The sequence below is a fragment of the Streptomyces anthophorae genome, from assembly GCF_049310305.1.
Taxonomy (GTDB): Bacteria; Actinomycetota; Actinomycetes; order Streptomycetales; family Streptomycetaceae; genus Streptomyces.
In genome coordinates this window covers 8,225,440-8,281,829 of the sequence record NZ_JBLWQQ010000001.1, presented here as the reverse complement: position 1 = coordinate 8,281,829, position 56,390 = coordinate 8,225,440, and the positions used below count along the sequence as shown (strand labels likewise).

Genomic DNA, 56,390 nt, shown 5'->3' with positions numbered 1-56,390 from the left:
CGGCGTCGGCGTCGTAGGTCTTGGTGATGTGGGCGAAGAAGGCGATCCTGCCGGCGTCGTCGAGCGCGTCGTACGCGGCGAGGGCGCGGGCCGCGACGGCGCGCATGGAGGCCTCGCCGACGTCGCTCATCAGGACTTCGCAGGCCGCGAGCAGCTGGTCGAGCGGGGCGTCGGGCTCCGGGCGGCCGGTGCGGCGCTCCCCGAGGGCCCGGTACAGGTCGGACAGCAGCCAGCCGTCGTGCCGCTCCATCTCCGCTCCTCTCTCCACGCTTCTCCATGTGCCATCCGGCCACGCGACCATCCGCGAGAGCCGAATATGCATCGTGGGCCGTGATGTATATAACAAGCGCACGGTAGAGGACGGGAAGCACCCGCGCCACCCCCTGGAGCGGGCCGATAATCTGGGCAGTCGGAGGTGGAGATGGCTCGAGTCCCTGAGGCCAGGCGCGTGCGTGATGCCCTGGAGAACGCGGTCGTGGACGGCCGGTACCGGCCGGGCGAGCGCCTGGACCCGGCGGAGCTGGAGCGCGAATTCGGCTGCTCGCGCACGCCGGTGCGCGAGGCGTTGCAGGCTCTTGAGCGGTCCGGTCTCGTGCAGATCCGCCCCAAGCAGGGCACGTACGTCACCGAGCTGAGCGTGTCCGAACTCGCCGAGCGCTTCGAGGTCATGGCGGAGCTGGAGGGGATGGCGGCGCGGCTCTCGGCGCGGCGCATCGAGCGGGAGGCGCTCGCCGAGCTGGAGGACGCGCTCAAGGAGTGCGAGGAACATGCGCGCGCGGGCGACGCCGACCCCTACTACTACGCCAACGCCCGCTTCCACGCCATCGTCTACGACTCGTGCGGCAACGAGTACCTGCGCCAGCAGGCCCACGCCCTCAAGCGGGCCCTCCAGCCGTACCGGCGGCTTCAGTTGCGGGTGCCGGACCGGATGCGGCGCTCGCTCGCGGAGCATCGGGCGATCGCCGACGCGATTGCCTCCGGCGCAGCTGAGCGGGCGGAGGAGGCGGCGCGTGAGCATGTGCTGGTGCAGGTGAAGGAGTTCAGTCAACTGGTGCGTACGTGGCGGCATTTGACGGAGCCGGCGGCGGGATGAATCCGGCGGCCCGGTCCCTGGCAGACCGAGCCGCCGGAGCGGTTTGACTCAGCGGATCGTGATCAGTGGGCGTTGCCGTTGTTGAAGTGGTACTCGCCGTTGCCGCCCTGGTTGCCGTTCGCGCCGGGGCCGCGGTCGCCGGTGCCGGGCTCGGCGTGGTTGGTCTTGGTGTGCACGATGTCGTAGTACACGTTCGGCTCGTCGGCGTTCGGGACGACGCGGTAGGTGAACGTGTTCTTGTCGAGCTGGGTGATCGGAACGGTGCGCTCGAAGAGCACGTCGCCGTTCGCGTCCTTCGAGTTGATCCAGCGCTCGGAGCCGTCGGGGGCGACGGTCCAGTCACCGTTCATCTTCGGGCTGTCGTCGAGGTTGTACATGGTGTAGGTGCCGTCGGCGTCGAAGTACGCCCAGCCCACGAAGTTCGACACGGCCGGGTCGTCGAGGGCGACGCGGTTGCCGTCCTGGTCGACGGCGCTGGTGGTCTTCCACGGGGTCGAGGCGAGCAGGTCGGACGGAGTCGCGTCCTTCACCGCCGCGGACGCGGACGCCGGTGCGGCAGGCGCCTCGGCGGCCATCGCCGAGACGGGCACCAGGGCGGACACGGCGATCGCGATCGCGGATGCGGTGAGAACGGGACGACGGGTGAGGCGAGTGATGTTCATGTCCTCGACGCTATGGGCGGCACCGGGGCGGGCATGTCATCCGATCGGCTACCGATGGATGCCCTGGATTGCCGATTCGTGGCGCGCTGCCGGCACGCGGAGCACCGTGGAGGCGGGCATGCCGTTCAGTTCATGTGCGTGTCGAACCAGTCGAGCAGCTGCTCGGGGTGTTCGGGGAAGTAGGTGTAGCCGGACCAGCGTGCGGTGCTGCCCTCGATCCAGAACAGCTTCTTGTCGGTGACGGGGATCGCGTCGAAGATCGCCTGTACGTCCTCGGGCCGGGTCAGTACGTCATCGCGGACCTGGGTGATGAAGGTGGGCACCTGGCAGCTCTTCGCGTACTCGATGGGCGACACCTGGTCGATGGTGAAGCTGGTGACCAGCTGAAACGCCCGGTCGAAGTCGTCGATCCGGTCCGCGATGCCCATCGCGCCGAGGGCCTGCCCGGCCATCACGCGCAGGGAGACCGGCTGCGGGTTGACCAGGCAGCGGACGTCCTCGAAGAGTTCGGGGTGGCGGGCCATCGCCACATAGGTGGAGTTGCCTCCCATGCAGCGGCTGAGCAGACCGAGCGTCATACCGGCGGTGTCGGGCCGGGACCTGACGTACGTGAGCGAGCCGGCGACGTCACGGGACTCGAACAGGCCCCAGGTGAAGAGCTCGCCGTTGGCGGCACCGCTGTGGCCGTGGTTGCGGGCGTCGTAGGTCAGGATGTTGTAGCCCGCGTCGTGCAGGGCCTTGTACTCCGGCAGGAAGTTGACCTCGAAGTCGTTGCCGCCGGGGACCATCGACTTCCACGGCTCCAGGTGCGAGGGGAAGCCGTAGCGGCACATGGGCAACGGATGGTTGGCGACGATCAGCTTGTCCGAGCCGGGGGCGGGGATCCACCACGCCTCCAGCGGGGTGCCGTCCAGGGACGGGAAGGTGACGTCCTCGTAAGCCATCCCGTACTCGTCCGGAGTGTGCAGGATCGGGGTCCGGACCGGGTGGGTGAACATCCCGCCGACCAGGCCATTGATCATTTCCGAGGTGTCGGCCATGACAGTTCCACCTTCACTTTCCGCCTCATGGCGAAATCGCCCGATATCCCCCCTTCCTGTAAGGAACCTAGCTTCCGGATTCGGGAGAAGCCACTGGTCAAGGGTGTACTGGCATTGCACCCCTCCGCGCCCCTTCCGCACCCTCTCCACCGGTCGAATCCCCCTAATCTGGCTCCCGTGGACCATGCAGCCGAGACCCGGGCGTTTCTGACCTCCCGCCGCGCCGGAATCAGCCCCCAGGAGGCGGGGCTGCCCGCCCACGGCACACGCCGGGTACCGGGGCTACGGCGCGCCGAGGTCGCCCGGCTCGCCGGGATCAGCGTCGCGTACTACGCCCGCCTTGAGCGCGGCGACCTGTCCGGGGTGTCGGACCAGGTCCTGGACGCCCTTGCGCGGGCGCTGCGGCTGAGCGAGCACGACCACGCCCATCTGGAGGGTCTCGCCCGCGCCGCCAGCACGGGGGCCCGGCGTCGGCGCCGTCCGGCTCCCGCTGCCACGGTGCGCCCGAATGTTCAGCACCTTCTGGACTCCATGACCGGCCCGGCCTTCGTCGTGAACGCCTGTGGTGATGTGCTGGCCGCCAACGCCGTGGGCCGCATCCTCTACGCCCCCATGATCGAGTCTGCCGGGGGCGCCACCCCCAACCACGCCCGGTTCACCTTTCTCGACCCCGACTCCCGCAAGTTCTGGGGCGATTGGGAGAGCGCGGCGGACAACCTCGTCGCCCTCCTGCACGCCCAGGCCGGACGCGATCCGTACGACAAGGCCCTTACGGATCTCATCGCGGACCTGACCACCCACAGCCAGGCGTTCCGCACACGCTGGGCCGGCCATGGCATCCTCCAGTTCCACCAAGGCGCCAAGGCGATCCATCACCCTGATGCCGGCCTCCTCCACCTCTCCTACGAGACACTCGACCTCCCCGGCGACGGCCTGATCCTCTTCACCTACGGCGCCGAGCCCGGCAGCGACTCCGAAGACGCCCTGCGCATCCTGGCGGGCCGCACCGCCGAACCCGACCGCACCCCCGGGCGGGCCGAGCCCTCCCCCGACTAAGGACGAGCAGCGGTCGGCGGCCAGGCGTTCGGCGAGACATTGCCGCGGGGGAACGACGCCTTCAAGAGCGGCGACGCTCGTGGTCATTGCACCTAGACCGTCCCCAGCAGCATCCGCGCCCGTTCCGCCAAGCCGTCGGCCCCGCAGGTTTCCGCGAGGGTGAGGGCGCGGCGGGCCTGGTGGGGGTCGGTCGTGGTCTCGGCCAGGTCGAGGCGGGCGGCGGCCTCCTCGTACGCCGCCGGGGACGCGGCGAGTTCCCGGACCGCCTCCGTGAGCAGGGCGCGTGCCTGTTCCGGTGGTGCCGCGGCGGCCGCGCGGCGCAGGGACTCGCCGACGGCGCTGTGGGTGCCGAGCACGCGCGCGCAGTGCCGCGCGTCGGCGAGCAGGCCGGCGGCGCGGTCGGGTTCGTCGACGGCGACCAGGTCCGCGAGGTCGTAGGGCCAGGGCGCCCATTGCACGTTGCGGCGGCCGCGTTTCGTCGTCGAGGCGGCCGTGCCCTCGAGTTCGGCTTTGGCCTCCTTGGTGCGGCCGAGCGCGAGCAGCAGGCGAGCGCGGACCGAGCGGGCGTCGGGGAGGATCAGGGCGTCCGGGTAGGGCGGGCAGAACCCGTGGTCGTCGGCGAGCTGGTGGGCCTTGTCGACGTGACCGCGGGCGAGCAGGGTGTCGATCAGCAGGCAGAGCGCGTCCCACTGGACGGTGGCCCGGTCGCCGATCCGCCCCGCGAGCCGCAGCCCTTCGCGCAGGTACGCCTCGGCCTCCACGAGACGGCCGCGCCTGCGCTCGACGGCTCCGCACAGGATGTGCGCGAACGCCAGGTGGGCGCCGCTCCAGCCGCCGAGCTCGAAGGTGCGCAACGCCTCGCCGAACAGACCCTCCGCGTCGTGCAGCCGATCGATGTAGGCGAGCGTGATGCCGAGCAGGGCGGGGATCTCGAAGCCCCACTCTGTGTCGGTCCAGCCGAGGCCGGGCGGGAGCCGGCCGTCGACGAGGACTCGGTCGCACAGGTCCGAGATGTGGTCGGCGGGCTCGCCGCGCAGCATCGCGTCGAAAGCGCGCAGGGTCAGCAGGGCGCGCTCGGCGTTGTCGGCGCCGGGCAACGCGTCGGCGAGCAGGACGAGTTGCTCGGAGCGTGCGGGACCTTCGTCCTCCTCGGCGAGGAACGCCTCGTACATGAACCGGGCGGCCAGCAGCCGCAGTTGCTGGGTGCCTGCCGGGGTGACGGCGGCCGCGTCGGCGACGCAGCGCGCCGCGTCCCGCATGGCGTTGCCGTGCGCGAGGGCCTGGGCGAGGCGCAAGGTGGCGTCGATGCGCAACTGCTGTGTCAGGCCGGGCAGTTGGAGGGCGGCGCGCAGGTGCTTGAACGGTGGTGGCGGGCGAGGAGAGCAGGCAGGCGCAGCCGAGTTCGTAGAGCACCTGGGCGCGGTCGACGACGGACGGCGGTTCGCGCAGGGCGCGCTCCAGGCAGCGGCGGGCCGCTTCGGGCGCGCCGACGGCGAGGTGTTCGACGGCGGCCGCGCGCAGCAGGCGGACCGCCTCGTGGTCGTCGTCGGGGTGCACCTCCAGGAGGTGCCGGGAGATCGCCGCGGGTCCGTGACCGCGGCGGGTCAGCGACCAGGCGGCCTGGCCGTGCAGGGCGGTGCGGGTGGCGGGCGGCACGCTGCGGTAGACGGCGGTGCCGACGAGCGGGTGCTGGAAGTCGAGCGGCTCGGAGGGGTCGAGGACCTCGCCGAAGGCGGGCGGGCGCGGGCCGCCCGGCGCCCCGTCGGGCGCCAGGATGCGGGCCTCGCGCAGCAGTTGTACGCACCGGGTGGCCCGCTCCGACGGCAGGCCCGCGAGGCCGGCCGCGGAGGCGAACGTGATGTCGGTGCCGAGGACCGCCGCGGCCCACGCCAACCGGTTGCAGTCCGGGTCGAGTTCGCCGAGCCGGGCCACGATGCCGCCGCCGCGTGCGGTGGTGCCGAAGGCGCGCAGCACCGGGGCGGCGTCCTGCGTCGGGGCGAGCCCGCGGGCGCTGCACTTGGCGAGCAACTCCACGGCCTCGTACGGGTTTCCGGTGGTCACCGCCCACACCTCGCGGCAGAACACGTCGTCGGCCGTTTCACCGAGCACGCCCCGGACCAGGTCGCCGGTGGCCTCCTGGGTGAGGGACTGGAGGGTGACGTGCAGGCGGGCGGCGCCGGCGAGCGCGGCGAGGTTCCCCGCGGCCTCGCGCGAGGTGTCCGCGAGTTCCTCGGGGCGGTGTGCGACGACGAGCAGGACCGGCAGTCCGGCGAGGCGCGGCGCCAGTGAGGCGAGCCAGGTGAGGCTCTCGCCGTCGGCCCAGTGGGCGTCGTCGGCGAGCAGCACGAGGGGCCTCGGTCCGTCCGGGGCGGCGATCCGCTCGCGGGCCAGTTCGGCGAGGAGGGTGTCGAGCGCGTCGCGAACGCCTTGCGGGTCGGCGGGGCGGGAGCCGGGCGCGGCGAGGCCGAGGGCGGGCCCCGCGACGTCGAGGGCGGGACCGTACGCGGCCCGTGGCGCGGCCGGGCCGAGCGCGGGGCCGAGCAGGTGTCGCACGAGGTGGAAGGGCTGATGCGTGGTGGACTCGCCGGACCGGGCCGCGTACACGGTGCAGCGGGTGCGGGCGGCGTCCGCGATCCGGGTGAGCAGGGCGGTCTTCCCGACGCCCGCCTCACCCCGGTAGACGACGACACCGCCGGTGCGCCGCGCACCGCACAGGGCGTCCAACGCCCGTGTCGCGGCGGCCATTTCGAGGTCGCGCTCGAAGAGACGGGGTCCTGGTGGTGAGGCGTCCATGCGGGTCCCTGGGGGTCGCCCTATATGGGCCTGTCCGGGCTTGCGTGGGCTTGTACGGGCTTGCGTGGGCTTGTACGGGCCGCGGTACGTGCCCGGAGAAACGACCCGCGGTATGCGCCCATGGCACCCATGGGCGTTTTGAACGGACTTCGAGGCTAGTACCGGCGCGGTGCGGCGCGGGAGCGGTTCGACCGAGTTTCCTCCTCGCCGTGATACTCGGTTGGACTCCCGGCCCTTCCAGCAGAGGATTGAGCGCGTGACGGAGACGACGGACACAGCGGGCATGAAGGCGTTCCACGAGGCGGTCACCGAATGGGCCGCGGGTGGCCCCGGCGAGCAGGCGCGCGCGTTGTCCGGGAGCCTGCGGGTGCGCCGCGCGGTACTCCTCGAAGGGCTGAGCGATGCCGCCGCGGTCGACGCGCTCGCCGAGCGGCGCGGGCGCGACCTCGCCGCCGAGGGCGTGTGCGTCGTGTCCATGGGCGGCGCGATGAACGTCGGCCGGTACGCCCGGCTGCTCGGACCGACCGGGCTGGGGCTGCGACTGACCGGGCTGTGCGACGAGCGCGAGCGGCGGTACTACGACCGGGCGCTGGGGACGGACACGAACACAGGCACAGGCACGGACACAGGCACGGACACGGACACGGACGCCGTCTTCGTGTGCGTCGCGGATCTGGAGGACGAGTTCATCCGCGCGCTCGGCGTCGTCCGCGTCGAGGAGCTGATCCGGGAGGCCGGCGAGTGGCACCCCTGGCAGACCTTCGCCCGCCAGCCCGCCCAGCAGGACAGGACCACGCACCGCCGCCTGCGCCGCTTTCTCGGCACCAAGGCGGGCCGCAAGATCCGCTACGGGCGGCTGCTGACGGAGGCGGCCTGTGACGCCGGGCGCGTGCCCGCGCCCTTGGAGGAGCTGTTCGCGCAGTTGTAGGAGTCGCACGGCGCCGCCCACGGCAGGTGCGCCGGGAGATCCCCGCGCGGCGGCCGAAGTTAATCTTTGCCGCATGCAGTCCTACACAATCGGCCAGGCCGCACGGCTGCTCGGCGTCAGCCCCGACACCGCGCGGCGGTGGGCGGACGCCGGGCGGATCACCACGGAGCGCGACGCGAGCGGGCGCCGGGTCGTCCAGGGCAAGGATCTCGCGGCGTTCTCCGTGGAACTGGCCGCGGGCGACGACGCCGACGACCACCCCTCGTACACCTCGGTTCGCAACGCGTTCCCCGGCATCGTCACCGCCGTGAAGCTCGGCGACGTCGCCGCCCAGGTGGAGATCCAGGCGGGGCCGCACCGGCTGGTCTCGCTGCTCACGCGGGAGGCGGTGGAGGAGCTCGGCCTGGAGGTCGGCATGGAGGCCACGGCCCGCGTGAAGTCGACGAATGTCCATGTCGACCGCACCTGACCTCTCCCCTGCCGCGCCCGTACGAACGCACATGCACCCCCATACCGCCCCCCTGCCGGGATCATGCGAACCCACAGGGGACTTCCGCCTGGCAGGTGCGGCAGTATGGTCGCCGTAAGCGTTCCAGGACACAGCAGGGGAGCTGAACCGTGACAACCCGTTCCGCGCGCAGGACCACCACCCGCCGCATGCTCCAGGTGACCGGCATCGGGGCGGTGGCCGTGCTGACGCTCAGCGCGTGCGGATCGTCCGACACGGACTCGTCCGGTTCCCCCTCCAGCGGCGGCTCCGGCGGCAAGAAGCTGTCCGGGACGGTGAACGTGTTCGCCGCCGCCTCCCTCAAGGAGAGCTTCACGAAGCTGGGCAAGCAGTTCGAGAAGGAGCACCCCGGGACCAAGGTCACCTTCAACTTCGGCGGCAGCGACAGCCTCGCCGCGGGCATCACCGGCGGCGCACCCGCCGATGTGTTCGCGGCCGCGAGCCCGAAGACGATGAAGACGGTGACCGACGCCGGTGACGCCGAGGGCACGCCGAGCACCTTCGTCCGCAACCAGCTGGAGATCGCCACCCTCCCCGGCAACCCGCACAAGGTGTCCTCTTTGAAGGACCTCACGAAGCCCGGCGAGAAGGTCGTGCTGTGTGCGAAGGAGGTGCCGTGCGGTGCCGCCGCGCAGACCGCCCTCGCCGCGAGCAGCCTCAAGCTCACCCCGGTCTCGTACGAGCAGGACGTGAAGAGCGCCCTGACGAAGGTGGAGCTGAAGGAGGCGGACGCGGCGGTCGTGTACAAGACCGATGTGCACGCGGCGGGTGACAAGGTGGAGGGCGTGGAATTCCCCGAGTCCAAGGACGCCATCAACGACTACCCGATCGCCCCGCTGAAGAAGGCGCCGAACGCCGCGGCGGGCAAGGCGTTCATCGAGCTGGTCAAGTCGGCCGACGGGCAGAAGGCGCTGACCGATGCCGGGTTCCTGAAGCCGTGACCGTGGCGGCACAGGACACCGTGGAGGGCGGGTCGCGGCGGCGCCGTGGCCGCATCCCTCCGCTGCCCCTGCTGGTACCCGCGCTCGTGGGCCTGGCGTTCCTCGTGGTGCCGCTGGTCGCACTGCTCGTACGGGCCCCGTGGGCGCAGCTGCCCGAGCAGCTGACCAGTCCCGAGGTGTGGCAGGCGCTCCAACTGTCACTGGTGTGCGCCACGTTGGCGACGCTGGTGAGCCTGGTGCTCGGGGTGCCGCTGGCGTGGCTGCTGGCACGTACGGAGTTCCCGGGGCGCGGTCTCGTGCGAGCCCTGGTGACGCTGCCGCTGGTGCTGCCGCCCGTGGTGGGCGGCGTCGCGCTGCTCACGGCGCTCGGCAGGAACGGTGTCGTCGGGCAGTACCTGGACCAGTGGTTCGGGATCACGCTGCCGTTCACCACGACGGGTGTCGTGATCGCGGAGGCGTTCGTGGCGATGCCGTTCCTCGTGATCAGCGTCGAGGGCACGCTGCGGGCGGCCGACCCGCGCTACGAGGAGGCGGCGACGACACTCGGCGCCTCCCGGTTCACCGCGTTCCGGCGGGTGACACTGCCGCTGATCGCACCCGGTATCGCGGCCGGCGCGGTGCTCGCGTGGGCGCGGGCGCTCGGCGAGTTCGGCGCGACGATCACCTTCGCCGGCAACTTCCCCGGCCGCACCCAGACCATGCCGCTCGCCGTCTACCTCGCCATGCAGAGCGATCCGGCGGCGGCGATCTCCCTCAGCCTGGTGCTGCTGGCCGTGTCGATCACGGTCCTCGCAGGGCTGCGCGACCGCTGGATGACCGCCTCATGACCGACCTTCAGAAGACGGTGGCCCCCAAGGACGTGACGGGGGCCGGCCTCGACGCCCACCTCGTCGTGGACCGCGGCGACTTCCGGCTCGACGTCGCGCTCACCGCCGAACCCGGTGACGTCGTCGCGCTGCTCGGCCCGAACGGGGCAGGGAAGACGACCGCGCTGCGCGCCCTGGCGGGCCTGACACCGCTGGACGCCGGGCACTTGACGCTGGACGGAGCGGCGCTCGACGGTACGCCGCCCGAGTCCCGCCCGGTGGGCGTGGTGTTCCAGGACTACCTCCTCTTTCCGCACCTGACCGCGCTCGACAACGTGGCCTTCGGGCCGCGCTGCCAGGGCGCCACGAAGGCCGAGTCCCGTACGCGGGCGCAGGGCTGGCTCGACCGGATGGGCCTCGCGGAGCACGCCGGAGCGAAGCCGCGCCGCCTGTCCGGCGGCCAGGCCCAGCGCGTCGCACTCGCCCGCGCCCTCGCCACTCAGCCGCGGCTGCTGCTCCTCGACGAGCCGCTCGCCGCGCTCGACGCCCGCACCCGCCTGGACGTACGGGCCCAACTCCGCCGCCACCTCGCCGAGTTCGAGGCGGTCGCGGTCCTGGTCACGCACGACCCGCTGGACGCGATGGTGCTCGCCGACCGGCTCGTCGTCATCGAGCACGGCAGCGTCGTCCAGGAGGGCGCACCGTCGGACGTCGCACGCCGCCCGCGCACGGACTACATCGCACAACTCGTCGGCCTGAACCTGTACCGGGGCCGGGCGGAGGGCCACACCGTCCACGTGGACGAGGACGGACCCGCGATCACGACGACGGAGCACCTGTCCGGCCCGGTCTTCGTCGCGTTCCCGCCGAGCGCGGTGACCTTGCACCGGGAGCGGCCCACGGGCTCCAGCGCGCGCAACCTGTGGCGCTGCGAGGTGAGCGGCATGGAGACACACGGCGACCAGATCCGCGCGGCCCTGTCCGGCGAGCTTCCGCTGGCCGCGGATCTCACGACGGTGGCGGCGGCGGAGCTGGGGCTGCACCTCGGGGCGGAGGTGTGGGCGACGGTGAAGGCGACGCAGACGCATGCGTATCCGGCGTAGCCACTCCAGCCCCGCCTTTCGGACGAGAGCCAGCGGGGTCCGGGGCAGCGCCCCGCATCCCGAGCCCCGGACCACCGGACATGGGCCATCACACGAGACCGCCCGCCCGAAATATGAGACACCCTCCACCGGTCCCCCGGCGGAGCCTAAAGTGGCGCACATGTTCGGACCCGCTCGTCACCTGGCTCTCGCGCTCTTCGCGGCCACGACGTGGAGTGTCGACGACGCGCTCTGTCGTCGCTGACGTTCTCCCACCGCGCCCGAACAACTCCCACTCCACCTGCCGGAGATCTGCCGTGACCACCGCTCCCCCCGCCGGGGCGCCGCCGCGCGTCGCCCTGCTCACCCCCTCCCCGACCTCCTCGCCCGCCCCGGTCGCCGAGGCCGCGCCGCCCACCCGGTGGGGGCCGCTCGTCGGCTCCGGGATCATCGGCGCGGCGCTCGCCGTCTACGTGTTCGTGCAGCACGGCGCCAAGCCGGGCGTCCTGCTGCTGCTCGGCCTCGGGCTCGGCTTCGCGCTGTTCCACTCGCGGTTCGGTTTCACCTCCGCCTGGCGGCAGCTCGTGGCCGTCGGCAACGGCACCGGGCTGCGGGCGCACACCCTGCTGCTCGGCAGCACGGCGACGCTCTTCGCGCTGATCATCGGCACCGGCACCGGGCTGTTCGGTTCGGTGCCCGCGCCGAGCGCCGGGCCGATCGGCATCGGGCTCATCGTCGGCTCGTTCGTCTTCGCGGTCGGCATGCAGCTCGGTGGCGCCTGCGCCTCCGGAACCCTGTTCGCCGTCGGCTCGGGGCAGACCTCGATCGTGCTCACGCTCTTCGGGTTCATCGTCGGTTCGACCCTCGCCGCGTGGCAGTTCGGGCTCTGGGGCGATCTGCCCGCGCTCGACCCGTACCTGCTGTCCGACCACGTCGGCTGGTTCGGCTCCTGGGCGATCACCATCGTCGTGCTCGCCGCCATCTGGTTCGTCGCGCGCGCCGTGCAGGCCCGCCGCAATCCCCCGCCGGTCGGCACCCCGCCGTCGGCGAAGGGCACCCTGCTGCGTACGGTCCGGGGCTCCTGGCCGCTGGCGGCGGGCGCGGTCGTGCTCGCCGTGCTCGGCGCGGGCGTGCTGCTCGTGTCCGGCGGCGCGTGGGGCGTGACCAGCGCGTTCTCGCTGTGGGGCTCGAAGGTGGTGGGCGCGCTCGGCGGGTCCCCCGAGACCTGGGCGTTCTGGCAGCAGCCCGGCAGCGCCGAGCAGTTGGCGGGCCCGGTCCTCGCCGACAAGACGAGCCTGACCGACATCGGCATCATGGTCGGCGCGGCGGTCGCCGCCGCGGCGGGCGGCGTGTGGAAGCTGCACCGGGGCATCCCCGCCCGTACGGCCGTCGCCGCGGTCCTCGGCGGCATCCTGATGGGCATCGGCGCGCGCCTCGCGGGCGGCTGCAACATCGGCGCGTACCTCGCGGGCATCGTCTCCGGTTCGCTGCACGGCTGGATCTGGGGCGCCGTCGCCATCCTCGGCACGTGGGCGGGTCTGCGGCTGCGCCCGCTGTTCGGCCTCGGCAACCCGAAGCCGTCGGACAGCGTCTGCTGATCCCGTAGGACCGTCAGAAAACAGTCAGCAAGAGGAAAGCGGGTCCAGGGGAGCGTGCTCCCCTGGACCCGCTTTCGTACGTGCGTCAGCGCGCCATCAGGGCGAAGACTCCCCAGCCGAGATGTTCGCGCTGGTAGCGCGTGTAGCGGGCGGGCTCGGTGGTGAGCTCGGCCCGTACCTCGGCGGCCAGTTCGTCACCGGGGTTCTCGTCGAGCCAGCGGCGCATGTTGAGCCACTGCGCCGCCTGGTACCGGTCCCAGCTGTCCTGGTCGGCCAGCACCATTTCCACGACGTCGTACCCGAGGTCGCCGAAGCTCTCGATCAGCTCCGGCAGCGGCAGGAAGTCGTCCTTGGTGGTGGCATGGCAGGCCTTGGCGGTCTCCTCGTCCGGCACCTCGCGGCGCCAGTACGGCTCGCCGATGAGCATCAGGCCGCCGGGGCGCAGGCTCTGGGCGAGGAGGTCGACGGTGCCGGGCACGCCGTTCCCGATCCAGGTCGCGCCGACGCACGCGGCGAGATCGACCGGCTCGTCCGCGACATGCCCGCAGGCGTCGCCGTGGACGAAGGAGACCCGGTCGGCGACACCGAGTTCGGCGGCGCGGGCGCGGGCCTCCTCGGTGAACACCGTGCTGATGTCCACTCCGGTCCCGGTGACCTGATGGTCGCGGGCCCAGGTGCACAGCATCTCGCCCGAACCGCTGGCGAGGTCGAGCACGCGGGTCCCGGGCGCCAGGCGCAGCGCCCGTCCCAGGTCGGCGAGCTTGCCCGGGGTGAACGGGTTGTGGATGCGGTGGCTACGTTCGCGAATGCTGAAGATGCGTGGCAGATCCACGAGGGGTGTTCCTTACGTTCGATGAGGTCAGGACTTCCGCGAAGGACAGTCGACCGGAGTCGACCGCCGTAGCTCGGACCGTCATCAAGCACACCTCATTGGATCGTCCGGAACATCTGGAACGCGTGGATCGCGAACCCGGTCACCGTAGGCACTCCGGCTCCGCGGCTCCACCGAATTACGCGCCTGCCCCCTCGCCGAGCAGCCCCTCCAACGCCGCCACCGCATGCTCGCGGTGCCCGTCCAGCAGCCGCACCGCGTCCTCCGTGCGCCCCTCGCGCAGCGCGTCGAGCACCGCCCGGTGTTCGACGAGGACGTGCTCGCGGCTGACCGAGTCCGCGTAGTAGAGGGAGCGGTAGGCGTCGGTGGCGTCCCACAGGGTGGCGATGAGGCCCACCAGGCGGTGCATGCCGGACGCCTCGAAGAGGACGAAGTGGAATCTGCGGTTGGCGTCCGCCATCGCCGCGACGTCCGCGGCGGCGGCCTGCGCCTCCACCTCCTCCTGGGCCTCCTCCAGGGCGTCGAGGACGGCGCCGCCCGCGCGCACCGCCTCGCGTACGGCCTCGGCCTCCAGGATCTCCCGGATGCGGTACACCTCGCGCAGCTCGGCCAGGGACAGCTCGGCCACGAAGTAGCCGCGGTGCGCGTGGTGGACGACGAGGGACTGGCCCTCCAGCGTCTTGAGCGCCTCGCGCAGTGGCACCCGGCTCACGCCCAGCCGTTCGGCGAGGGCGTCCTGCCGGATCGGCATGCCCGGCTTGATCTCACCGCTGGTGATGGCGCGGCGCAGCTCCTCGAGGACGAACTGCTGCGCCGTGGGGGGCCGCCGCCTGCTCGCGGGCGTGGTCATGGCGGCTCCTTGTCCTCTCTGCCGGGCGTCGGCAGCACGTGGTGAACGGCGCCCATCCTACGGAGCGTCACTGACATCGCCCGCCTCACCTGCGGCGGAAATCCCCGAGAGCCCCAGCTCGGCGAGGATCTGCTCGGTGTGCTCGCCGAGGCGCGGCGGAGCCGTGACGTACGCGGCGGGGGCCGCGCTGAGCCGGATCGGGTTGGCGACCTGGGCAGCGGGGGTCTCGCGGTTCGGGTCGTCGATGTCGACGCGGGGGGCGAGGCCGAGCCGTTCCGCGAAGGCGAAGGCCTCGCCCAGGTCGTTGATCGGGCCGCAGGGCACGCCGACGGCGGTCAGCGTCTCGAACCACTCGTCGGCCCCGCGCTCGCGAAGCCGTTCCGTGAGTTCGGCGAGGAGTTCGTCGCGGTGCGCCACGCGCGCGGTGTTGCTCGCGAAGCGCGGGTCGTCGGCGAGCGCGGGCACCCCCAGCTCGGCGCACAGCGAGCCGAACTGCCGGTCGTTGCCGACGGCGAGCGCCAGCGGCCGGTCCTTGGCGTCCAACACCTCGTACGGGGCGATGCTGGGGTGCTTGTTGCCCATCGCGTGGGGCACCACTCCCCCGGCGACATGGGCGGAGGCCTGGTTGGTGAGCGCGGAGAGCAGCGAGGTGAGCAGGGAGACCTCGACCCTCTGCCCCTCGCCGGTGCGCTCGCGGTAGCGCAGCGCCGCCATGACGCCGAGCCCCGCGTGCATCCCCGTGATGACGTCGACGAGCGCGACACCCGCCTTGGTGCCCTGGCCGCCGGGCTCCCCGGTGACGCTCATCAGTCCGCCCATGGCCTGTACGAGGAGGTCGTAGCCGGGCAGCGCGGCGCCCTCGGCGGTGCCGAACCCGGTGACCGAGCAGTACACGAGGCCCGGGTTGAGCGCGCTCAGCTCCTCGTAGCCGAGGCCGAGCCTGTCCATGGTGCCGGGCCGGAAGTTCTCGACGAGGACGTCGGCGCGGGCGGCGATGGCGCGGGCTGCCTCACGGCCGGACTCCTCGGTGAGGTCGAGGGCGACGGAGCGCTTGTTGCGGTTGACGCCGAGGAAGTAGGTGGCCTCGCCGTCGGCGAACGGCGGACCCCAGGAACGGGTCTCGTCGCCGGCTCCCGGGCGCTCGACCTTGATGACCTCCGCGCCGAGGTCGGCGAGGAGCATCGTGAGGTACGGGGCCGCGAGGACCCGGCCGAAGTCGGCGACGACGAGCCCCGAGAGGGCTCCCTGGGCGACGGGCCTTGTGGCCGGCATACGGCTCTCCTTGTGGAACCTTGGTGGAACCTTGGCAAGCGGTGGGCGTGCGGCTACGATCCGAGGACCTGAAGAAGTTGGATCCAAAATCCGATATCCGCACCCTAGCGTTACCTCATGCACTTGTCAGCAGCCAAGGAGCCCGCGATGCCGTCGTCCTCAACTCCCCTCCACCCCTTCGACCTTGTCGACATCGACGGCATGCTGAGCGACGAGGAGCGCGCCATCCGCGACACCGTGCGCACCATGGGCGAGCGCGAGCTGCGCCCGAAGGTGGCCGAGTGGTTCGAGGCCGGCGCCATCCCCGCCCGCGAGCTCGCCCGCGAGCTGGGCGGCCTCGGCGTCCTCGGCATGCACCTGGAGGGCTACGGCTGCGCGGGCACCAGCGCCGTCTCGTACGGGCTCGCCTGCATGGAGCTGGAGGCGGTCGACTCGGGCCTGCGCAGCCTCGTCTCCGTACAGGGTTCGCTCGCGATGTACGCGATCTGGAAGTACGGCTCCGAGGAGCAGAAGCAGCAGTGGCTGCCGGGCATGGCGGCGGGCGAGAAGATCGGCTGCTTCGGCCTCACCGAGCCCGACGCGGGCTCCGACCCCGGCTCGATGCGTACGAACGCCAAGCGCGACGGTTCGGACTGGGTCCTCAACGGCACCAAGATGTGGATCACCAACGGTTCGGTGGCGGACGTCGCCGTCGTCTGGGCCCGCACCGAGGAGGGTGTGCGCGGCTTCGTCGTGCCGACCGACACCCCCGGCTTCTCCGCGCCGGAGATCAAGCGCAAGCTCTCGCTGCGCGCCAGCGTCACCAGCGAGCTGGTCCTGGAGGACGTACGCCTGCCCGCCGACGCGATGCTGCCGAACGCGCGCGGCCTGTCGGGCCCGCTCGGCTGCCTCAACGAGGCCCGCTTCGGGATCGTGTTCGGCGCGATCGGCGCCGCCCGCGACTGCCTGGAGGCGGCGATCTCCTACGCCGGTGACCGCACGGTCTTCGAGCGCCCCCTGGCCTCGTACCAGCTCACCCAGCAGAAGCTCGCCGACATGACCCTCGAACTCGACAAGGGCATGCTGCTCGCGCTGCGTCTCGGCCGGCTCAAGGACGAGGGCCGCGGCACGCCGGAGCAGATCAGCGTCGGCAAGCTCAACAACGTGCGCGAGGCCATCAAGATCGCCCGCGAGTGCCGCACGATCCTCGGCGCGAACGGCATCACCCTCGAATACCCGGTGCTGCGGCACGCCAACAACCTGGAGTCGGTGCTGACCTACGAGGGCACGAGCGAGGTCCACTCGCTGGTCATCGGCAAGACCCTGACGGGGCTTCCGGCCTTCCGCTGAGTTCCCACGTCACCTCGCCGTCGTGCCACTCGTCCGTGGGCGCCAGCCCGCAGGCGGTGGCGACGGCGGCGGAGGCGTGGTGCTCGGGGTGGATGTGCGCGACGAACGTCCCGACGCCCCGCTCCCCGAGCCATGCGACGAGCGCCCGCGCGGCCTCGGTGGCGATCCCCCGCCCCTGCCACGGCGTGCCCACGACCCACGCGATCTCCGCGACGCGGTCCCCGCCGACCGTGGCCTGCACCGTGCCCACCAGGCGCTCCTCGACCCGGAGTTGGACCACCCAGTTGAGCCAGGCGACGTCCGGGTCCGGTGAGCCCGCGAGCATCCTCCGATAGCGCGCCCGCAGTTCACCGACCGTGTCCGGCGCCCCGCCGATGAAGGTGTGCAGCGCCGGGTCGGCGAGCACCTCGGCCATCTCCTCGGCGTGCTCGACGCGCAACGGCACCATGGCCAGCCGGCCGGTGGTGAAGGCGGACACCTCGTTCACGCACACTCCTCGCACTCCGGTTGCGGCAAAACAGCAGGGCATCGGGGCAACAGGCCCGCCGCCTAGGCAAGTTGCTCCGCCAACAGGAAACCACCGATCGCGATCATCATGACCCCGGACACCCGTGTCACGGCCCGGGCCGCCGTGGGCCGCGTCTTCAGGACGGTGCGCGCCAGCACGCCGACGCCGAGGTAGACGACGGCGCAGGCGGTCATGTGGAGGGTGCCGAGCACCCCGGTCTGCACGGCCACCGGCCAGCCCGTCGCCGGGTGGATGAACTGCGGGAAGAGGGAGAGGTACAGCAGCAGCGCCTTGGGGTTGAGGCCGCTGATGCCGATGCCCTTGAGCATGACCTGGCGGCGGGAGGCTCCGACGGGCTCCTCGGCGGCGGTCAGCACGGCGGGCTGCCGCAGCACGTTGCAGCCGAGCCACACCAGGTAGCAGGCCCCGGCGACGGTCAGCGCCGTGAGCAGGGTCGCCGAACTCGCCACGAGCACCGCCAGGCCCGCGACGGCGAGCAGCGTGTATCCCACGTAGCCGGTTATCAGCCCGGCCACCGCCGGGACGACCGAGCGGTCCCGCAGTCCGGCCGAGATCGCGTAGGCCCAGTCCGCGCCCGGTGTGAACACCAGCAGAAGGTCCACGGCCAGAAATGCCGCCAGCGTGGTCGTGTCCATGTGTCGTCGATCCCTCTCACGTGCAGTTGTACGCGAGGAAGGCTAGGCGGATTCCGCCCGAAGGTGTTCCCTTCTTTACTCCACTACCGGCAGAGATGAGGGAGAATCTTCCCCATGGACGCCATGGACCGGAAAATTCTTACCGAGCTACAGATGGACGGCCGTCTCACCATCACCGAGCTGGCCGCCCGAGTGAAGCTGAGCGTCTCGCCGTGCCACCGGCGGCTGCGTGACCTGGAACGTTCGGGGGCCATCCGCGGCTACCGCGCCGTCGTCGACCCGTCCGCCCTCGGCCTGGACTTCGAGGCGCTGGTCTTCGTGACCCTGGGCTGGGAGGACCGGGACACCGTCGCCTCGTTCGAGGAGGCGGTGGCGGCGGTGCCACATGTGCTCCAGGCGCAGCGCCTGTTCGGCGATCCGGACTATCTGCTGCGGGTGGCCGCCGCCGACCTGACCGCCTTTCAACAGCTGTACGACCAGCAGCTCGCACGCCTTCCGGGGGTGCAGCGCCTCAACTCCACGCTGGTGATGAAGAACGTCGTGACGAACCGCCCACTGCCGGACTGACTCACTGACTCACTGACTCACTGACCCGCCGGACCGGCGACCCACCCGCTCACCGGTTCACCCACTCCTGATGTTGTGCACTTTATTGACCGCAGTAACCAACACGCATACATTCACGGGCACCCTTCCCCCGCCCCAGGGAGCCCGCGATGTCCCAACGCACCAAACAACTAAGACGAGTTGCCCTCTCCGGGCTGCTCGGGACCGCCGTCGAGTTCTACGACTTCCTCGTCTACGGCACCGTCGCCGCCGTCGCCTTCGGTGAGCTGTTCTTCCCCGGCGCCGACCCGGCCGTCGGCACCATCGCCGCGTTCGGCACCTTCGCCGCCGGATACGTCGCCCGCCCGCTCGGCGGCATCGTCTTCGGGCACTTCGGCGACCGGCTCGGCCGCAAGTCGATGCTGCTGCTCACGATGGGCCTGATGGGCGGCGCCAGCTTCCTCATCGGGCTGCTGCCGACGTACGACACCGTAGGCGTCTGGGCGCCGCTGCTGCTGATCACGCTGCGCGTCGTGCAGGGCATCGCCATCGGCGGCGAGTGGGGCGGCGCCACGCTCATGGTGGTCGAGCACGCGGGAGCCCGGCGGCGCGGACTGTGGTCCAGCTTCACGCAGTTGGGGGCGCCGCTCGGCTCCCTGCTGTCCGCCGCCGTGGTCGCCCTCGTCGTCACTCTTCCTAAAGAAGAGTTCATGTCGTGGGGCTGGCGGGTGCCGTTCCTGCTGAGCGTGGTGCTGCTCGGCGTCGGCCTGTTCGTACGGCTGAAGGTCGTCGAGAGCCCGCTGTTCGCCGAGGTGAAGCAGGAGCGCGGCACGGCCCGGCTGCCGATCCTGGACGTACTGCGCCGCCCGCGCCCCGTCCTGCTGGCGTGCTGCGTCGGCATCGGGGCCTTCACCACGCAGTCCCTGCTGACCAGTTACCTGATCTCCTACGCCACCGGCATCGGCTACGCGCGCCCGCAGGCGCTCACCGCGCTCACGGTGTCCTCGTCGGTCGCGCTGGTCGTGCTGCCCTGCGCCTCGGCGCTCTCGGACCGGATCGGCCGCCGCCCGGTCGTCCTCGCCGGCGCCCTCGTCTCGGCGGCGCTCGCCTTCCCCGTCCTCGCGCTCGTGGACACCGGCTCGCCCGGACTGCTGATCCTGGCCGTGGTGCTGGGGCACGGCATCGCGCAGTCGATGATGTACGGCCCCCTGGGCGCCCTGTTCAGCGAAATGTTCGGCACGCGCGTGCGCTACACCGGCGCTTCGCTCGGCTACCAGGGCGCCACTCTGATCGGCGCGGGCTTCTCTCCGATGATCGCCGGAGCGCTGGTGGCAGGCAGTGGCAACGGCACGCCCATCGCCCTGCTGATGTGCGGCGGTTCGCTGATCACCGCGGTCTCGCTGTGGTTCGTCCGCGAGACCGGCAAGGACACCCTCGCCCACACCACCGACCGGCCCGCCACCCCCGCCAAGGAGGCCTCCGCATGAGAGCACCCGGTTCCCGGACTCGTATCGCCTGCGCCGCGGTGCTCGCGCTTGCCGCCACCGCGCTGCCCGCTCCGGCCCTCGCGGCCTCTCCGAACAGCAGCCATGTGGAGGGCGCTCTGGCCTCCGGTGCCGCGTACGTGATGGACGTACCCGCCACCTGGAACGGCACGGTCCTGCTCTTCAGCCACGGCTACAACGACGTCGGCACGCCCAACCCGGCCGAGAACGCCCCGGACGACGCCACCAAGTCCCTTCTCCTGAAGCAGGGATACGCCCTGATCGGCTCCTCCTACGCGACCACGGGCTGGGCGATGCCGGGTGCGGTCGACGACCAGCTCGCGACCCTGTCGGCGTTCACGGAGCGGTTCGGCGCGGCCCGGCGCACCGTCGCCTGGGGCCGCAGTTACGGCGGGATGGTCACCACCGCGATCGCCGAGCGGCACCCCGGGCGCATCGACGGCTCGCTCTCCCTGTGCGGCCTCGTCCACGGCGGCGTCGCCAACTGGAACAACACGCTCGACCCCGTCTTCGCCCTCAAGACCCTCCTCGCGCCGGGCTCCGACGTCCCCCTGGTCAACCTGCCGGACCAGCGGACGGCCACGCGCGCGGCGGACACCATGGTGGCCGCCGTCGACAAGGCGCAGGCCTCCCCCGCCGGGCGCGCCCGCATCGCGCTCGCCGCCGCCCTGCACAACATCCCCGGCTGGAACCAGGAGTCGCAGGCGCGCCCCGCGCCGGACGACTGGAACGCCCAACAGGCCAACCAGTACACGGCCGTCAAGGGCCTCCTGAAGGTGGCGGCCTTCAACCGGCGCCAGGACTCCGAGGCACGCTCCGGCGGCAACACGTCCTGGAACACCGGTGTCGACTACGCCCGGCTGCTCGCCCGCTCCTCCGTGCGCAAGGAGGTCGACGAGCTGTACCGCAAGGCCGGGCTCTCCCTGCGCGCCGACCTCGCCGCCCTCGACCGGGCGCCGCGCATCACCGCGGACCCGGACGCGGTGTCCTGGATGCGCCGCACCAGCACGTTCACCGGCAAGCTCGCCAAGCCGCAGTTCGACGTGCACACCACCGGCGACCCGCTCGTCCCCGTACAGACGGAGAGCGCGCTGCGCCGCGCCGTCACCGCCGCCGGGTCCTCCTCCCGGCTGCGGCAGGCCTACACCGACAACGCCGGGCACTGCACGTTCAGCGCGGCGGAACAACTCGCCGCCCTGCACACGCTGGAGGACCGCATCGCGACCGGGGCATGGCACGGCACGGACGCGGCCTCCCTCAACGCGCGCGCCGCGAAGGCGAACCCCGCCGACCCTGCTCGCTACGCCACGTACCACCCCACCGAGTACCTCCGGCCGTACGACCGTGCGCATCCCGCCGATGGCCGGTGATCGGGAACGGGCGCCCGCCGCGTTGTCGGTGGGCGCCCGTAGTCTTGGCGCCGTGAAGGACACCGGCATCGACGACGACCCGACCAGCGACGCGGCGGACATCTCGCAACCCCGCCCGCAGTCGCTCCTGCTCGCCTTCTTCGGCAACCACGTGCTGGAGGCCGGGGACTTGTACGTGTACTCGGGCAGCATCATCGAGGTGCTCGGCCGGGTCGGCGTCGGCGAACAGGCCGTGCGCTCGACGCTGACCCGGATGGTCAACCGGGGTCTGCTGGAGCGCCGTCGCGAGGGCCGCCGCATGCACTTCGGTCTGACGGAGCAGGCGAAGCGGGTGCTGTACGACGGCGGTGCCCGGGTCTGGAAACAGGGCGCGGTCAACGACGACTGGGACGGCACCTGGACCCTGCTCGCCTTCTCCCTCCCCGACGCCTGGAAGCGTCAGCGCCACGAGCTGCGTTCGCGCCTCGCCTGGTCCGGGTTCGGCACGCTGTACAGCGGGTTGTGGATCGCGCCGGGGCAGGTCGACGTATCGGCGGTGGTCGCGGAACTCGACCTCGCCAAGAACGTCAAGGTCTTCCACGGGGAGGCCGGGGTGGCCACGGACATCGAGGAGATGATCCGCGACACCTGGGACCTGGAGAGCATCGCGGCCCGCTACCGGTCCTTCGAGGAGCGGTGGAGCGACGGACCGAGCGGTCGTGTGGGCGCTGGGTCCGCCGACCCCCTCGGCACCCGCCTGCGACTCGTCAGCGAGTGGCTCGACACCATCCGGGCCGACCCCCGGCTGCCGTCCTGCCACCTCCCGCACGACTGGCCGGCCCGCCGCGCCCAGGAGACGTTCCGCCGCATCGCCGAACAAACCGAGGCGCCCGCGCGGGAAATGGCCCGCGAACTGCTCCAGACGACGACGGTGCGATGACAGGATCCCTCTGAGGAGGTGCGGTGCCGGTGTTCGTTCGGGGCAGACGGTGGGCGGCAGTGGCCGTAGCGGCGATCTGCGTGGCACTCATCGGCCCGAGCACGCCCAGCGGCGCACTCGTCTCAGAACCCCTCCCGCTGCCGGTCGGCGCCGCGAAGGAGATCGTTCCGAACCGCGTCATGACGTGGAACATCTGCAACCCCTGCGGCAGCACCCAGAACCTCGGCCGGGCGGCGGACATCGCGACGTACGCCCCACAGGTCATCGGCCTCCAGGAGGCCTGCGTCCGCGACGTCGAGGAAATCCGCGCCTACCTGAAGACCTTCTACGGCCTGACCTACCACGTCGAGTACGGCTCGGTACTGCGCAACTGGAGCCGCTGCGGGGGCCTCCCGTGGCGACCGGGCGGCTTCGGCCAGGCCATCCTCTCGGCGACGCCGCTCACAGATCCCGTCACTGTCGAGTACCCCGACGGCGGCTCCGAGGACCGCGGCTACCTGGCGGTGACGACGACGGTGGGCGGCCGCCCGGCCCGCATCTTCAACACCCACCTCGCACAACGCCAACAAGCGCCGTTCCGCGAGAACCAGATCACCTTCCTCGCCAAGTCGGTGGCCGCCCACCACGAACGCACCATCGCCCTGGGCGACTTCAACGCGACCCCGGACGCTCCTGAGCTCGCCCCGATGTGGTCCTTGGTAAAGGACGCGGACCCCGACTGCCACCCGGCGGCCGACGCGGCCTGCGAGACAACCACGGACTGGTCCAGCAAGTTCGACTACATCTTCTTGCGCGGCTTCGAACCGCGCCGCCACGCGGTCCACCCGAGCGAGTACTCGGACCACCATTCGTTCCGGGCTGACCTGGAGCCGGTACGGAGGCCCTAGATCCTGTGCCGTTTCGAACTCCCGCCGGCTGGTTCCCCGGCGTCCCCTTAATTCCCCTTACGATCTGGAACGGACCAGGGATGAGTCGAACGGCTCAGGTGGTTACGAATTCGTACCCCCTTCAGTGCGGCTGAGCACCCTTGCTCGCGGTGAGAACCGATTAGCCAGGCGCCACAGTCCATAGAGGAGGCCACCACCTGTCACGATCAGCAGCGCTGACGCGCCAACCCTGTCTCCCCAGGCACTTCGCCTGTCGAGGAGGAGACCGGGAGTCACACTGAACACGATGACTACAACCAGATAGAACACCAGTCGCACCAACGACCCGACGACGGAGTGCAGAGGGTACAGCAGCAGGAGCCTCCTGAACTGAGTCCAGAGCGGAGTACGCTGCGGGGCGCGCGTGACAGTGAACGATGCGTGAATGTCGCGTAGTTGCTGATCCAGGACTATTGCCGCCTGTGCTTGTGCAGAGACGATGTTAACGCCCGGGGCGATCATTGCACGGGCGTCAATCCACTCGGTTAGAAATCCGACATATGCCCGGGCTTCGTCAAGCAGCTGTCGGCGTCTGGCCTGCTCATTCCGTCGCGCCCGCCACTCCTGGAACCAGAGGTTCGCGACTCCGAGTACCGAGACAATGACAGCCGAAAGCACTGAAACAACCAAGCCTTCAGAGATACTCGTCGCGTTGTCTGCTGCCATGCCTTCACCTCGTGCAGCGCGCCAGTGAAACAGAGTTCCACTCCGTCGAGTCAAGCATCACCTTGTACGCGGGGCTCGCGCCTTGGGCGATCGGCCATCTGGTCCACATGGGTGTCGCGAGCGACTCGGACGACGATCGTGACTACGGCATCTGAAAGGACCGCACCTCCGTGCAGCTTCCCGACCAGATCACGAACGCGCTTCCTCCCATCGTCGAGGCCACACCCGTCGCCAACCGGCGCGGCTCGACACTGTGGGACGTCCGGACCGGCATGGCTCGCTACGCGGTCAAGCTGGGGTACCCCACCGCCGCGACCAACGAACACGCCGGCCGGCCGTGGACCGCGCTCGCGCCCGGCCGGGAAGCCGCCGTCCTCTACCGCCTGGGCGCCCCGGTGCCCAGCGGCAGCTGGGAGAAGGGCACATGGTGCATCCAGCCGTGGCACGAGGGCCCCGATCTGCAACAGCTCTGGGAGAGGCATCGCGTGGACGGCTCGGCGCCCAGCGTGGTGACGGCCCTGGAATGTGCCCGCGCTCTCGCCAGCCTCCACGCTGAAGGCTGGGCGCACGGTGACGTACAGCCGATGCACTTCCTGATCGGCCCTTCGCGCACCCACCTCATCGACCTCGCCCTGGCCCAGGGCAAGCCCATCCCCGAGGAGGTCGAATTTCCGCACCGGGGCTGCCTCGTCCACTACGAGGCTCCCGAACTGTCGAGACAGGTACTCGAAGAAGGGCAGGCATCACCGACCCAAGCGAGCGACGTCTACGGTCTCGGCGCGAGCCTGCTGATGGCCGCCCGGCAACGGCGTGCCCTCATCTACCCCGACGACGCTCCCAGGGATGAACAGCGCCGGGCCGTCGTCGAGGGAAACCGGAGACCAGTGAACATCGAGGGGCCGTTCGGCGAGCTGGTCGAGCAGATGCTCGCCTACAAGCCGACCGAACGCCCCACCCTCCACGAGGTCATCGAGGCCATGCGGGAGATGCTCTGACGGCCGGCGGCAGGTAGGCAAGAAGCAGCGCGGCCCCGAATCCGCTGATGGATTCGGGGCCGCAGACGCTGTAGGGCGGGCCGGAAGGCGTCACGTCACCCCTTCCTCCGCAGCACCTCCCCCACCCTCTCCTCCCGCCACTTCCGCAGGAGTTCGTGGAAGGCGACCGCGCCGTGGGGGTAGGCGTTCGGGCCGTTGGGGCGGCCGCGGCCCTCGCGGTTGTAGTAGCCGGGGGTGCATTCGGCGTGGAACCACTCGTGGTTGGGGGCGCCCTCCGCGCAGGTCGCGCGCCAGGCGGCGACCGCTTCCCGGGTTGGTTCCAGGAGTGCGTCTTCGCGCTCCGCCGCGGCGACCAAAGCCGCGGCGTGGACCGCCTGTTCGTCCAGGATGTGGCTGAAGTTGACGCTGGCGGAGTTCTGCATCGGGCCCAGTTGGATCAGGTTGGGGAAGCCGGGGAAAGTGAAGCCGTGCAGCGTGCGGGGGCCGAACTTGGCCAGGGAGTCCAGGAGTTGAGTGCCACCCCGGCCCGTCACGGGCAGCTTCCCTGACGTGACTCCGGAGACGCCTACCGAGAAGCCCGTCGCGAAGATCAGGCAGTCGATCTCGTACTCGACCCCGCCGACGACCACCCCGCGTTCCGTCATGCGCTCGATGCCGTGAGTGTCCGCGGTGTCGACCAGCGTGACGTTCTCGCGGTTGAAGGCAGGGAGGTACAGGTCGGAGAACGTCGGGCGCTTGCAGGCGTAGCGGTACCAGGGCTTGAGGGCCTCGGCGGTGGCCGGGTCGGCGACCTCCGCGGCGACGCGGTCGCGGATCTGGTTCATCGTGGCGTGGTCGGCGGCCTCGTACGCCGCCTCGAAGTCAGGTTCGCCGTCGCGGCGGAAGCTGGGGAGGAGTTTCTCGAGGAGGGCCGCTGATTCCGTCCAGCGGTCGGCGACCAGGTCCTCCTCCGCGTCTTCGCCTGACACGATCCGAAGGAAGTTCTCGCGGCGTTCGCGCGCCCAGCCGGGCCTGTCCGCGCCGACGTCCTGCGGCGTCATGCGGCGCTGCCCGCGCGTGTCGACGGCGGACGGTGTGCGCTGGAAGACGTACAACTGCCGTGCGTCCTCGGCCAGTTTGGGGATGGCCTGGACCCCCGTGGCGCCCGTGCCCACCACGCCGACCCGCTTGTCCGCGAGGCCCGTCATGCCGCCGTCCGGGCCGCCACCCGTGTAGCCGTAGTCCCAGCGCGAGGTGTGGAAGGTGTGGCCCTTGAAGTCCTCGATGCCGGGGATTCCGGGCAGCTTGGGCTCGGACAGGGTGCCGGTCGCGGTGACGACGTACGTGGCGTGGAACTCGTCGCCCCTGTCCGTCGCGACAAGCCATTGGTGTGCCGCCTCGTCCCACGTCAGGGCGGTGACCGCCGTCGAGAAAAGCGCGTCCTCGTACAGGTCGAAGTGCTCGGCCATGCGCACCGCGTGGCGTCGGATCTCGTCGCCCGGCGCGTACTTCCACTCGGGTACGTAGCCGGTCTCGTCCAGCATCGGCAGGTAGACGTGCGCCTCGATGTCGCAGTGGATGCCGGGGTAGCGGTTCCAGTACCAGGTGCCGCCGAAGTCGCCGCCCTGCTCGATCACCCGGACCTTCGCCACGCCCTGCTGCCGCATCCGCGCGCCCGCCAGGATGCCGCCGAACCCGCCGCCGACGACCGCGACGTCCACCGTGTCGCGCAGCGGCGCGCGCTCGGGGATCTCGCCCGCGTACGGGTCGGCGGCGAAGTAGCCGAACTCCGCGGTGGTGGAACGGTATTGGGCCGTCGCATCGGGGCGGACGCGGCGCTCGCGTTCGGCGCGGTAGCGCTCGCGCAGCTCCGCCGTCTCCTGCGGGGTGGGGGGCGTGGCGCACTGCGGCAGGGTCATGCGACGGCTTCCTCTCGTGGGGGGGGACATACGGCGGAGGGAAGCCCTCGCTGGGACTTCCGCATCGTCACGGGTACCGTAACCCAACAACCGGACAGCATTGTCCGGTACGGGATCGGTGCGGTCCGACCCCGATGTGACCCGCCGCTTCCCGGTCCACCCCGACACCCCCCGACGCATCCCGACTCGAAAGGCCCTCGATGTCGAACCTCACCCCCGCCTCCCCGCTGCGCGACTGGCTCGCCGACCCCGCCGCCGGGCAGATCCTGCGCGGCATGCTGGTCTCCCAGGGGCAGAGCGAGGAGGCCCTGGCCCCCGCGCTCGGCCTGCCGCTGGAGCAGCTCGTGAAGATGTCGGGCGGCAAGTTCCCCGCCGAGCTGGTGGACGTGCTCGTGACAGCGGCCGAGACCGGCGAGGTCCCCGAGGGCCTGCCCACCGCTCCCCCGGCCGCGCCCACGTCCTCGGCTCCGGATCTCGGCGTCGAGATCGGCACCCCCGAGCCGTGGACCGAGCAGCTGACCTCCGGACGGTTCGCCGGCCAGACCGTCGTGGTCACCGGCGCCGCCTCCGGCATCGGCAGGGCCGTCGCCTCGCGTGTCGTGCGCGAGGGCGGGCGGGTCGTCGCCGTGGACGTGTCGGGCGACAAACTGGCTGACGTGGCGGCCGAGTTGGGCGGCGCGCTCGTGCCCGTCACCGCGGACATCACCGAGCCCACGGCGGCCGACACCGTGCTCGCCGCGGCGGGCGGGCGCGTCGACGCGCTGGCGAACGTCGCGGGCGTGATGGACGACGACGCCGCCGTGCACGAGGTCGACGACGAGATCTGGGAGCGCGTCATGCGCATCAACGTCGACGGGCCCATGTACCTGATGCGCGCCGTCGTGCCGGGCATGCTCGCGGCGGGCGGCGGCCGGATCGTGAACATCGTGTCCGAGGCGGCGCTGCGCGGCTCGGCGGCCGGCGCCGCGTACACGACGTCGAAGCATGCGCTCGTCGGGCTGACGAATTCCTCGGCGTACCAGTACGCGGGCACGGGGGTTCAGGTCAACGCGGTCGCGCCGGGGGCCGTCGCCACGGGGATTCAGGTCCCGGCGGGCGCGCCCTTCGGTTCGGTGCGCACCGCGAAGATGCGGGTGGCGATACCCGGTCTAGCGATGGCGGAGGAGCTGGCCGCGTCCATCACGTTCCTGCTCAGCCGGGATGCGGTGAACCTCAACGGGGTCGTTTTGCCGTCGGACGGGGGTTGGTCGGTGGCGTGATCACTCGGCCCACCGTGGCCGGGGTCGCGGGGCGCTGCCCCGGGCCCCGCTGCTCAATCGCCGCAGGGCTTGAAAAGACCCGCTCAATCGCCGCGGGGGCTCCAACAACCGAACCTGCCCCCCCCATCCCAGCAAGGAAGGTTCACCCCCACATGCCCACCAGAACACATCCCCTCGCCGTCCTCTCCACCATCGGCCTCCTCGCCCTCACCGCCTGCGGCACCGAGAAGGCCGGCGCCTCGGACCCACGCCCAGCCGCCGCTCCCGCATCCGGCGAGGGACACACCATCCGCGCCACCCAGCTCTCCCACGTCACCGCCCCGCACCGAGCCACCGGCATGACACTCGTCGAAGGTCCGGTCCTCGCCAAGGACGGTGACCTGCGACTCGTGGATGTCACCGCCCCGCCCGGCGAGCCCAAGGTGATCTCCGTCGACGTCAAGACCGGTGACCACAAGGGTGTCTACACCGACAGGACCGGCGCCTACACCTCCGCGCAGATCAGCCCGCACGACGGCCGGGTGTATCTGACGGAGTACCAGTCGGGCGACGTCGTCAGCATCGCGCAGGACGGCTCCGACCCGCGGACGTTCTTCTCCGGCGAGGTCGACGGTTCCCCGATGAACCCCGACGACATCGCGTTCGACGACGACGGCAACCTCTACGTCAGCGATCTGCACGGCATGAAGACGGGCGAGGCCGAGGGCCGCATCGTGCGCATCGACCGCGACGGCGACAGGACCACCGTCCTCGCCGACAGGCTCGCGCACCCCAACGGCGTGATGTTCGACCCCGAACAGAAGGGCCTGTGGATCAGCGAGCTGGCCAAGGACACCGTCTCGTATCTGCTCCTCGACGCCGACAAGCGCACCGTGACCACGCAGCACGAGGCCATCCACGTCGACGGCGGCGTCGCGCAGACGGACTCGATCTCCGTGGACGCCGAGGGCAATCTCTACCAGGCGCTGCACGGCCGCCCCGCCATGGCGGTCTTCAGCAAGTACGGCGAGCGCCTCGGCACGGTGGAGGTGCCCGCGAAGGAGGCCGAGGGCTTGCAGTCGGCGACGAATGTCGCGATCACGCCGGGCGGCCGGACCGCGTACATGACGGTCAGCGGGCCGAAGGGCGGGTACGTCTACGAGTTCGACGCGCTGGCCAAGGGAATCCGCCTGTCCAACGGCGGCTGACGTTCTGTCAAACGGCGGCTGACGCTCAGTCCTCCGCCAGGTCGACGGACCGCAGCGGTCCCACCTCGACGCCGAGCAGCCCCCAGGCCGCGAGTGCCAGGCGCTCGCGCTCGGCGAGGGTGGGGCCCGCGACGGCGCCGGAGACCATCGCGATGGCGAGCATCAGCTCGTCGGCGGTCAGCCCATGACCTGCGGGCGTGCATCCGTCGAGCACGCCGCGCACCCGCGCCGACAGCTCCCGGCCCTGCTCGTCGCCCCCGCGTACGCGCAGCAGGTCGACGAAGGCGGTGGAGCGGGTGATGTGCCATGTGACGACGCCGAGCACGGATGTGAGGGTGGCGTCCGGCTCGGCGGCGGCCGTCTCGATCTGCCGCACGTTCTCGTCGAGCACCGCCGAGGCCAGGGCCATCCGGTCGGCGAAGTGCCGGTACAGACTCCCCTGCCCGACGCCGGCCCGGCGCGCGACCGTCGACAGCGGCGCGTTCAGCCCCTGCTCCGCGAAGACCTCGCGGGCGGCGGTGATGAGGGCGGCGCGATTGCGGGCGGCGACCCGTCGGCCTTGGTTGGCCGGGCGGGCCCGGTCTGGCTCGGAGGGGTCGGAGGGGTTCGTCACGTGGGCAGCGTAATCCAGCGCAATACCGGCAGAGCCTGTGGTCGTCGTCATCGGTGTCGGCGGCATGGGGATGCGGATCGCCCGCCGTCAGGGCTCCAGCGGCCCGGCTCGTCGCCGCCGACCTCGACGGGGAGCTGCTCGCCGCGGCGGCCGACGAGCTGCTCGGCCTGCCGTTCCCGCTCTCCCCTGCCGCCTCCTTCGTCACCGGCACCGATCTTCTGGTCGACGGCGGGGCGATCGCGGTGGCGCCTCGTCGAGACGGCGCCTGATCACGCCCGTCACGCCCCCGCTCATGGCCGATTACACCCCCTGGACGCGGCGACACCCCGGCGGGAGGCTCAACCACGAACCGTCCCCCACGAAGGAGCCACCATGCCCGACCGGCCGGTTCTCGTCCTCGACCCCACCGCCTCCGACCACCACGCCGAACACCGCGCCCTGCGCGCCCGCGGCCCCGCAAGCCGCGTCGACCTGCTCGGGGTGACCGCCTGGTCCGTCTCCGATCCCGCGCTCCTGAAGGAGCTCCTGACCAGCCCGCACATCTCCAAGAACGCCCGAGCCCACTGGCCGGGATTCGCCGACGCGCTCGCCACCTGGCCACTCGCGCTGTGGGTGGCCGTCGACAACATGTTCACGGCGTACGGCAGCGATCACCGCCGCCTGCGCCGCATGATCGCCCCCGCCTTCTCGGCCCGCCGCGTCACGGCCTTGCAGGCGGACATCGAAACGCTCCTCACCGGCATCCTCGACCCGCTCGACGCCCTCCCCGCCGGCGCGGTCGTCGATCTGCGCGAGCGCCTGGCCTATCCACTGCCGATCGCCGTGGTCAGCCGTCTGATGGGGGTGCCCGAGGAACAACGGGAGCAGTTCCGCACGCTGGTGGACCGGGTGTTCGCCACCACGCTCTCCGCCGAGGAGGCCGCGAAGAACACGGCCGCCGTCTACGACCTCCTGGACGAGCTGATCGCCTCCAAGCGGGCCCGGCCGGAGGACGACATGACGTCGCTGCTCATCGCCACCCGCGACGAGGAGGGCGACGGCGGCACGCTGTCCGACGGCGAACTGCGCGACACGCTGCTGCTGATGATCAGCGCCGGTTACGAGACGACCGTCAGCGTCATCGACCAGGCCGTCACCTCGCTGCTCGCCGACCCGGCCCAGCTCGCCCATGTCCGGACGGGCCGCTGCACCTGGCACGACATCGTCGAGGAGACGCTGCGCCACGAACCCGCGGTCAAGCATCTCCCGCTGCGCTACGCGCTCCAGGACATCGCGCTCCCGGACGGCCAGGTGATCAGGACCGGTGACGCGATCCTCGCGTCCTACGCCGCCGCCAACCGCCACCCGGACCTGCACGGCGACACCGCCGACGAGTTCGACGCCACCCGCCCCTCCAAGGAACACCTCGCGTTCGGCCACGGCGTGCACTTCTGCCTCGGTGCCCCGCTCGCCCGCCTGGAGGTCGAGACCGCCCTGCGCATGCTGTTCGACCGCTTCCCCGGCATCGGGCTCGCCGTTCCCGTGGCGGACCTGGCACCGTCCCCGACGCTGATCAGCAACGGGCACACCGCCCTCCCCGTGCGCCTGAAGCCGGAAGGGCAGCAGGGGCAGCAGGGGCAGCAGGGGCAGCAGGGGCAGCAGGGGCAGCAGGGGCAGCTTCCGCGCTGACGACGCACGACGCACGGCGCCGCGCGTCGTCGCATGCCGTCGTGGACCGGGTGGGGCTCTCCCGGCGCGCCCCACCCGGCGTACGCCTTTTCACCCGATATGTATCGTGTATGACCGCACTGGTCCTCGCACACTTCGTCGTCGCGCTCTGCGCTGCCCCGCTGATCCGCCGGATGGGGTCCCGCGCGTTCGTGCTGCTCGCGCTGCCGCCGGCCGCCGCCCTCGGGTGGGCGCTGTCCCGCTGGGGCGAGGTGAGCGGCGGCGGGGCGAGCGAAGAGGCCTGGTGGTGGATCAGGGACTACGACGTCGAGATCGCGTTCAGGCTCGACGCGCTGTCCCTGGTCATGGTGCTGCTCGCGGCCGGTATCGGGGCGCTCGTACTGCTGTACTGCGTGCGCTACTTCGACGGCGGCGCTCGACAGTTGGGCTCGTTCGGCGGCAACCTCCTCGCGTTCGCGGGCGCGATGCTCGGGCTCGTCCTGGCCGACGACCTCATGACGCTCTACCTGTTCTGGGAGCTCACCACCGTCCTGTCCTTCCTGCTCATCGGCTACGACAGCGAGAAACGCGCCAGCCGCCGCTGCGCGTTGCAGGCCCTGACGGTGACCTCGGTCGGCGGGCTCGCGATGTTCGTCGGCTTCCTGATGCTCGGTCACCTGGCGGGCACGTACCGGATCTCGCACATCCTTCAGTCGCCGCCCGCGGCGAGCGGCACGCTGTCGGCCGCGCTCGTCCTGATCCTGTGCGGGGCGCTCGCCAAATCGGCGGTCTGGCCGCTGAGCATGTGGCTGCCGAACGCGATGGCGGCGCCCACTCCGGTCAGCGCCTATCTGCACGCCGCCGCGATGGTGAAGGCGGGCGTCTATCTGGTGGCGCGGTTCGCTCCTGCCTTCGCCCATGTCGCGCCGTGGCGGCCCGTGCTGCTGATCCTCGGCACGGTGACGATGCTGCTCGGCGGCTGGCGGGCGCTGCGGCTCAACGACCTCAAGCTGGTGCTCGCCTACGGGACCGTCAGCCAGCTCGGCTTCCTGATGGTGCTGGCCGGAGACGGTACGTACAACGCCGCGCTCGCGGCCATCGCGATGCTCCTGGGGCACGCACTGTTCAAGGCGCCGCTGTTCCTGGTGACGGGCATCGTCGACCACGCGAGCGGCACCCGTGACCTCAGACGGCTCTCGGGGGTGGGACGGCGGCTCCCCTGGGTGGCCGGCACCGCCGTCCTCGCGGGCGCGTCGATGGCGGCGCTTCCGCCGCTGCTCGGATTCGCCGCGAAGGAGGCCGCGTTCGACGCGCTGCTGCACGGCAGCGTCGGCGAGCGGTGGGTGCTCGCGTGCATCGTCGTCGGCTCCGCGCTCACCACCGCGTACACCCTGCGCTTCCTGTGGGGCGCGTTCGCCCGCAAGCCGGGGGTCGCCGACACCCCTGTGCACCGCGTCGGAGCCACCTTCCTCGCGCCGCCCGCGCTGCTGGCTGTCGCCGGTCTGCTGCTCGGTCCGGGCATCGGCTGGACGGCACACCTCTTCGAGCAGTACGCGAAGCAGTACCCGGTCCCCGCGCACCCCTACCACCTGGCGCTGTGGCACGGGTTCGGGACGGCGCTCGGCCTGTCCGTGCTCGCGTGGGTAGGCGGCGCGGTGCTGTTCCTGGCGCGGGAGCCGGTGGTGCGGCTCGGGCGGCGGTTCGCCTGGCCGAAGGCGGACGAGGCGTTCGGCCGCACCGTGCTCGGCCTCGAACGCTCCGCCCTCCAGATCACGGGCGCGGTCCAGAAGGGCTCGCTGCCCTCGTACGTGGCGACGGTCCTGGGCGTCATGTTCGTCGGGCTCATCGCGGTCCTCGCCACCGACCGGCCCTGGCACGGCACGCCCGCGCCCCGCCTGTGGGACCACCCGATGCAGGCGGGCGTCGGAGCGCTGACCTGTGCGTGCGCCCTGATGTGCCTGGTGGTGCAGCGGCGCATGAAGGCGGCGGTGCTCGCGGGCCTGACCGGCTACGGCACGGCGCTCCTGTACGTCGTGCAGGGCGCGCCCGACCTGGCGCTCACCCAGTTCGGTGTGGAGACGGTGTCGACCGTGGTGCTCGTCCTCGTCCTGCGGCGCCTCCCGGTGTTCTTCGGCGACACGCAGCGGACCTGGCGCTGGGGTGTGAGCATGCTGCTCGCGCTCGGCAGCAGCGTGGCGGTGGCGTGTGCGGTGTGGCTGGCGACGGGCGCGCGCACGGCCGAGCCCGCGGGCGCCGCGCACATCGAGGAGACGGCACACCACGGCCTCAAGGACGTGGTCGCCACGATCCTCGTGGACTTCCGGGCCTGGGACACCATGGGCGAGTCGGCCGTCCTCGCCGTCGCCGTCCTCGGTGTCACGAGCCTGCTGTACGTGCACCGCCGCCAGGGCCGGGCGACCGCGCCGCCGCCCCGGCTGCCCGGCGGGGTGACCGCGTGGTCGCTGGCGACGTCGCGGCTGAAGGTGCCTGCCAAGTACCAGCAGGGCGCCCCGGAACGCAGCTGGCTGGTGGCCGGCGACACGCTCGCGCCGGAACACCGTTCGGTGGTCTTCGAGGTGGTCGCCCGGCTCGTGTTCCACCCGATCCTGATGCTGTCGGTGTACCTGCTGCTGTGCGCGGAGAATCTGCCGGGCGGCGGCTTCGTCGGCGGTCTCGTCGCCGGGGTCGCGCTGACGATCCGTTACCTGGCGGGCGGGCGCCACGAGTTGGCGGTGGCGGCGCCGGTCCACCCGGGCTTCTTCACCGGGCTCGGCCTGACACTTTCGACGACGGTCGCGCTCGTCGGGCTCGCCGACGGCACGGTGCTGCACGGCTGGACCTGGCACGGGCACCTGCCGCTGATCGGCGACTGGCACGCGAGCACCGCCGTCATCTTCGACCTCGGGGTGTATCTGCTGGTCCTCGGGGTGGTCCTGGACGTCGTACGAGCGCTCGGCTCGAAGATCGACCAGCAGACCGAGTACAGGGCGAGTCTCGCGCTCGCCGGGGAGGCGCAGAACTCGTGACCGTCAGTCTCACCCTGCTGGTCTGCGCGGTCGTGCTGACCAGCGCAGGCGGGATCCTCATCCACACGCGCAGTCTCACCCGGGTCCTGGTCGGCATCATCGTGTGCGGCAACGGCGTCAATCTCTTCGTCCTCGCCTCGACGGGGGCCGCGGGCTTTCCTCCGCTGCTGTACCCGGGCGTCGACGCGGCCAGGGTGACCGATCCGCTGCCGCAGGCCATCATCCTCACCGCCGTCGTCATCACCCTCGCGACCACGGCGTTCGTGCTCGCGATGGCGTACCGCAGCAGCCAGTTGACCGGTTCGGACTTCGTGCCGGACGACGTCGCGGACCGGCGGGTGGTGCTGCGCGCGGAGATCTCCGCCGAGCGGGCCGAGTTGCGCGAGCTCCATCGCGGCGAGGGCCCGAGCGCCTGGCGCGACGAGCGCCGCGAGCAGCGCCGCAGGCTGCGCGCCAACCGGGCCTACCAGGCGCGCGCCCGGGACGCGGACGGCGACCTGTGGGACGACGTCCTCGGCGCGGACCCGCCCGAGTCGAGCGCCGCCGACCCGGCCGAGCCCACCGAGACCCGCCCGGAGGAGACCCGGTGAACTCCCTCGTCCCGCTGCCCGTCGTGCTGCCCCTGGTGGTGTGCGGACTGACCCTGTTCATCGGGCCGCGGCTGCGCTGGCTGCACCGGCTGATCACCGTCGGGGTGCTCGCGGCGGTCGTCGCGGTCGATGTCGTCCTGCTCGTCGAGGCCGACCGCACCGGACCGCTCGTGGTCCACCTCGGTGACTTCGGGCCGCCGCTCGGCGTCACCCTGGTCGCCGACCGGCTGGCCGCGCTGATGCTCCTGGTGTCGGGCGCCGTCACCTTCATCGTCCTGATCTACGCGATGAGCCAGGGCATGGCCGACCGCGAGGAGCGGGCGCCGATCGCCGTGTTCCACCCGGCGTATCTGGTGCTGGTGGCCGGGGTGTCACTCACCTTCCTCGCGGGCGACCTCGTGAACCTCTACGTCGGCTTCGAGATCATGCTGATGGCCAGCTTCGTGCTGCTCACGGTGGGCGCCACGGAGCCACGGGTGCGGGCCGGTTCGACGTACGTCGTCGTCTCACTCGTCTCGTCCCTGGTGTTCCTGTGCGGGATCGCCGTGACCTACGCGGCGGTGGGGACCGTCAACTTCGCACAGCTCGCGCAGCGCATGCCCGAACTCCCGCTGGGGGTCAGCACGTTGGCTGAAGTGCTGCTGCTCACGGTGTTCGGGGTGAAGGCGGCGGCGTTCCCCGTCGCCGCCTGGCTGCCCGACTCGTACCCGACGGCGCCCGCCCCGGTGACGGCCGTGTTCGCCGGCCTTCTCACCAAGGTCGGCGTGTACTCGATGATCCGCGCGGACACGTTGTTCTTCCCGGGCAACCGGCTCTCCGGCGCGCTGATGGCCGTGGCGTTCGCCTCGATGATCATCGGGATCCTCGGCGCGGTCGCCCAGACCGACCTCAAGCGCCTGCTGTCCTTCACCCTCGTCAGCCACATCGGCTTCATGCTGTACGGACTCGCGCTCGGCACCCGGGGCGGCATCGGCGGCGCCATCGTCTACACGGCGCACCACATCACCGTACAGACGACGCTGTTCCTGGCGGCGGGACTGCTCGAAAAGCGTTATGGGACGACGGAGTTGACGCGCCTGGGCGGCGCGATGCGCTCGGCCCCGCTGCTCGCCGCGCTCTGGTTCGTGCCCGCCATGAACCTCGCCGGGATCCCACCGCTGTCCGGGTTCCTCGGCAAGCTGGGCCTGATGCGGGCGGGCGCGGCGGCCGGCGGCGCGTGGTCGTACACACTGCTCGCCGCGGCCGCCGTGACGAGCCTGCTGACCCTGTACGTGATGGCGAAGGTGTGGAACCTGGTGTTCTGGCGGGCCGCCCCCGCCCGGCCGCCGTCCGAGGACGACGTGCTGGAGGAGAGCGACGATCCGGACTCGGCGCCGGACGACAGCGGCGGCGGTACCGCGGTGGCGACCGCCGTGTGCGTACGCACCACGATGCGGGTCCCCCGCGTCATGACCGCGGCGACGGCCGCCGCGGTCCTGCTCGGCCTCTCCTACACCCTGCTGGCCACCCCGCTGACCGGCCTCGCGGACCGTTCGGCCGCCGAACTCCTCTCCCGCACGCCCTACGTGGAGGCGGTGCTCAACCAGTGAACTCCTCTGGCTTCAAGACCCGTTGGCGCCGCATCGACCTGCCGCTGATCGCCTGGCTCACGGTGATCTGGACACTGCTGTGGACCGGTCTGAGCTGGGGCAACGTCATCAGCGGCGTGGTGGTCGCGGTGCTGCTCTGTCTCGTCTTCCCGCTGCCCGCCGTCGAACTCGACCTGCGCCTGCGCCCGGTCGGCATCGTCCGGCTCGCCGGCTACCTCCTGTACGACATGACCTCGTCCACGGTCACCGTGACCTGGCAGACGCTGCACGGAAAGCCGGGGCCCGCGGCCGTGATCGCGGTGCCGCTGCGCTGCCGCACCGATCTGATGATCGCGGCGACCTCCGTCGCCGTGTCCAGCGTCCCGGGCGGCGCGCTCGTGGAGGTCAACGGCTCGACCGCCACGCTGTTCCTGCACGTGGTGCACGCCGACGACCCGAGGGCGGTGGACCGGGCCCGCGCCGACGTGCGGCGCCTGGAGACCCTCGTCGTACGGGCCTTCGGCACGCGCGAGGAGATCGCCCGGCTCACGGAGCCCACGCCGCCGGAGACACCTGACGCGCCCGACACACCCGACGTGCCCGACGTGCCCGAAGGAAGGACGCCCGACGCATGAAGCTGGCCAACGACATCCTGCTCAACGGCGCGCTGGTGCTGATCGTGCTGGCCGGCGCGCTGCTGTTGGTACGGATCTGGCGGGGCCCCTCGATGCTGGACCGGGCGGTGTCCGTCGACATCGCGGCGGTGCTCATCATCGCCGGGATCGGGGTCAACGCCGCCATCACACGCACCAGTTACTACCTGTCGATCATGCTGGTGATCGCCTTCCTCGGCTTCACGAGTTCGGTGGCCATCGCGCGCTTCATCGCGGCGCGCGACCGGCCGGGTGTCAGACCGAGATCCGGCATCATCTCCCTCAAGAAGGACCAGCCCCTCCAGAAGGACCAAGGATTCAAGGAGCGCCCGTGAACTGGCACGACGTCACCGATCTCGCCGGGTCCGCGCTGCTGTTCCTCGGCGCGGCGGTCTGTCTGACCGGCGTCATCGGCATGCTGCGGCTGCCCGATGTACTGACCCGCAGCCACGCCGCGACCAATCCGCAGACCCTCGGCATGCTGCTCCTCGTGGCGGGCGTCGCGCTGCGGCTGCGCTCGGGCGTCGACCTGGGCACGCTCGCGCTTGTCGCCTTCTTCCAGCTGTTGACCAGCGCGGTCGCGGCCCATCTGGTGGCACGGGCCGCGTACCGCACGGGCCAGGTCGGTGAGGTCGCGCTGATGCGGGACGAACTGGCCTCCGCCCCACGCCAGTAGTGAGGCAGCCGGCCTGTCATCAGGCCGTGGACCGGACCCGGACGGGCAGCGATTCCCAGGCCCGCAGCGTGTTGTTGGCGTGCCGCCGGGGCTCGGCCGTGAGCTCGAAGGAGTCGACCCGTCGGGCGAGCGCCGTGAGCAGCGCCTCCGCCTCCAGGCGGGCGACGTGCTGGCCGACGCACTGGTGCAGGCCCATGCCGAAGCCGACATGGCCGGAGGGGTCGCGGGTGAGGTCGAAGCGTTCGGGGTCGGCCCAGCGTTCCGGGTCGTGGTTCGCGGCGCCGAGGAACATGAGGATCTTCGTGCCCTCGGGGATCACGGTGCCCGCGACGGTGACATCGGCCGTCGCGGTCCGGAAGAACGTCTGCACCGGCGACTGCCAGCGAACCGCCTCCTCGAAGGCGACACGCGCCAACTCCGGCCGCCCGCGCAGCCGTTGCCACTCCCGCGGGTGGGTGGCGAAGGCGTAGAGGCAGGCGGCGAGGCCGTGCACGGTGGTGTCGACTCCGGCGGTGAGCAGGGAACGTACGACGAGCGGTGCCTGCTCGTACGTGAGGTCGCCGCGGTCGCCCGCCGCCCAGATGTCGGCGCCGAACCCGGCCGGGCCGAGTGCCTCGCGCGCACACTGGGCGCCCACCCACGCGCCGAGGCCGGCGGCTCGGTGAGCGTCGGCGGCGACGAGGTCGTTGCGCGGGCCGAAGGCGTTGAAGGCCATGTTCCCGTACGGCAGGAGGTGCTCACGCCCGTCGGGGCCGAGCCCCACGGCGTCCGGGAACACCCGCAGGGGGAAGGCCACCGCGAGGGCCGTGAGTGCGTCGAACTCCGCACCCTCCGCGAGGACTTGGTCGACCAGCTCATCGGCGGCCGCGGACCACGTGTGCCGCAGGCGGCGCAGGGCGGGCGGGGCGAGGATGTCGCGCAGGACACGGCGGGGCGCGTCGTGCAGGGGCGGGTCGGCTTCGAGGAGGAGGCTGGGCTTGCGCCACGGTTCCTCGTGGCGGAAGTTGGCGAGGCCGACGCCTGAGCCGGACTCGAAGTGCTGCCAGTCGACGAGCGCGGCGTGCACCTGCTCGTAGCGGGCGAGGGCGTGCACGTCGTAGCGGGTCAGGTGCACGACGGGCCCGGCCGAGCGGAGCGTCCGGTGCAGGGGCTCGGGGTTCAGCAGGTGGTCTCGGGCGAACGGGTCGACATCGCTGGCGGGTGGGGTCACGGCGCCGCGCGCGGGTGCCTCGGTCATGTCACACACTCCTTTGTGCGCCCGCGGGCATCAGAGGTCGAGTACGAGGCGGTCCCCGCAGGACCGCGATACGCACACCAACATGCAGTCGCCTGCGGCCCGTTGGTGGTCCGTGAGGACGGAGTCCATGTGGTCGGGCTCGCCGTCGAGCACGGGCGTCAGACAAGTCCCGCACGTCCCCTGCTCGCAGGACGACACCACGTCCGCCCCGGCCCCGCGCACCGCCTGGAGCACGGACGCATCGGGGGCCACGCGCACGGTCCGGGCGCTGCGCCTCAACTCCACCTCGAAGGCCGCAGCCCGGACCGGCGCGCCGCGCTCAGCGGCGGTGAACCTCTCGGTGCGGAGCGCGTGCGGTTCCCAGCCCGCGCACGCCGCCTCCACCGCGGCGAGCAGTGGCGCGGGCCCGCAGCAGTACACCTTGGTGCCGGCCCGCGGCGCCCCCAGCCACGCGTCCAGGTCGAGCAGCCCCCGCTCGTCCTGCGGCACGACGTGCACGCGCCCGCCGTACGCCGCGGTGAGTTCCTCGCGAAAGGCCATCGAGGACCGGGTCCGTCCGCCGTACAGCAACTGCCAGTCCACGCCGAGCAGTTCCGCCTGGTGGATCATGGGGAGGAGCGGGGTGATGCCGATGCCTCCGGCGATGAAGAGGTACGCCCCCGAGTCCGCGAGCGGCGCGAGCGGGAAGTTGTTGCGCGGGCCGCCGATCCCGACCCGGTCCCCCACCTTCAGCCGCTCGTGCACGTACGCGGAGCCTCCCCGGCCGTCCGGTTCCCGCAGGACGGCGACGCGATAGCGGCCCGGGTCCCAGCGGTCGCCGCACAGGGAGTACTGCCGGACCGTGCCGTCCGGAAGGACCAGGTCGATGTGGGCGCCCGGTGTCCAGTCCGGGAGCCGGGCCCCGTCCGGGTGCGCGAGGGTCAGTGACACCACGCCCTCGGCGATGGGTTCCTTGCCGGTGACCACGCCAGTTCCGACCACGCTGTCGCCTCCCGTCGTTGGGCTGAGCCGACAGGAAGGATGCGCGTCCGAAGCCGCCGCCTGCGATGCCTTTCTCAACCAGTGAGAGGCGAACGAGCCGCCAGCGCACGGGAGATGCCCCGCGCCGCGGTCCGCACCACCGGCACGACCGCGGCGGAGCCCTCCTCGTTCGGCACGATGACCGACAAGGTGGCGCATACGTCGCCCTGGGCGTCGCGTACCGGTGCCGCGATGCCCAGCGCGCCGGGATGGACGTAGCCGGGGCAACTGGCGAAGCCCTGTCGGCGGATGTCGGCGAGCAGGGCCCGCAGTCCCGGGGCCGTGCCCGGGGTGTTCGCGGTGTACCGGTGGAGAGGTTCGGCGCACACCCGCTCCCGCAGGTCGGCGGAGCCGTGGGCAAGGAGCACCAGGCCGCTGGAGGAGACGTTCAGCGGCAGCCGGCCCGCGATCCGCGTGTAGTTGATGACACCTCCGGGCGCGCTCAGCCGTTCCAGGAACAGCACCTCGTCGCCGTCGAGGACACCCAGCTGAACGTGATGGCCCACGACATCGTGCACACCCTCCATGAACGGCATCGCGGCGTCCCGCAGCGAGAGGGCGGGCGAGGCCCGGGTCGACAGTTCCCACATGCGCATTCCGATCCGCACGCGGCGGTCGCCGTCGCGGGCGAGGAATCCGTGCGACACCAGCTCCGCGACCAGGCGGGACGCCGTGGCCACGTGCAGGCCGGTGCGCCGCGAGAGCACCGAGACGGTCAGGGCGGGTTCGTCGGGCGTGAACGCCTCGAAGATCCGCACAGCCCTGGACAGCACCGATTCGCCGCTCTGTGTCCTCACCCGGCCATCATCCGCGTACCCACGCGGGGGTCAAGAGGCGACTTCCGATCCGACCTCCTCGGCCACTTCCCTGAGCCAGATGTGCGTCGGGTCGTGCGTGTGCACGGGGTGCCACCACAGGGCCTCCTGGAGGGGCACCGAATCGTAGGGCGGCTCCATGATGCGGACCGGGGCCGCCGAGCCGAGGAGCTCGGCGAGGCGGCGCTGGACGAGCGCGATGCGGTCGGTGCCCGCGACCAGGAAGGGCAGCATCGCGAAGTGGTCGACGGAGACCTCCACGCGGGGTTCGATGCCGAGCATGCCCAACTGCCGTACGGCGGGGGCGTCGTAGGTGCGCTGGTAGGTGACCCAGGGCAGTCGCGAGAGGTCGTCCGGGGTCAGCCGCTCGCCGACCTCCTCGTTGCTGTCGGCCACCAGGAAGACCCACTCGTCGGCGAACAGGTCGGTGCGCGGCATGTCGCTGACGACGCCGTGCGGCATCAGCAGCCCGTCGGTGGTGCTGAGCAGCACACCCAGATCCTCGACGACGGTCGGCGGTGTCCGGGTGAAACGGAGCCTGACGTGCGGCGCCTCGGCGTGGATGCGGCGGGCGAGGGCGGTGCCGAAGACGGCGACGGCATAGTCCGAGGCCATCAGCGTGAACGTGCGGCTCTCGGTGGCGGGGTCGAAGTCGGCCTGACTGCTGAAGAGGCGTTCCAGGAGGTCGTACGCCGTCGAGGTGCGTTCGAGGAGGACCTGGCCGAGCGCGGTGAGTTCGTACTGGCCGCCGTTGCGGGCGAGCAGCTCGTCGCCGAAGTGGCGGCGCAGCCGGGACAGGGCCGCGCTCATGGCGGGCTGGCTGAGCCCGACCCGCTGACCTGCCCGTGTCACGTTGCGTTCCTCGAGGAGGGCCCGCAGGGCGACGACGAGATTGAGGTCCAGACGGGACAGGTTCACGGCGGGTCCTAAGGGGCTCGACGGCGGCTGCGGCCACTCTACGACGGGTATCCGTCTGGTGGATGCAGGGCATCCACACAATCTATTTCCCTGATCAGGGGTGGAGGGGCCAGATTAGACCTGACGCCGTCTGGAGGACATACCTGTGAAACCTGAAGCCGCCGACCCGCTCTTCGCCGGCCCCTACGCCCTGGGAACCCTGTCCGACGCCGAACGCCCCGCGTTCCCGGCGCTCGTCCGCGGTGACGGCGCGGTCGTCGACCTGCGCGCCGCACTCGACGACACCCGCCTCACCATGCTCGATGTCCTCGACCGGTGGCAGGAGTTGGAGCCGCGGTTCACCGCTCTCGCGGCCGAGGCCCCGGCGGTCGGGCCCACCGTCGACGCGTTCCGCGTGCACGCCCCGATCGTGCCCCGCCAGGTGCTCCAGTCGGGCGCCAACTACCGGCAGCACGTCATCGATCTGCACGTCGCGCACAAGGCTCCGGGTGACGAACGTCCGGAGGACGAACGGCGCGCCGAGGCCGCCGAGATCATGGACCGCCGGGCCGCCGAGGACCTGCCGTACGTGTTCATCGGCCTGCCGGGCGCGATCACCGGCCCGTACGACGACGTCACGCTGCCCGCCTGGGCCGAGAAGCCGGACTGGGAGCTGGAGTTGGCGGCCGTCGTCGGCCGCCCCGCACACCGGGTGTCGGTCGAGGAGGCCCTGGAGTACGTCGCCGGGTACACCATCGCCAACGACCTGACCGACCGCGCCACGGTCTTCCGCCGCGACATGCCCGCCATCGGCACCGACTGGCTGCGCAGCAAGAACGCGCCCGGATTCACCCCGCTCGGGCCGTGGATCGTGCCGGCGTCCTCCCTCGGTGACACCTCCGATCTTCAGCTCACCCTGAAGCTGAACGGCGAGACCATGCAGGACGAGTCCACCAAGGACATGATCTTCAATGTGGCCCGCATGGTGTCCTACGCCTCGCAGTGCGTCGAACTCCGCCCGGGCGACCTGGTGTTGACGGGCTCGCCCGCCGGCAACGGCATGCACTGGGGGCGGCTGCTGCGCGACGGCGACGTGATGGACGGCTCCATCACCGGCCTCGGCGCCCAGCGCACCCGCTGTGTCGCGGAGGTGGCGCGGTGAGCCTGGACAGGAACGACCCCGAGGGCGCGATCGCCGAGGCCGCCAAGTCGTACTCCAACTGGGGGCGTTGGGGCGAGGACGACGTTCTGGGCACACTCAACTTCCTCGACGAGGGCAAGCGGCGCGAGGGCGCGGCGCTCGTGCGGCGCGGCGCGAGCTTCTCACTGTCGCAGCGCTTCGACATGGACGGCCCGCAGAAGGGCTGGCGGCGCCGCACCAACCCGGTGCACACCATGCTCGACACCGGCACCGATGCCGCACTCGCCAACCAGGGCTTCCCGCACGGGATGGGCGGCGCCGACGACGTGATCGCGATGCCGCTCCAGTGCTCGACGCAGTGGGACGGGCTGGGCCACATCTTCGACCACGGCAAGGCGTGGAACGGCCGCGACGCGGCGCGCACGGTCACCTCCGACGGCGACCTGGTGACCGGCATCGAGCACATGGCCGCGCACGTCGCGGGACGCGGAGTGCTGCTGGACGTCGGCCGTGTCGTCGGTGAGGACGGCGAGCTGCCCGACGGATTCGCCATCACCGAGGAGCATCTGACCGCGACGGCCGAGGCGCACGGTGTGACGGTCGGCCGCGGCGACATCGTCGCCGTGCGCACCGGCCGGCTCGCCCGCGCCCGCCGCGAGGGCTGGGGCGACTACGCGGGCGGCCCGGCACCCGGTCTGTCGTTCACCACGGCGGGCTGGCTGCACCGCACGGAGATCGCCGCGATCGCCACGGACACCTGGGGCTTCGAGGTGCGGCCCAACGAGTTCGAGCACGCCTTCCAGCCGCTGCACCAGGTCGCGATCCCCAACATCGGCCTGCTGATCGGCGAGATGTGGGACCTGGACGCGCTCGCGGAGGACTGCGCGCGCGACGGTGTGTACGAGTTCTGGCTGACCGCCCCACCGCTGCCGATCACCGGGGCGGTGGGATCCCCGGTCAACCCCGTCGCCGTCAAGTGACCCTCAACGGCCTTGAGGAACAGAGGAGTTCCCCTATGAGCACACCCGGTACCGTCCTCGTCATCGGTGGCGGCGCGGCCGGCAACGCGGCGACGATCCTGCTGCGCCGCGCCGGGGTCGCGGTCGACCTGATCGAGGCGAAGGACGACTGGAACGCCACCGCAGGCTCCGGCATCACCCTCCAGGGCAACGCGCTGCGCGTGCTGCGCGAGCTGGGTGTGTGGGACCAGGTGGAGAAGTCCGGGTACGGATTCGGCGCGGTCGGCATCACCGCCCCCGACGGCACCGTCCTGCACGTCGCCGAGGACCTGCGCACCGGCGGCGACGAGCTGCCCGCGACCGTCGGCATGCAGCGCCCGCAGTTGCAGAGCATCCTCATCGACGCGGTGCGTGCGAGCGGCGCCACCGTGCGGCTCGGCGTCCGCGCCGAAGCCATCGAACAGGACGCCGGCGGAGTCACCGTCCGTCTCACCGACGGCAGCACGCACCGCTACGACCTCGTGATCGCCGCCGACGGCCTGGGTTCCGCGACCCGCGCCGCCATCGGCATCCAGGACCGTCCGGAGCCCACCGGCATGGCCATCTGGCGCGTCGCCGCACCGCGCCCGGAGGGGCTGACGCGCACCGACCTCGCGTACGGCGGCCCCGCGTACATCGCGGGCTACTGCCCGACCAGCGAGTCCACGATCTACGCGTACGTCGTGGAGGCCAGCCGCGACCGCGCGACGATCCCGGCGGACTCCTACGCGGACGAGATGCGCCGCCTGGCCTCGGCGTACGGCGGCCACTGGCCGGAGATCACCGCGCACATCACCGACCCGGCGCAGGTCAACTACACGTGGTTCGACCGGATGCTCGTCGAGGGCTCCTGGCACCGCGGCCGCGTGGTGCTGGTCGGCGATGCCGCCCACTGCTGCCCGCCGACCCTCGCCCAGGGCGCGGCCCTGTCCCTGGAGGACGCCTGGGTGCTCACCCAGATGCTGACCGCCTCCGACACCTGGGACGACGCGCTCCTCCAGGCCTACTACGAGCGACGGATCACCCGCGTACGACCCATCGTGGAGGCGTCCGTGCAGCTCGGTCAGTGGCAGCTCGACGGGGTCCGTGACGCCGACGTGCCGGGCCTGATGGGCCGCACCATGACCATGCTGCGGGAGCTGCCGTGACGACACCGAACCCCACCATCGACGTGCACGCCCACATCCTCCTGCCCGAGATCGAGCAACTCGTCTCCGGCGAGGCGGGGGTGGAGCGGGCGCGAGAGCTGGACGCCCGCCGCAACGGCCCGGACGCGCTCGCCGTGAGCGGCGCCATGATCCGCGAGCGGTTCGCCCGGCTCACCGATGTCACCGCCCGCCTCGCCGTCATGGACGAGCAGGGCGTGGACATCCAGCTGGTCAGCCCGTCTCCTTCGCACTACCACTACTGGGCAGGGGCGGAGACCGCCGAGAAGGTGTACCGCCTCGCGCACGAGTCGGTCGCCGCGCACTGCGCACAGGCTCCAACCCGCCTGCGCGGGCTCGGACTTGTGCCGCTCCAGCACCCCGACCTCGCGGTCGAGGCCCTCGACCACGCCCTGGCTTCCGGGCTCCTGGGCGTCGAGCTGTCCAGCCACGCACCGGGCCGCGAGCTCTCCGACCCCGCGTACGAGCCGCTGTGGGCGCGGGCCGCCGAGACGGGGGCGCTGCTGTTCCTGCACCCGTTCGGCTGCACGCTCGACGAGCGGCTCGACCAGTGGTATCTGTCCAACAGCGTGGGCCAGCCGACCGAGAACGCGGTCGCCCTCTCCCACCTCATCTTCTCCGGCGTCCTCGACCGCCACCCCGACCTGCGGATCGTCGCGGCGCACGGCGGCGGCTATCTGCCCACGCACATCGGCCGCGCCGACCACGCGTGGGCGGCGCGCGCGGACGCCTCGGCGGGCTGCGCCCAGCGGCCCAGCAGCTACCTGCGGCGTCTGCACTTCGACTCGCTCGTCCACGACCCGTACGTACTGCGGGAGTTGGTGCGCTCGGCCGGTCCCGACCGGGTGCTGCTCGGCTCCGACTACCCCTTCGACATGGGCAGCGAGGACCCGCTCGGCGCCCTGCGCGCCGCCGAGCTGCCCGCCGCCGACTTCGACGCCATCCGGGGCGGCACCGCGGCCGCCCTCCTCCGGAAGGACTGACCAGCCATGACCCGTCTGCTCACCCATCTCCGCCATGTCGACCTGGCCGTGCCCGACTACGACAAGCAGCTCGACTTCTACTCCGGCGTCTGGGGCCTCACCAAGGTCGCCGAGGACGCCGGCATCTCGTTCCTGGCCGCCGAGGGCAGCCCGGAGCAGTACGTCGTCCGGCTCCGCAAGGCCGAGGAGAAGCGCCTCGACCTCGTCTCGTACGGGGCGGCGAACCCCGCCGACGTGGACACGCTCGCCGAGCAACTCCTGTCCGGTGGCGTTCAGTTGATCTCCCAGCCGGGCAAGGTGGACACGCCCGGCGGCGGCTACGGCTTCCGCTTCTTCGACGTCGACGGTCGCACCATCGAGGTCTCCACGGACGTCGAGGTGCGACAGCACCGCAAGATCGAGGAGAAGGAGGCCATCCCGGTCAAGCTCTCCCACGTCGTCCTCAACTCTCCCGACCTGAACAGGACCCGGGAGTGGTACGAGCGCCACCTCGGCTTCGCCCTGTCCGACACCCTGTCGTCGCCGCACATGGGCGAGGTCATGCACTTCATGCGGATCTCCAACCAGCACCACTCGATGGCGATCGCGCAGGGCCCGCACACCGCGCTGCACCATGTGTCGTTCGAGATGCGCGGCCTGGACGAGTACATGAGGGGCTCGGGACGTGTCATGCGGGCGGGCTTCAAGAAGATCTGGGGCCCCGGCCGCCACATGGCGGGCGACAACACGTTCACGTACTTCCTCGACCCGCACGGCAACACCGTCGAGTACACGACGGAGCTGGAGGAGCTCGACGAGGACACCTGGCACCCGCACGTCTACGACTTCTCGAAGCCCGAGGTCACCGACCAGTGGGGCACGGCCAACGCGATGAACGAGCTCATCGCCAAGGAGTCGTTCAACGACCCCGACCGCGGTGTGTTCGTCGCCCCGCCGGTCTGAGCCGCCCGCACGGTCTCCAGGAGTCCCCATGCGCTTCGCCACCTACACCTACGAACACGAGACACATGTCGCCGCCGTCGATGACGACGGCACCCTGCACCCGCTCCCCGGTACACGGTCCCTGACGGAGGTCATCACCGCGGGTTCCGGCCTGCCCGACCTGCTGGCCCTCGGGCAGGCGGCCCTCGACACACCACCCGGCCCGCACGTCCGCGACGTCCGCCTCCACGCGCCTCTCCAGCCGCCCTCCCTACGGGACTTCGTCACGTTCGAGGAGCACGTCGAGGGGGTGCGCCGCTCCGTGGACGGGGTGTCGGGCGTGCCCGAGCAGTGGTACGCGGCGCCGACGTTCTACTTCTCCAACCCGCACGCCGTGTACGGGCCGGGCGACGACATCCCGATGCCGCCCGGATCCGCGGTGCTCGACTTCGAGCTGGAAGTGGGCGCGGTCATCGGCCGCGAGGGCCGCGACCTCACGCCCGAAGCGGCCCGCGAGCACATCATCGGTTACACGGTGTTCAACGACTGGTCCGCCCGCGACCTCCAGTCCGCCGAGATGAAGGTCGGCCTCGGCCCCTGCAAGGGCAAGGACACCGCGACCACGCTCGGCCCGTACCTGGTGACCGCCGATGAACTGGACCCGTTCCGCGACGAGGAGGGTCTGCTGCGCCTCGCCCTCACGGCCGAGGTCAACGGGGAGGTCGTCGGCAAGGACCTGCTGTCCAACATGAGCTGGACCTTCGAGGAGATGGTGGCGTACGCCTCGCGCGGCACCCGCGTCGTCCCCGGCGACCTCCTCGGCTCCGGCACCTGCGGCAACGGCGGCTGCCTCGCCGAACTCTGGGGTGTACGGGGTGAGCGGACACCGCCGCCGCTGAAGCCCGGGGACACCGTCTCGCTGACCGTGGAGGGCATCGGCACCGTCACGAACACCGTGGCCGCCGGCGCCGCGCCGCTCCCGCTGCCGACCGGGCGCCGCCGCCCGCGGGAGCGTCCATGACCGGGTCCACGTCGCCATATGGCCTTGCCGACAAGGTGATCGTGGTGACCGGCGCGGCACAGGGGCAGGGCGCCGCCGAGGTGACAGCGCTCTCCGCCGCGGGCGCCCGCGTCATCGCGACCGACATCCGTGAAGCGGCGGGCTGCCGCGCCCTCGATGTCACCGACCCGAGCGCCTGGGCCACCCTGGCGACCGAACTGCACGACACCTACGGCGAGGTGCACGGGCTGGTCAACAACGCGGGCATCACCTGGCGCGCCCGGCTCGGGGACGTACGGCCCGAAGACTTCGACCGGGTGCACGCCGTCAACGTCACCGGGCCGCTCCTCGGCATCCAGCACCTGAGCCCGTTCATGCCACCGGGTTCGGCGATCGTCAACGTGGGTTCGTCGGCCGCGCTGACGGCGCACTATCCGGTGGCGTACACGGCCAGCAAATGGGGCCTGCGCGGCCTCTCGCAGGCCGCCGCACTGGAACTCGGGCCGCGCGGCATCCGGGTCAACACCGTCCACCCCGGCTACATCGAGACGGAGATGACGGCGTCCGCCGCGCCCGCGTTCCGCGAGGCGAACCTCCGTGAGACACCACTCGGCCGCACCGGTGGTGTCGACGAGGTCGCCCCGCTCGTGATGTTCCTCCTCTCGGACGCCGCCTCGTTCATCACCGGCGCCGAGATCCCGGTCGACGGCGGGCTCACCGCCCACGGCGGCGTCAAGTCGATCTCGGACGCGCTGCGGCCCTGACGGGCCTCAATGCGATCCCGGCGTGTGCCCGAACGCGCGCCGGAAGACGTCGATGAACGCGCTCGTCGAGGACCAGCCGCACAGGTTCGCCACCGTCGTCACCGGTGTCCGGTCCGCGAGCAGGATCAGCGCGTGGTGCAGGCGCAGTTGGGTGCGCCACTGCGGGAACGTCATGCCGAGGTCGGAGCGGAAGAGCCGGGACAGCGTGCGGTCGCTCGCTCCGACCTCCCGGCCGAGTTCGGCGAGGGTGCGCCGGTCGGCCGGGTCCGCGTGCAGGAGGTCGCACACGGAGCGGAGCAGGGGCGCAGTGGGCGTCGGCAGGTGCAGTGGCTGTTGCGGTGACAGCTTGAGCTGGTCGAGCAACACCGTACGGAGCCGGGCCCGTTCGGGGCCTTCGGCCTCGGGCGTGCGCGTGTACTCGACGATCAGTTCGCGGAGCAGCGGGCCCACGGCGAGCACCGCCGGGGTCGCCAGGCCGAGCGGGTTCTCGCTCGCGGGCAGGCCCACGAAGTGCAACTCCACATCGCCGTGCGCCTGGTGGGCGTGCACGGTGTCGGCGGGGACCCACAGGGCGCGGGTGCCGGGCGCGACCCACGACCCCGCGTCGGTGGTGACGGCGACGACGCCACGGCCCGCGTAGACGATCTGGTGGTCGTCGTGCCGGTGCGCGTCGATCTCGGCGCCGTGCGGCATGTGTCTCGTGTACGTGGGGGCCACGGGGGTGTGCCGGACGGCGTGGCGGTTCTTCGGCATTGTCTGGCAGGTTATCGGAAGCGGGACAGCGGGCCCGCTCGCGACGATGTCCCGGTGCGAAAGAACACCTCCATCTCTCTGCTCGCTGTCGGGCACGCCTGCGTGGACGTCCATCAGGGCGCCGTCGCCTCGCTCGTGCCGTACTTCGTCGCCGAACGCGCCTACAGCTACGCCGCCGTGTCCGGCATCGTCCTCGCGGCCTCGCTGCTGTCGTCGGTGGCGCAGCCGGTCTTCGGCCTGCTCACCGACCGCCGGGCCATGCCGTGGCTGCTGCCGGTGAGCACGCTGCTCGCGGGCGTGGGCATCGCTCTCAGCGGGGTGAGCGATTCGTACGCGGTCACGCTCGCCGTCGTCGCGGTGTCCGGGATCGGGGTGGCCGCCTATCACCCGGAGTCGGCGCGGGTGGCCCGGCTCGCGAGCCGGGGCAGTCACAGCGCGATGGCCTGGTTCTCGCTCGGCGGCAACGTTGGTTTCGCGCTGGCCCCGCTGCTCGTCGCCGCCGCGGTCGCCGCGGGCGGGCTGCGGTTCACTCCCCTGCTGGCGCTGCCCGCGGCGGCCGGCGCCGCGTTCTGCCTGCCGGTGCTGCGCGCGCTGGGCCGGCGCGAGAACACCTCGTCCGCCACCACGCGGGCCCCCGCCCGGGACGACGTTCCGGCGTTCGTCCGCCTGTCGCTCGCGGTGGTGTGCCGCTCCATCGTCTTCACCGGCCTGAGCACCTTCGTCTCCCTGTACGCGACGCAGCGCATGGGCGGCAGCAAGGCGGCGGGCACGGCGGCGTTGTTCGTGCTCTACGTGGGCGGCGCGGTCGGCAGCGTCCTGGGCGGCGCCTTTGCCGGCCGCTGGGACCGGGTCACCGTCTCGCGCTGGTCGTACCTGCTGACGGCCGCGTCGGTGGCGGGCGTGGTGTGGGTGCCGGGCCCTGCGCTCTACGTTTTCCTCGCGCTCACTTCGACCGGCCTGTACGTCCCGTTCTCGCTGCAAGTCACCCTCGGGCAGGACTACTTGCCCTCGCGCGTCGGCACGGCGAGCGGCATCACGCTCGGCCTGACGGTGAGCATCGGCGGCCTGGCGAGCCCCCTCATCGGCACCGTCGCCGACCAGACGTCGCTGCGCACCGCCCTGACACCGCTCATCCTGATGCCACTGCTGAGCTGGCTGCTGTTCCGGACGCTGCCGGAGCCGGCGGGCACCGCACCCGACGACTCCGGGAAGGACGCACCACTGCCGCGGACCGGCGTGCCCCGTTGATGTCGACGCACGGGGCCCCGTGCGTCGACTGCCTCCGTCAGCCGCCCACGCCCACGCCCCTGCGCGAGCCCTGCGCGTTCACCGCCACGTGGGGCTGGTCGGCCCTCGCCGGAGTCACCTCGCGGACCGTTACCGCCAGACTGTTGTTCGCGGTGAAGTAAGGGCCGATCCGCACCTGTTGACCCCCGGCCTCCTCATGGAGGGCCGGAGGCACGATGTCGGTGGCCTTGCGGTGGGGGACGTCCCCGCCGATGCGGCCGACCGGAATCCGTGCGCCGCGGTCGAGCAGGTGCAGGTCCCAGAGCTCGCGGTCCTCACCGGCCGCCCCGCACCGCGCGGCGAAGTCGGCGTACGGCACCGAGAACCACACCTGGTCGCCGGAGACCACGACCTCCGCCGACTCGAAGCGGACGGCGTTCTCGCCGCGCCGCGATGCCACCACCACGGTGTCGTCACCCAGCGTCCGCCCGAAAGTGCGGCCCTCCACGATGAGGGCGGGCCCCGCCGTGTCCACGGTGCCGATCTCGAGGTGTGCGGGGCGGGACCAGGCCCGTACGGCGAGCTGTCCCCGGTCCGTGGTGAAGGGGAGGCGGGAGACCACCCGGTCGCCGGTCACCTCCGGTGCCCGGCCCACGAGTTCCGCGCTCTCCACGGCCACGGAGGCGGCCCGGCGACGTACGCCGTCGTCCGTGCGCTCCACGTACACGCCCCACTCCCCCTCGCCCAGCGCCTGGTCCCGGCCGATGCGGGCGCGCAGGGATTCCGGCCGCGGGTGGAGTGGCAGGCGCAGCTCCTCACCGCCCTGCTTCAGGACGAGCGCGGCTCGGGGTGTGTGCACGCCCGCGATGTCCACCACGATGTCTCCCCCGGCCGTGGCCCGTGTGCGGGCGGTGGGGTGGAAGCCGGGGACGCGGGTGAGGCGCTTGGCGCGCCGGGGCATCAGGGCCCGGACGGCGGGGGCGAGGACGGGGCTGCGCAGGGACGCGCGCAGGACGGGACGTGCGACGGTGCCGACGTGCTCGCGGACCGCACTGCCCACGGGTCGGCGTACGCGCACCGGTGTCGCCGGCAGGTCGGGGGCTTCGGGGCCGCCCAAGTCCGACACCAGGGCGAGGAAGCGTTCGGCTGCCGTCCGTGGTGTGAAGGTGAGTGCCTTCTCCCGGGCCGCCTCGGCCATCGCTCGGCGCCGCTCGTCGTCCTCGATCAGGTCGAGCAGCGCGTCGGCGAACGCCTTCGGGTCGCCGGGCTGCACCAGGTATCCGTCGCGGCCGTCGTCGATGATCTCGCCGGGGCCGTACGGGCAGTCGGTGGCGACCACGGGCAGGCCCGCGTGCATGGCCTCGACGAGGGTCATGCCGAAGGATTCGGCGTTCGAGGAGACCGCCGCGATGGAACCCTTCGCCCACTCGGGCTCGATGGGTGCGGCGGCTCCCATGAGCCGCACGTGATTGCTCAGGCCCGCCGCCATGACCTGAGCGCGCAGCCGCCCCGCGAGCCGGCCCCTGCCGTAGAGGCGCAGCGACCAGTCGGGGCGCCTGGCCACGACGTGGCCGAAGGCTTCGATGAGCAGGGAGTAGTTCTTCACGGGAATGAGGCGGCCCGCGGCCACGACCACCTTGTTGCGTCCGGTCGACGGGGCGACGTCCGGTTCGGGGACCCCGTTGGGGATGCAGCGGATCTCGGTGTCGACTCCGGGCAGGGCCTCGCGGTAGGCCTCGGCGTCGGCGTAGGAGACGGTGGTGAAGGCGTCGAGGGCGGCGATGGCCTCGTCCTGCGCCGACTGGATGGCCGGCTTGTGCATGCTGTGCGTCAGGTGTTCCTGCCCGATGCGCAGAGCGGAGCGGGGACCGTACTCGGCGAGCAGCACATTGATGCCCGGCCGGGTCCCCACGATCACGTCGGCGTCGGTTCTGCCCAGCCACTCCACGATGCGTCTGTCGGTGAGGGTGCTGGAGTGGGCGTACGGGCCGTCGGCGCGGAGGTAGAGCCGCGAGGGAGAGGCCACCGGATCGTGTTCGGGGTCGAAGGCGGCGGAGCCGCGCCGCGCGTCGACGAGCGGGAGGATCCTCACTCCGGGTGCCGGGGGCAATGCGGGGTGTTCCCTGGATCGCACGACCGACGCGATCTCCACCTCGTGGCCCGCCTCGGCGAGCGCACCCGCGAGGTTCATCGTGGAGCGGATGGTGCCGCCGATACCGTAGGCATTGAAGAGCAGAAAGCTGATTTTCATCCGTGGGACGCCCGTTCTGTGGTGCTGGGACTGACGCGTGGGGCGGCGTCTCCCGTCACATTAAATGCCCAAATGTGGGCAAATGCGACATAGGGCGTTGTGTCGCGCACCAAGTTTCGTTCGGTGGAGGACAGTTGGGGCGTCCACCATGTGGACGGCGGGATCTGACGGGTCGTCCGCTCACCGAGCGTGGCCGCATACGACACCGTGTCGTCGGATGCGGCCACGCTCGGTCACGGCTCGAGGACGCTTCGGCTACAGACCTCCCACGAGGATCTCGCCGTTCTCCTCGCGCGCCGGATAGACCTTGATCGGCTTCACCGCGGGGGGTGACAACGGCTCACCGGTGGTGAAGTCGAAGACGCTGCCGTGGCAGGAGCAGAGCAGTCCGTCCTCGGTGACCTTGCCGGCGGACAGATGGCAGGCGAGGTGGGTGCAGTAGTTGGCGCTCACGTAGACATCGCCTTCGAAGCGGGACACCGCGAGTTCGAGGTCGCCTACGAAGAAGCGGCGCACGACGCCCTCGGGGACCTGGCCCGAGCGGGCCACCTTCACGTATTCGAGTTCCGTCTCCACCGTCAGTTCCCCCCTGTCCCGGCCACGTCGGCGACCGGCTCCGCGAGCTCTGCGTGTTCCACGTTCTCCATGAGTTCCGTCAGGTCCGCGTCCTCGTCGGCGAGGAGATCGGGGTCGGGGCGGGCGCCGCGTGCGACGAGTTCCTTCGCCGCGTACACGTCGCCGCCGCGCTCCGCGGCGAAGGCCGCCCGCAGGACGCCGTCGGCCAGGTAGAAGGCGATGAAGTCGCGCTCGTCGAGCGAGCCCCGGACCACCAGGCGGTCCCAGCCGTGCGGGTCCCCGCAATGCTGGAGATCGAGGCCGAACTGCTCGGACCAGAACCAGTGCGGCTCATCGTGCACCGCGCTGCGGCCGAGGATGTTCTTCGCCGCCACCATCGCCTGCTTGTTGGCGTTGTCGAAGTGCTCGACGCGCACCCACCGGCCGTAGAGGGGGTGCTTGTGGTTGGCGACGTCGCCGGCCGCGTACACGCCGGGCACGCTGGTGCGGCAGTGCTCGTCGACGAGGACGCCGTTGGAGACGGACAGGCCCGAGGCGCGGGCCACCTCCGTGTTGGGGAGTGCGCCGACCGCGACGACGACGGCGTCGCCGGACACCTCGAGACCGCTCGTCGTGGTCACCACGACGGCGTCCGGTGTCGTGGTCACCGTGCTCACGGTCTCGCCGGTGTGCAGCTCGACCCCGCCGGCGCGCTGCACGTCCGCGCAGAATCCGCCGAGCCGCGCGCCGAGCACACCCGCAAGGGGCACCTGCGCCTGTTCGAGGACGACCGGGGTGACACCGCGGGCGAGCGCGGAGGAGGCGACCTCGGAGCCGACGAACCCGGCGCCGACGATCACGACGCGCCCGCCGGGCCGCAGGAGGTCGCGCAGGCGCAGCGCGTCGGCCATGCCCCGCAGATGCACGATCCGCTCGTCGTCCTCCGGGACGCCCGGCAGCCTTCGGGCGCGGGCCCCGGTGGCGAGGAGCACGCGGTCGGCGGGGACGCGGGCACCGTCGGCGAGTTCCACGGCGCGGCCCGCGGTGTCGATGCGGCGGGCCTCGGCACCGAGCCGGAGCGTGATGTCGTTGTCGTGGCACCAGTCCTCGGAGAGCAGCGCCGCGTCCTCGGGACCCTGCGAGCCGTCGAGGAGCTCCTTGCTGAGCGGCGGGCGCTGGTAGGGGGCGTACGGTTCGTCGCCGATCAGCGTGATGGTTCCGGTGAAGCCGCGGCGGCGCAGGGTGCGGGCGGCGACGGCCGCGCTCTGGCCCGCGCCGACGACGGCGACGCTGCGGGGTGTCTCGGGCTGCTCGGGCATGGGGCTCACTCCTGTACGGGCAGGGCCGCCGCGGCGGCGGTGAGGGACGCTGAGTTCGCGGCGTACACCTGGACCCGGCCGTCCACCACCCGTACCGGATAGCCGGGCTGGCACTCGTCCCGGTCGTCCGCCTCCCCGGTACGCAGGTCGAAGGCCCACTGGTGGCCGGGGCAGATGAGGCGGCCGCCCAGCACGGTGCCGCGGGACAGGGCCTTGCCCTTGTGCACGCAGGCGTCGGCGAACGCGTAGACCTCTCCGGCGTCGTGGAAGAGGGCGATACGGGTGTCGCCGACGGTCACGAGCTTCTTGCGGCGCCTGCTGAGATCGGCGAATTCGGCGACGTCCACCCAGTCGGACATGGGCTCCCTCCCTTTTCTTTGCTGTTCTTGCGGTCCCGGGTTGTGGGCCACGAAAGGGGGCGGCACCGGCCGCCCCCTTTCGGCCTCGCGCTATGCGGCGGCGGTCCGCTCCAGGTCCGGGCTGACGTACGTGTCGTACAGCGACTTGGTGTACGCGAAGCGCATCTCGGCGCCCCAGCGCACGAATTGGAGGCAGCGCTGCTGCAATTGCGGGGTGTCGGCGTGGTCGAGCACTATCTGGTAGCCGCGTTCGCCGTGCACGACATCGGAGGTGATGTGGAGTTCGAAGAACTCGATCTCGTCCTCGGTGAATCCGTAGGAGCCGCGCAGCGGAATGATCTGCTTCTTGTAGATGCTGGGGACCTGCGATTCGAGGCCGACGACGAGCGCGGCGGTGGCGACGACGAAGTGCTCGCGCATCGCCACTGCGTAGCACCAGGACTGGAGTCCGCGGGTGACCGCGTTCATGTTGGACGGGTCCTCGACGCGCTCGCGGGTGGTGCCGCAGGCCTCGGCGAAGCGGATGAGGAGGTCGGTGTGGCGGATGTCCGCGATCTCCTCCTCGTACATGTTCTGGAGGGTGAAGTCCTTGGCGCCGGTGAATTCGTCCGGGGTGTTTCCGTAGATGTAGCCGAGGTAGTCGGCGAAGGGGCCGACGTAGTGATAGTGGTTCTCGGCCCAGCGCGCGAAATGCTCCCGCTTGAGTTCGCCGTCCGCCCACGCCCTGCTGAACGAGGCGTTCTTGGCCTCGCGGCCCTTGATGGCGTCTTCGAGAGCGCTGCGGAATTCGTCCCTGGAGAGAAGCTCGGTCATGTTGCGGCGTCCTTTCCGCTTTCCGGATGACTCCAAAGTAGGCGGGGCCGGTTGAGGGGTGGATGGTGTTTGTGCACAGGCCCCGCGGCGATCTCTGTGCACAGTGCCGGACGGATCCGCGCGCGCGTCAGAACAGCACCGTGGCGAGCGCCGTCGCCGCCGCGAGTCCCGCG

At 71.5% G+C, this 56,390-nt stretch carries 55 protein-coding genes and 1 pseudogene (2 of these 56 only partly in view); 34 read left to right on the top strand and 22 right to left on the bottom strand.

Translation table 11 applies throughout. From position 1 onward, the window contains the following. Positions 1-250: the 5' end (the start) of an AMP-binding protein gene (locus tag ACNYS0_RS37685; RefSeq protein ID WP_422480479.1), read on the bottom strand. The gene continues 2,627 nt to the left of window position 1, outside the view; the window shows 250 of its 2,877 coding nt (coding positions 1-250); the start codon lies at positions 248-250; its stop codon lies off the left edge, out of view. 171 nt (positions 251-421) lie between these two features. Here ACNYS0_RS37685 and ACNYS0_RS37680 point away from each other — a divergent pair, with 171 nt between their 5' ends. Beyond that, on the top strand, positions 422-1,093 hold the full coding sequence (locus ACNYS0_RS37680) for a GntR family transcriptional regulator (protein WP_422480477.1): 672 nt from the start codon (positions 422-424) through the stop codon (positions 1,091-1,093). A 62-nt stretch (positions 1,094-1,155) separates the two neighbouring features. On the opposite strand, the gene ACNYS0_RS37675 is transcribed toward ACNYS0_RS37680, so the two are convergent. Then, positions 1,156-1,755, bottom strand: a complete 600-nt coding sequence (locus tag ACNYS0_RS37675) for a DUF4822 domain-containing protein (protein WP_422480475.1) — start codon at positions 1,753-1,755, stop codon at positions 1,156-1,158. A gap of 125 nt (positions 1,756-1,880) precedes the next feature. Further along, positions 1,881-2,795, bottom strand: coding sequence for an alpha/beta hydrolase family protein (locus tag ACNYS0_RS37670; RefSeq protein ID WP_422480473.1), 915 nt, complete (start codon positions 2,793-2,795; stop codon positions 1,881-1,883). Between the two features lie 177 nt (positions 2,796-2,972). Between ACNYS0_RS37670 and ACNYS0_RS37665 the strand changes: the two genes are divergently transcribed. After that, entirely contained in the window at positions 2,973-3,851 is an 879-nt protein-coding gene (locus ACNYS0_RS37665; protein WP_422480471.1) for a helix-turn-helix transcriptional regulator, read from the top strand. A gap of 92 nt (positions 3,852-3,943) precedes the next feature. On the opposite strand, the pseudogene ACNYS0_RS37660 reads toward ACNYS0_RS37665, so the two are convergent. Continuing rightward, positions 3,944-6,644, bottom strand: a pseudogene (locus tag ACNYS0_RS37660) (ATP-binding protein). 283 nt (positions 6,645-6,927) lie between these two features. Here ACNYS0_RS37660 and ACNYS0_RS37655 point away from each other — a divergent pair. From ACNYS0_RS37655 to ACNYS0_RS37630, 6 genes are all read left to right on the top strand, one after another. Continuing rightward, positions 6,928-7,572: a TOPRIM nucleotidyl transferase/hydrolase domain-containing protein gene (locus ACNYS0_RS37655; RefSeq protein WP_422482877.1), complete on the top strand. Its 645-nt coding sequence runs from the start codon at positions 6,928-6,930 to the stop codon at positions 7,570-7,572. A gap of 73 nt (positions 7,573-7,645) precedes the next feature. Further along, positions 7,646-8,041, top strand: coding sequence for a TOBE domain-containing protein (locus tag ACNYS0_RS37650; RefSeq protein ID WP_422429451.1), 396 nt, complete (start codon positions 7,646-7,648; stop codon positions 8,039-8,041). Positions 8,042-8,190: 149 nt separating this feature from the next. Continuing rightward, on the top strand, positions 8,191-9,021 hold the full coding sequence (modA, locus tag ACNYS0_RS37645; RefSeq protein ID WP_422480469.1) for a molybdate ABC transporter substrate-binding protein: 831 nt from the start codon (positions 8,191-8,193) through the stop codon (positions 9,019-9,021). Next, a complete protein-coding gene (modB, locus tag ACNYS0_RS37640) occupies positions 9,018-9,848 on the top strand; it encodes a molybdate ABC transporter permease subunit (protein ID WP_422480467.1) in 831 nt (276 codons plus the stop codon). Before modA ends, modB begins: the two co-directional genes overlap by 4 nt. Next, positions 9,845-10,930 carry an ABC transporter ATP-binding protein gene (locus tag ACNYS0_RS37635; RefSeq protein WP_422480465.1) on the top strand — a complete coding sequence of 362 codons (1,086 nt, stop codon included), beginning with the start codon at positions 9,845-9,847 and terminating at the stop codon, positions 10,928-10,930. Before modB ends, ACNYS0_RS37635 begins: the two co-directional genes overlap by 4 nt. Before the next feature lie 296 nt (positions 10,931-11,226). Beyond that, on the top strand, positions 11,227-12,507 hold the full coding sequence (locus ACNYS0_RS37630; RefSeq protein ID WP_422480463.1) for a YeeE/YedE family protein: 1,281 nt from the start codon (positions 11,227-11,229) through the stop codon (positions 12,505-12,507). 85 nt (positions 12,508-12,592) lie between these two features. Here ACNYS0_RS37630 and ACNYS0_RS37625 read toward each other — a convergent pair whose 3' ends face one another. The 3 genes from ACNYS0_RS37625 to ACNYS0_RS37615 all read right to left on the bottom strand — a co-directional run bounded on the left by ACNYS0_RS37625 (position 12,593) and on the right by ACNYS0_RS37615 (position 15,461). Next, a complete protein-coding gene (locus ACNYS0_RS37625) occupies positions 12,593-13,339 on the bottom strand; it encodes an SAM-dependent methyltransferase (RefSeq protein ID WP_422480461.1) in 747 nt (248 codons plus the stop codon). A gap of 178 nt (positions 13,340-13,517) precedes the next feature. Beyond that, positions 13,518-14,189 carry a GntR family transcriptional regulator gene (locus ACNYS0_RS37620; RefSeq protein ID WP_422480459.1) on the bottom strand — a complete coding sequence of 224 codons (672 nt, stop codon included), beginning with the start codon at positions 14,187-14,189 and terminating at the stop codon, positions 13,518-13,520. 57 nt (positions 14,190-14,246) lie between these two features. Next, a complete protein-coding gene (locus tag ACNYS0_RS37615; RefSeq protein ID WP_422480457.1) occupies positions 14,247-15,461 on the bottom strand; it encodes a CaiB/BaiF CoA transferase family protein in 1,215 nt (404 codons plus the stop codon). Between the two features lie 147 nt (positions 15,462-15,608). On the opposite strand from ACNYS0_RS37615, the gene ACNYS0_RS37610 reads away from it, so the two are divergent. Then, on the top strand, positions 15,609-16,790 hold the full coding sequence (locus ACNYS0_RS37610) for an acyl-CoA dehydrogenase family protein (RefSeq protein WP_426883769.1): 1,182 nt from the start codon (positions 15,609-15,611) through the stop codon (positions 16,788-16,790). Here the strand turns inward: ACNYS0_RS37610 and ACNYS0_RS37605 are convergent. After that, positions 16,750-17,238: a GNAT family N-acetyltransferase gene (locus tag ACNYS0_RS37605; protein WP_422482876.1), complete on the bottom strand. Its 489-nt coding sequence runs from the start codon at positions 17,236-17,238 to the stop codon at positions 16,750-16,752. The two genes, ACNYS0_RS37610 and ACNYS0_RS37605, sit on opposite strands and share 41 nt — an antisense overlap. A gap of 101 nt (positions 17,239-17,339) precedes the next feature. After that, positions 17,340-17,954, bottom strand: coding sequence for a LysE family translocator (locus ACNYS0_RS37600; RefSeq protein ID WP_422480453.1), 615 nt, complete (start codon positions 17,952-17,954; stop codon positions 17,340-17,342). Positions 17,955-18,068: 114 nt separating this feature from the next. Between ACNYS0_RS37600 and ACNYS0_RS37595 the strand changes: the two genes are divergently transcribed. From ACNYS0_RS37595 to ACNYS0_RS37565, 7 genes are all read left to right on the top strand, one after another. Next, on the top strand, positions 18,069-18,521 hold the full coding sequence (locus ACNYS0_RS37595) for an Lrp/AsnC family transcriptional regulator (RefSeq protein ID WP_385754492.1): 453 nt from the start codon (positions 18,069-18,071) through the stop codon (positions 18,519-18,521). A 149-nt stretch (positions 18,522-18,670) separates the two neighbouring features. Further along, positions 18,671-19,987, top strand: coding sequence for an MFS transporter (locus tag ACNYS0_RS37590; protein ID WP_422480451.1), 1,317 nt, complete (start codon positions 18,671-18,673; stop codon positions 19,985-19,987). After that, positions 19,984-21,375, top strand: a complete 1,392-nt coding sequence (locus tag ACNYS0_RS37585; RefSeq protein WP_422480449.1) for an alpha/beta hydrolase family protein — start codon at positions 19,984-19,986, stop codon at positions 21,373-21,375. Before ACNYS0_RS37590 ends, ACNYS0_RS37585 begins: the two co-directional genes overlap by 4 nt. A 52-nt stretch (positions 21,376-21,427) precedes the next feature. Further along, positions 21,428-22,294, top strand: a complete 867-nt coding sequence (locus ACNYS0_RS37580; RefSeq protein WP_422480447.1) for a PaaX family transcriptional regulator — start codon at positions 21,428-21,430, stop codon at positions 22,292-22,294. Between the two features lie 59 nt (positions 22,295-22,353). Next, complete coding sequence (locus tag ACNYS0_RS37575) at positions 22,354-23,181, top strand: endonuclease/exonuclease/phosphatase family protein (protein WP_422480445.1); 828 nt, start codon at positions 22,354-22,356, stop codon at positions 23,179-23,181. Positions 23,182-23,897: 716 nt separating this feature from the next. Further along, complete coding sequence (locus ACNYS0_RS37570; RefSeq protein WP_422480443.1) at positions 23,898-24,041, top strand: hypothetical protein; 144 nt, start codon at positions 23,898-23,900, stop codon at positions 24,039-24,041. A gap of 15 nt (positions 24,042-24,056) precedes the next feature. Beyond that, entirely contained in the window at positions 24,057-24,881 is an 825-nt protein-coding gene (locus tag ACNYS0_RS37565) for a protein kinase domain-containing protein (RefSeq protein ID WP_422480441.1), read from the top strand. Positions 24,882-24,976: 95 nt separating this feature from the next. On the opposite strand, the gene ACNYS0_RS37560 is transcribed toward ACNYS0_RS37565, so the two are convergent. Continuing rightward, the gene (locus ACNYS0_RS37560) at positions 24,977-26,779 is read right to left on the bottom strand and encodes a flavin-containing monooxygenase (protein ID WP_422480439.1); all 1,803 of its coding nucleotides are present in this window, start codon (positions 26,777-26,779) and stop codon (positions 24,977-24,979) included. Between the two features lie 200 nt (positions 26,780-26,979). On the opposite strand from ACNYS0_RS37560, the gene ACNYS0_RS37555 reads away from it, so the two are divergent. Then, positions 26,980-28,038: an SDR family NAD(P)-dependent oxidoreductase gene (locus ACNYS0_RS37555; RefSeq protein ID WP_422480437.1), complete on the top strand. Its 1,059-nt coding sequence runs from the start codon at positions 26,980-26,982 to the stop codon at positions 28,036-28,038. A gap of 152 nt (positions 28,039-28,190) precedes the next feature. After that, positions 28,191-29,225, top strand: a complete 1,035-nt coding sequence (locus tag ACNYS0_RS37550) for an SMP-30/gluconolactonase/LRE family protein (protein ID WP_422480435.1) — start codon at positions 28,191-28,193, stop codon at positions 29,223-29,225. Between the two features lie 25 nt (positions 29,226-29,250). Here the strand turns inward: ACNYS0_RS37550 and ACNYS0_RS37545 are convergent, their stop codons facing one another. Then, a complete protein-coding gene (locus ACNYS0_RS37545; RefSeq protein ID WP_422480433.1) occupies positions 29,251-29,838 on the bottom strand; it encodes a TetR family transcriptional regulator in 588 nt (195 codons plus the stop codon). Between the two features lie 53 nt (positions 29,839-29,891). On the opposite strand from ACNYS0_RS37545, the gene ACNYS0_RS37540 reads away from it, so the two are divergent. The 8 genes from ACNYS0_RS37540 to mnhG all read left to right on the top strand — a co-directional run bounded on the left by ACNYS0_RS37540 (position 29,892) and on the right by mnhG (position 37,998). Further along, entirely contained in the window at positions 29,892-30,107 is a 216-nt protein-coding gene (locus ACNYS0_RS37540) for a hypothetical protein (RefSeq protein WP_422480431.1), read from the top strand. Positions 30,108-30,210: 103 nt separating this feature from the next. Beyond that, entirely contained in the window at positions 30,211-31,506 is a 1,296-nt protein-coding gene (locus ACNYS0_RS37535) for a cytochrome P450 family protein (protein ID WP_422480429.1), read from the top strand. Positions 31,507-31,616: 110 nt separating this feature from the next. Beyond that, positions 31,617-34,511, top strand: coding sequence for a Na+/H+ antiporter subunit A (locus tag ACNYS0_RS37530; RefSeq protein ID WP_422480427.1), 2,895 nt, complete (start codon positions 31,617-31,619; stop codon positions 34,509-34,511). Beyond that, on the top strand, positions 34,508-35,101 hold the full coding sequence (locus tag ACNYS0_RS37525; RefSeq protein WP_422480425.1) for a Na(+)/H(+) antiporter subunit C: 594 nt from the start codon (positions 34,508-34,510) through the stop codon (positions 35,099-35,101). Before ACNYS0_RS37530 ends, ACNYS0_RS37525 begins: the two co-directional genes overlap by 4 nt. Beyond that, positions 35,098-36,690 carry a Na+/H+ antiporter subunit D gene (locus tag ACNYS0_RS37520; protein WP_422480423.1) on the top strand — a complete coding sequence of 531 codons (1,593 nt, stop codon included), beginning with the start codon at positions 35,098-35,100 and terminating at the stop codon, positions 36,688-36,690. The genes ACNYS0_RS37525 and ACNYS0_RS37520 overlap by 4 nt, the downstream gene beginning before the upstream one ends. Then, positions 36,687-37,304 (top strand): Na+/H+ antiporter subunit E, encoded by a 618-nt coding sequence (locus ACNYS0_RS37515; protein WP_422480421.1) that lies wholly within the window; start codon positions 36,687-36,689, stop codon positions 37,302-37,304. Before ACNYS0_RS37520 ends, ACNYS0_RS37515 begins: the two co-directional genes overlap by 4 nt. After that, positions 37,301-37,657, top strand: coding sequence for an MrpF/PhaF family protein (locus tag ACNYS0_RS37510; RefSeq protein ID WP_422480419.1), 357 nt, complete (start codon positions 37,301-37,303; stop codon positions 37,655-37,657). The genes ACNYS0_RS37515 and ACNYS0_RS37510 overlap by 4 nt, the downstream gene beginning before the upstream one ends. Continuing rightward, positions 37,654-37,998 (top strand): monovalent cation/H(+) antiporter subunit G, encoded by a 345-nt coding sequence (mnhG, locus tag ACNYS0_RS37505; RefSeq protein WP_422480417.1) that lies wholly within the window; start codon positions 37,654-37,656, stop codon positions 37,996-37,998. Before ACNYS0_RS37510 ends, mnhG begins: the two co-directional genes overlap by 4 nt. A 19-nt stretch (positions 37,999-38,017) precedes the next feature. On the opposite strand, the gene ACNYS0_RS37500 is transcribed toward mnhG, so the two are convergent. The 4 genes from ACNYS0_RS37500 to ACNYS0_RS37485 form a co-directional block, all read right to left on the bottom strand. Next, the gene (locus ACNYS0_RS37500) at positions 38,018-39,235 is read right to left on the bottom strand and encodes a cytochrome P450 (protein ID WP_422480415.1); all 1,218 of its coding nucleotides are present in this window, start codon (positions 39,233-39,235) and stop codon (positions 38,018-38,020) included. A gap of 30 nt (positions 39,236-39,265) precedes the next feature. Continuing rightward, the gene (locus ACNYS0_RS37495; protein WP_422480413.1) at positions 39,266-40,216 is read right to left on the bottom strand and encodes a PDR/VanB family oxidoreductase; all 951 of its coding nucleotides are present in this window, start codon (positions 40,214-40,216) and stop codon (positions 39,266-39,268) included. Between the two features lie 74 nt (positions 40,217-40,290). Beyond that, positions 40,291-41,052: an IclR family transcriptional regulator gene (locus ACNYS0_RS37490; RefSeq protein WP_422480411.1), complete on the bottom strand. Its 762-nt coding sequence runs from the start codon at positions 41,050-41,052 to the stop codon at positions 40,291-40,293. A 30-nt stretch (positions 41,053-41,082) separates the two neighbouring features. Continuing rightward, complete coding sequence (locus tag ACNYS0_RS37485) at positions 41,083-41,988, bottom strand: LysR family transcriptional regulator (RefSeq protein ID WP_422480409.1); 906 nt, start codon at positions 41,986-41,988, stop codon at positions 41,083-41,085. Positions 41,989-42,127: 139 nt separating this feature from the next. On the opposite strand from ACNYS0_RS37485, the gene ACNYS0_RS37480 reads away from it, so the two are divergent. The 7 genes from ACNYS0_RS37480 to ACNYS0_RS37450 are packed head-to-tail and all read left to right on the top strand — an operon-like array spanning position 42,128 to position 48,940. Then, positions 42,128-43,129 (top strand): fumarylacetoacetate hydrolase family protein, encoded by a 1,002-nt coding sequence (locus ACNYS0_RS37480; protein ID WP_422482875.1) that lies wholly within the window; start codon positions 42,128-42,130, stop codon positions 43,127-43,129. Further along, positions 43,126-44,088, top strand: coding sequence for a cyclase family protein (locus tag ACNYS0_RS37475; protein WP_422480407.1), 963 nt, complete (start codon positions 43,126-43,128; stop codon positions 44,086-44,088). The genes ACNYS0_RS37480 and ACNYS0_RS37475 overlap by 4 nt, the downstream gene beginning before the upstream one ends. A gap of 35 nt (positions 44,089-44,123) precedes the next feature. Continuing rightward, positions 44,124-45,254, top strand: a complete 1,131-nt coding sequence (locus ACNYS0_RS37470) for an FAD-dependent oxidoreductase (RefSeq protein ID WP_422480405.1) — start codon at positions 44,124-44,126, stop codon at positions 45,252-45,254. Beyond that, positions 45,251-46,255, top strand: a complete 1,005-nt coding sequence (locus tag ACNYS0_RS37465; RefSeq protein WP_422480404.1) for an amidohydrolase family protein — start codon at positions 45,251-45,253, stop codon at positions 46,253-46,255. Before ACNYS0_RS37470 ends, ACNYS0_RS37465 begins: the two co-directional genes overlap by 4 nt. 6 nt (positions 46,256-46,261) lie before the next feature. Next, positions 46,262-47,197, top strand: coding sequence for a VOC family protein (locus ACNYS0_RS37460; protein ID WP_422480403.1), 936 nt, complete (start codon positions 46,262-46,264; stop codon positions 47,195-47,197). Positions 47,198-47,225: 28 nt separating this feature from the next. Continuing rightward, positions 47,226-48,197 (top strand): fumarylacetoacetate hydrolase family protein, encoded by a 972-nt coding sequence (locus tag ACNYS0_RS37455; RefSeq protein ID WP_422480401.1) that lies wholly within the window; start codon positions 47,226-47,228, stop codon positions 48,195-48,197. Next, complete coding sequence (locus ACNYS0_RS37450) at positions 48,194-48,940, top strand: SDR family NAD(P)-dependent oxidoreductase (RefSeq protein WP_422480399.1); 747 nt, start codon at positions 48,194-48,196, stop codon at positions 48,938-48,940. Before ACNYS0_RS37455 ends, ACNYS0_RS37450 begins: the two co-directional genes overlap by 4 nt. 6 nt (positions 48,941-48,946) lie before the next feature. On the opposite strand, the gene ACNYS0_RS37445 is transcribed toward ACNYS0_RS37450, so the two are convergent. Beyond that, positions 48,947-49,693 carry an AraC family transcriptional regulator gene (locus ACNYS0_RS37445; protein ID WP_422480397.1) on the bottom strand — a complete coding sequence of 249 codons (747 nt, stop codon included), beginning with the start codon at positions 49,691-49,693 and terminating at the stop codon, positions 48,947-48,949. A gap of 54 nt (positions 49,694-49,747) precedes the next feature. Between ACNYS0_RS37445 and ACNYS0_RS37440 the strand changes: the two genes are divergently transcribed. After that, the gene (locus ACNYS0_RS37440; protein ID WP_422480395.1) at positions 49,748-50,941 is read left to right on the top strand and encodes an MFS transporter; all 1,194 of its coding nucleotides are present in this window, start codon (positions 49,748-49,750) and stop codon (positions 50,939-50,941) included. Positions 50,942-50,978: 37 nt separating this feature from the next. Here the strand turns inward: ACNYS0_RS37440 and ACNYS0_RS37435 are convergent, their stop codons facing one another. The 6 genes from ACNYS0_RS37435 to ACNYS0_RS37410 all read right to left on the bottom strand — a co-directional run. Next, positions 50,979-53,171: a glycosyltransferase gene (locus ACNYS0_RS37435; RefSeq protein WP_422480393.1), complete on the bottom strand. Its 2,193-nt coding sequence runs from the start codon at positions 53,169-53,171 to the stop codon at positions 50,979-50,981. Positions 53,172-53,426: 255 nt separating this feature from the next. Beyond that, positions 53,427-53,747 (bottom strand): Rieske (2Fe-2S) protein, encoded by a 321-nt coding sequence (locus tag ACNYS0_RS37430; RefSeq protein WP_385754562.1) that lies wholly within the window; start codon positions 53,745-53,747, stop codon positions 53,427-53,429. 2 nt (positions 53,748-53,749) lie between these two features. Continuing rightward, the gene (locus ACNYS0_RS37425) at positions 53,750-55,045 is read right to left on the bottom strand and encodes an NAD(P)/FAD-dependent oxidoreductase (protein ID WP_422480391.1); all 1,296 of its coding nucleotides are present in this window, start codon (positions 55,043-55,045) and stop codon (positions 53,750-53,752) included. Between the two features lie 5 nt (positions 55,046-55,050). Then, positions 55,051-55,404 carry a Rieske (2Fe-2S) protein gene (locus tag ACNYS0_RS37420; protein ID WP_422480389.1) on the bottom strand — a complete coding sequence of 118 codons (354 nt, stop codon included), beginning with the start codon at positions 55,402-55,404 and terminating at the stop codon, positions 55,051-55,053. A 90-nt stretch (positions 55,405-55,494) separates the two neighbouring features. Next, positions 55,495-56,217 carry an iron-containing redox enzyme family protein gene (locus tag ACNYS0_RS37415; protein ID WP_422405475.1) on the bottom strand — a complete coding sequence of 241 codons (723 nt, stop codon included), beginning with the start codon at positions 56,215-56,217 and terminating at the stop codon, positions 55,495-55,497. A 127-nt stretch (positions 56,218-56,344) separates the two neighbouring features. Continuing rightward, positions 56,345-56,390, bottom strand: partial view of a hypothetical protein gene (locus ACNYS0_RS37410; RefSeq protein ID WP_422480387.1) — the end only. The gene runs 1,508 nt beyond the window's last position; 46 of the gene's 1,554 nt are visible here — the last part of the coding sequence; its start codon lies off the right edge, out of view; the stop codon is at positions 56,345-56,347.

Coding starts and splice junctions, on each gene's coding strand:
- ACNYS0_RS37600 (WP_422480453.1), bottom strand. CDS start 17,954: ATGGACACGACCACGCTGGCGGCATTTCTGGCCGTGGACCTTCTGCTG.
- ACNYS0_RS37530 (WP_422480427.1), top strand. CDS start 31,617: ATGACCGCACTGGTCCTCGCACACTTCGTCGTCGCGCTCTGCGCTGCC.
- ACNYS0_RS37460 (WP_422480403.1), top strand. CDS start 46,262: ATGACCCGTCTGCTCACCCATCTCCGCCATGTCGACCTGGCCGTGCCC.
- ACNYS0_RS37555 (WP_422480437.1), top strand. CDS start 26,980: ATGTCGAACCTCACCCCCGCCTCCCCGCTGCGCGACTGGCTCGCCGAC.
- ACNYS0_RS37550 (WP_422480435.1), top strand. CDS start 28,191: ATGCCCACCAGAACACATCCCCTCGCCGTCCTCTCCACCATCGGCCTC.
- ACNYS0_RS37610 (WP_426883769.1), top strand. CDS start 15,609: ATGCCGTCGTCCTCAACTCCCCTCCACCCCTTCGACCTTGTCGACATC.
- ACNYS0_RS37420 (WP_422480389.1), bottom strand. CDS start 55,404: ATGTCCGACTGGGTGGACGTCGCCGAATTCGCCGATCTCAGCAGGCGC.
- ACNYS0_RS37535 (WP_422480429.1), top strand. CDS start 30,211: ATGCCCGACCGGCCGGTTCTCGTCCTCGACCCCACCGCCTCCGACCAC.
- ACNYS0_RS37470 (WP_422480405.1), top strand. CDS start 44,124: ATGAGCACACCCGGTACCGTCCTCGTCATCGGTGGCGGCGCGGCCGGC.
- ACNYS0_RS37585 (WP_422480449.1), top strand. CDS start 19,984: ATGAGAGCACCCGGTTCCCGGACTCGTATCGCCTGCGCCGCGGTGCTC.
- ACNYS0_RS37455 (WP_422480401.1), top strand. CDS start 47,226: ATGCGCTTCGCCACCTACACCTACGAACACGAGACACATGTCGCCGCC.
- ACNYS0_RS37670 (WP_422480473.1), bottom strand. CDS start 2,795: ATGGCCGACACCTCGGAAATGATCAATGGCCTGGTCGGCGGGATGTTC.
- ACNYS0_RS37605 (WP_422482876.1), bottom strand. CDS start 17,238: ATGGTGCCGTTGCGCGTCGAGCACGCCGAGGAGATGGCCGAGGTGCTC.
- ACNYS0_RS37435 (WP_422480393.1), bottom strand. CDS start 53,171: ATGAAAATCAGCTTTCTGCTCTTCAATGCCTACGGTATCGGCGGCACC.
- ACNYS0_RS37680 (WP_422480477.1), top strand. CDS start 422: ATGGCTCGAGTCCCTGAGGCCAGGCGCGTGCGTGATGCCCTGGAGAAC.
- ACNYS0_RS37445 (WP_422480397.1), bottom strand. CDS start 49,693: ATGCCGAAGAACCGCCACGCCGTCCGGCACACCCCCGTGGCCCCCACG.
- ACNYS0_RS37595 (WP_385754492.1), top strand. CDS start 18,069: ATGGACGCCATGGACCGGAAAATTCTTACCGAGCTACAGATGGACGGC.
- ACNYS0_RS37510 (WP_422480419.1), top strand. CDS start 37,301: ATGAAGCTGGCCAACGACATCCTGCTCAACGGCGCGCTGGTGCTGATC.
- ACNYS0_RS37560 (WP_422480439.1), bottom strand. CDS start 26,779: ATGACCCTGCCGCAGTGCGCCACGCCCCCCACCCCGCAGGAGACGGCG.
- ACNYS0_RS37650 (WP_422429451.1), top strand. CDS start 7,646: ATGCAGTCCTACACAATCGGCCAGGCCGCACGGCTGCTCGGCGTCAGC.
- ACNYS0_RS37415 (WP_422405475.1), bottom strand. CDS start 56,217: ATGACCGAGCTTCTCTCCAGGGACGAATTCCGCAGCGCTCTCGAAGAC.
- ACNYS0_RS37615 (WP_422480457.1), bottom strand. CDS start 15,461: ATGCCGGCCACAAGGCCCGTCGCCCAGGGAGCCCTCTCGGGGCTCGTC.
- ACNYS0_RS37655 (WP_422482877.1), top strand. CDS start 6,928: ATGAAGGCGTTCCACGAGGCGGTCACCGAATGGGCCGCGGGTGGCCCC.
- ACNYS0_RS37635 (WP_422480465.1), top strand. CDS start 9,845: ATGACCGACCTTCAGAAGACGGTGGCCCCCAAGGACGTGACGGGGGCC.
- ACNYS0_RS37675 (WP_422480475.1), bottom strand. CDS start 1,755: ATGAACATCACTCGCCTCACCCGTCGTCCCGTTCTCACCGCATCCGCG.
- ACNYS0_RS37425 (WP_422480391.1), bottom strand. CDS start 55,045: ATGCCCGAGCAGCCCGAGACACCCCGCAGCGTCGCCGTCGTCGGCGCG.
- ACNYS0_RS37500 (WP_422480415.1), bottom strand. CDS start 39,235: ATGACCGAGGCACCCGCGCGCGGCGCCGTGACCCCACCCGCCAGCGAT.
- ACNYS0_RS37620 (WP_422480459.1), bottom strand. CDS start 14,189: ATGACCACGCCCGCGAGCAGGCGGCGGCCCCCCACGGCGCAGCAGTTC.
- ACNYS0_RS37590 (WP_422480451.1), top strand. CDS start 18,671: ATGTCCCAACGCACCAAACAACTAAGACGAGTTGCCCTCTCCGGGCTG.
- ACNYS0_RS37450 (WP_422480399.1), top strand. CDS start 48,194: ATGACCGGGTCCACGTCGCCATATGGCCTTGCCGACAAGGTGATCGTG.